Origin of the sequence: Neisseria sp. P0018.S001 (assembly GCF_051957355.1) — a bacterium.
Lineage (GTDB): Bacteria > Pseudomonadota > Gammaproteobacteria > Burkholderiales > Neisseriaceae > Neisseria > Neisseria subflava_A.
The window spans coordinates 115,343-170,838 of sequence record NZ_JBQCWN010000005.1 but is presented as its reverse complement, the minus strand read 5'-3'; the positions used below and the strand labels follow the sequence as shown (position 1 = coordinate 170,838).

Sequence of the window (55,496 nt, the reverse complement as noted above, 5' to 3'; positions counted from 1 at the left end):
AACATACCGGATACGCCCAAGCCGATTTTGGCCGGCGTATTGGGCATGATGCGCACGATACGGCGTGTACCGCCCAGATAATGGCTGAGGGTATCGATGGACAAACCAGCTGCTACGGACAACACCAGCGCACCATTCAAACGGATGTTTTGACAGGCTGCCTGCATGTCTTGCGGTTTGACGGCGAGGATGAGGACGTCGTCCGCACTCAATTCGGGCAGGTTTTCAGAAGTGGCTACGCCCAATTCTTGCACCAGTTGCTCCCGTCTTTCGGCGCCGCGTTCGACAATGTGGACACGATAGCCGTCTTGTTTGACCAAACCGCCTGCAATGGCAGTCGCCATATTGCCGCCGCCTAAAAAGTAGATGTTCATAAATTTCCTTAATTTTTTAAATCAGATACATTTGCTGAGGTCGTCTGAAATACCGTTTCCATCATACCGACAAAATTTCAGACGACCTTTTTACCAACGGACGCTTTCAGGCAGTGATGTTCGGTATAAACCCTGTTTTTCCAAACAATCCAATCCTTCTTTTTTAAAAGTTTCCGCTAAAGGGCGTTTATCGCGGGTTTGCCAAGCTAGCCCGCAAGCTTCAAACTTTTTGATTTTCCTACTGAAATAATCATTAGCTGCGGTACGATAAGCATTATCGTCAATAGAATAATTCCCGTCCGCCAAACGCTTCCCGCGGAAACCCTCGATAGAAGGCGGCGGTTCGCCTTTAATTTCCCAAAAATCTATTGCTGCCGGCTTTTTGGGTTTGCACCAGCCCGATAAGGACTCACATTGATACCAGCCCATCAACCGACAACCCGTTAAGGTCAAACCAAGCAAAACGACCGAGATAATCTGTTTCATTGGCTGCCTTCTCCTTTTTGTTTTTGTTCCCGTCTGCCGAAAATCGCGCTGCCGATGCGGACATGGGTTGCGCCGCATTCTACCGCGATTGGCATATCTCCGGACATACCCATAGACAAAACATCTGCTTCGACGCCTGCCGCGTTCAGCTCAGCCAACAGCCGTTGCATGGTATGAAACTGGCTGCGTAACTCATCGTCGCTGCTGTCGGCCTTGGCCACACACATCAATCCGCGCACTTTAATATTCGGCAACTTGGCCACTTCAAGAGCCAACTCGACCGCTTCATCGGGCGCTACGCCGTGTTTCGCCTCTTCCGTGGCAATGTTCACTTCAATACACACCTGCAACGGCGGCATTTCAGACGGCCTTTGTTCACTCAACCGCCGCGCCGTTTTCAGACGGCCTATCGTATGCACCCAATGTGCGCGTTCGGCCACAAATTTGGTTTTATTAGACTGCACATCGCCGATAACGTGCCAAACAATATCCGGCAGATCGGCCAACGTTTCCGTTTTTTCAAACCATTCCTGAATATAGTTCTCGCCGAAATCGCGCTGACCGGCCGCATACACTTCACGGATATCGTCTGCCGGAAAGGTCTTGCTGACCGCTACCAGCTTTACCGCATCCGCAGGCCGTCCGGCAGCCTCAGCCGCCTGTTCAACCGCCCGGCATACGTCCTGATAGTTTTGTTGCAATACCGACATGGTTTTCTCCTTTAACCCGTTCATCACTCGGCATTTTGAAAATTTTACTTGGTCGAACGGATTTATCTATTTAAAATAAAGCGATTTTATTATTCTAAACCAAAACAAGGCCACATTATGCAGATTACCGACTTACTCGCGTTCGGCGTGAAAAACAAAGCCTCCGACCTCCATTTGAGTTCGGGCATTTCCCCTATGATACGCGTACACGGCGACATCCGTCGCATCAACCTGCCCGAGATGAGTTCGGAAGAAGTCGGTACCATGATTACCTCGGTCATGAACGACCACCAGCGCAAGCTCTATCAACAGGATTTTGAAGTCGATTTCTCATTTGAGCTGCCTAATGTTGCCCGTTTCCGCGTCAACGCCTTTATGACCGAACGCGGCCCGGCCGCCGTATTCCGTACCATTCCGAGCACCGTTCTGACGCTGGAAGAATTGCGTGCACCGCGCATTTTCCAAAAAATTGCCGAAAATCCGCGCGGTTTGGTCTTGGTAACCGGCCCGACCGGTTCGGGTAAATCCACCACGCTGGCGGCGATGGTCAACTACATCAACGAAACCCAACCGGCCCACATTCTGACCATCGAAGACCCGATTGAGTTCGTCCATCAAAGCAAAAAAGCGCTCATCAACCAACGCGAGCTGCATCAGCATACCCACAGCTTCACCAACGCCCTGCGTTCCGCCCTGCGCGAAGACCCCGACGTGATTCTGATCGGCGAGATGCGCGACCCTGAAACCATCTCCCTCGCCCTGACCGCCGCCGAAACCGGTCACTTGGTTTTCGGCACGCTGCACACGACCGGCGCCGCCAAAACCATCGACCGTATTGTCGACGTATTCCCTGCCGGCGAAAAAGAAATCGTACGCTCCATGTTGTCCGAATCCTTGCGCGCCATCATTTCCCAAACCCTGCTGAAAACCCGCGACGGCAACGGCCGCGTCGCCGCACACGAAATCCTGATTTCCACACCGGCCGTGCGCAACCTCATCCGCGAAAACAAAATCGCCCAAATCAACGCCGCCCTCCAAACCGGTCAGGCCCACGGTATGCAAACCCTCGATCAAGCCCTGCAAACCCTTGTCCGCCAAGGCACCATCAGCCCCGAGATGGCACGCAGCAAAGCGCAAAACATCGAAAACCTCTCTATTTTCTAAACTATACTCAGGCCGTCTGAACCCCATCATCCCGTTTTCAGACGGCCTTTGAGCCTGACCGAATACCCGTTTTAAAGAGAATCATCATGAGCGATCTCGCCCCTCTGCACGACCTGTTAAGCGAAATGGTGCAAGCCTACTCACAAAAAAACCAAGCACCGCACATCCCCACCCCGGCCGAAATCGGCACGCATCTTCACCCCCTGCTCGACCGTATGTGTGAAGAGGCCGAAAAACGCAACGCATCCGACATCTTCATCAGCGCAGGCTTTCCCCCAGCCATCAAAGTCGGCGGCACCCTCACGCCCATGCCCCACAAAGCGCTGACCGGCGCGGACACCGCCGCCATCGCCGAATCCACCATGAACCCCGACCAGCTCGAAGCCTTCAACCGCGACTGGGAAATCAACTATTCCGTCCAATCGCGCAGCAACACGCGCTACCGCGTCAACGCCTACCACGAGCAAGGCCGCGTCGGCATGGTATTGCGCCGCGTCAGCCAAGACATTCCCGAAATGAAGACCCTCGGCTTACCCGAAAAGCTCCAAGAGCTTGCACTCGCACCACGCGGCCTGCTAATCCTCGCCGGCCCGACCGGTTCGGGTAAATCCACCACCATGGCCTCCATGCTCAACTACCGCAACCAAAAGCTGCCCGGCCATATCGTTACCATCGAAGACCCCATCGAGTTTATCTACAAACCTTGCCGCAGCATCTTCACCCAGCGCGAAATCGGCATCGATACCGACAACTGGAAAATCGCCGTTCAAAGCGCCATGCGTCAAGCGCCCGATGTCGTCTGTATCGGCGAAGTCCGCAGCGAAGAAAGCATGGAATACGCCCTCCAACTGGCTCAAACCGGCCATCTGTGCGTTTTCACCATCCATGCCAGCACGGCCTCCCAAACCATCGAGCGCATCATCAACTTCTATCCGGAAGACCGCCGCCAACAAGTTTTGATGGATTTGGCGTTAAACCTCGTCGGCATCATCGGCCAACGCCTCACCGTCAAGAAAAACCGCCAACGCACGGCCGTTACCGACCTCCTGCTCAACACGCCGGCCATGCAGGACTTGATTTTCAAAGGCGAATTGCTGGAAATCCGCGACCTGATGGCACGCTCCGGCAGCAACGGCATGCAGACGTTCGACCAAAACCTCTTCAACCTCTACGCACAGGGCCAAATCGAACTCAGCGAAGCCCTGCGCCAAGCGGTATCCGCCAACGATTTGCGCCTGCGCATTCAAATGCACGACGAGGGCAACAATACCGAACGCCTCTACGACCGCATCAGCGACCTCAACCTGATGACCTGATGACGCAGGCCAAACAAGGCCGTCTGAACAGATGTGGAAACGAAATCAAGTATTTTCCCGTATCCGTTCAGACGGCCTTATCCTATCTCAAGCATTCTGAAACCGACTGAAAATCCTGTTAAAATCCAATCATTCATCTCATAACAAATAAAACAACCCAATCATGAAAACTCCGCCGCTCAAACCTCTGATCATTGCCTCCCTACCCGTCTTCGCCAGCGTGTTCATCGCCGCCACCCTCGTTTGGCACTTCGACACGCCCAAGCTCGTCATGCCCTTCGTACTCGGCATTATTGCCGGCGGTTTAGTCGATTTGGACAACCGCCTCACAGGCCGTCTGAAAAACATCGTCATCACCGTTGCCCTGTTCACCCTCTCCTCGCTGCTTGCCCAAAGCACCATCGGCACAGGCGTTCCCTTCATCTTGGCCATGACCCTGATGACTTTCGGCTTCACCATCCTCGGCACCGTCGGCCTCAAATACCGCACCTTCGCTTTCGGTGCGCTCGCCGTCGCCACTTACACCACGCTGACCTACACACCCGAGACCTACTGGCTGACCAACCCCGTCATGATTCTGTTGGGCACTGTCCTATACAGCGTCAACACCCTGATCTTCCAAATTATCCTGCCCCACCGCCCCGTCCAAGAAACCGTCGCCAACGCCTACGACGCACTCAGCAACTACTTCGATGCCAAAGCCGACTTTTTCGATCCCGACGAAGCCGCATGGTTGGGCAACCGCCAAATCGACTTGGCCATGAGCAACACCGGCGTGATTACTGCCTTCAACCAATGCCGCGGCGCACTTTTCTACCGATTGCGCGGCCAACACCGCCATCCGCGTACCGCCAAAATGCTGCGCTACTACCTCTGCGCGCAAGACATGCACGAACGAATCAGCTCCGCCCACGTCGATTACAGCGAAATGGCCGAGCAGCTCAAAAATACCGACCTCATCTTCCGCATCCGCCGCCTGCTCGAAATGCAAGGCCAGGCGTGCCGCAACGTTGCCGCCTCCCTGCGCAACAACAAACCCTACGCATACAGCAAACGCCTCGGCCGCGCCATGGAAGGCTGCCGCCAGTCCCTCAGCCATTTTGCCGAGACCCATGCCGACAATGCCAACCTCCACAATATCCGCCGCCTGCTCGACAATCTCAGCAGCGTCGATTACCAACTGCGGCAACTGCAAAACGATGCGTCCCTTGCCGAAAACGACAACGCCGACACTCGCATCGCCGCCCTTGAAAACACCAAGTTCCGCAATATCGGTGAAACCGTCATCAGCCAACTCAATTTCGACTCCGGCGTCTTCCGCCATGCCACCCGCCTCTCCATCGTCGTGGCCGCAGCCTGCATCATTGTCGAAATCCTTCATCTCAATCTCGGCTACTGGATTCTGCTGACCGCCCTTTTCGTCTGCCAACCCAACTACACCGCCACCAAAAGCCGCGTGTACCAACGCATTGCCGGTACGATTCTCGGCGTGATTGTCGGTTCTCTCGTCCCCTACTTCACCCCGTCCGTTGAAACCAAGCTCTGGATTGTCATTGCCAGCACCACCCTGTTCTTCATGACCCGAAGCTACAAATACAGCTTCTCCACCTTCTTCATCACCATCCAAGCCCTGACCAGCCTCTCGCTTGCCGGTTTGGACGTGTACCACGCCATGCCCATCCGCATCATCGACACCATCGTCGGTTCCGTTATCGCATGGGCTGCCGCCACCTACCTCTGGCCCGATTGGCGTTACCTCACTCTCAGCCACACCGCCGCCCAAACCATCACTGCCAACGGCCGTTATCTCGACGCCATCCTCGACCAGCTGCAAAACGGCAGCCGCGACGATTTCGACTACCGCCTTACCCGCCGCCAAGCCCATGAAAGCACCGCCGCCCTCAGCAGCACCCTGTCTGACATGAGCAGCAACCCGAAAAAATACCAAGACCGCCTGCAAGACGGTTTTACCCTGCTCAAAACCAGCTATGCGCTGACCGGCCACATTTCCGCGCTCGGCGCATACCGCGACCAAGTCCGAATCGACGGCAACGACGGCTTTGCGCCCTATGCCAAGCTAACCCACCACATCGCCGAGTTGCTGACCCAAATGCCCCAAACCGACCCCGAGGCTTTTGAAACGGCCATGACCCAAATCCGTCAGGAATTTGCCGAGCTTGAACAAAACACACAAGCGCAGCAAGACCACATCCTCAAACACCAGCTCGACCTGATCATCCGCCAGCTTACCCCGTGCTATCAGGCATTGCACCGACAAGCCGACGTAGAGGCCGTCTGAAAAGAGCCGGACGCTTTCCAGCCTGTTTAGCAACAAGTCTGCCAATCATCAGCGTTGAATCCAGCTGAACCCTTTCTCCAATAAACACCTAAAAACAAAAGGCCGTCTGAAACCTGATTTCCAGATTTCAGACGGCCTTTATTTTTAACAATCGATATTAAAACCGATTACGCGCTGCGTTTTTCCAAGGCAGCAACGGCAGGCAACTCTTTGCCTTCCAAGAACTCAAGGAACGCGCCGCCGCCGGTAGAAATGTAGCTGATTTGATCGGTTACGCCGAATTTGGCAATCGCCGCCAAAGTGTCGCCGCCGCCGGCAATCGAGAACGCATCGCTTTGGGCAATCGCTTCGGCCAATACTTTGGTACCGCCGGCAAATTGGTCAAACTCAAACACGCCGACCGGGCCGTTCCATACGACCGTACCGGCAGCTTTGAGTAAATCGGCCAAAGCAGCGGCAGATTTAGGGCCGATGTCCAAAATCATGTCGTCTTCGGCAACGTCGGCAATGTCTTTCACCACAGCTTCCGCATCGGCGGCAAAGGCTTTAGCGACAACCACATCGGTCGGCAGCGGTACGGAGCCACCTTTGGCCGCCATTTTCGCCATGATTTTTTTGGATTCTTCCACCAAATCGTGTTCGGCCAAAGATTTGCCGATGGCTTTGCCTTCTGCCAACAGGAAAGTATTGGCAATGCCGCCACCGACGATGAGTTGGTCGACTTTATCGGCCAAAGATTCGAGGATGGTCAGTTTGGTAGACACTTTGCTGCCGGCAACGATGGCAACCATCGGATGAGCAGGTTGTTTCAGGGCTTTGCCCAAAGCATCGAGTTCGCCCGCCATCAACACGCCGGCGCAGGCAACCGGTGCGGCTTGGGCAACGGCTTCAGTCGAAGCTTGGGCACGGTGGGCGGTACCGAATGCGTCGTTGACGAACACGTCGCACAAAGAAGCGTAGGCTTTGCCCAGCTCCAAGTCGTTTTTCTTCTCGCCTTTGTTGATGCGCACGTTTTGCAACATCACAACATCACCGGCGTTCAAAGTCGGTTTGTTTTCACGCCAGTCGTTCAATACTTTCACGTCTTTACCCAACAGTTTGCCCAAATGCGCAGCAACAGGCGCTACATCGTCTTCAGGATGGAATTCGCCTTCGGTCGGACGGCCGAGGTGGGTCATCACGATCACAGACGCGCCGTTGTCCAAGCAGTATTTAATGGATGCGAGCGAAGCGCGGATACGGATGTCGTCGCTGATGTTGCCGTCTTTGAACGGTACGTTCATATCGGCGCGGATCAGAACGGTTTTACCTTGAACATTTTGTTCGTTCAGTTTCAAAAATGCCATGATGATTCCTTTGTGATGGTTGGAAACGGGAATGTTTGGGATTATCCGCGAATGAGGCGCGACGGTAAAGATTGGCAACGGCCGCGCTTGATGTGAATCAGCAGATAAAGTCTCAGGCCGTCTGAAACATTCGGCCAATCTTTCAGATTTTCCGCTATACTTTGGCGATTGATTTTCATTTTACGGATTGAACCATGTTACGCCGAATTGCTTTAATGCTTGCCTTCGCGCTGCCTGCCGCCTCATGGGCGCAGACGCTTTCTGAAACCCTGCCCAACGGTCTGAAAATCATCGTCAAAGAAGACCACCGCGCGCCTGTGGCCGTTTCGCAGATTTGGTACAAAATCGGCAGCGTGGATGAAAAACCGGGCAAAAGCGGCCTGAGCCACGCTTTGGAACACATGATGTTTAAAGGCACGAAAGACGTTCCCTCCGGCGAATTCAACCGCCGCGTATCCGAGCTGGGCGGACAAAACAATGCCTACACCAACCGAAATGAAACGGTGTATTACGAAAACGTCGCCGCCGCCAACCTGCCCGAGATTCTGAAGCTCGAAGCCGACCGCATGCACAACCTCAACTTCAGCGACAAAGAATTCCTCAACGAGATGAACGTCATCCGTGAAGAACGCCGCCAGCGCACGGAAGACACGGCCGACGGCAAAATGTGGGAACAAGCCTATCTTGCCGCCTTTACCCAACCGTCGATGCGCGCCTCCGTCATCGGCTACATGAAAGATTTGCACACCCTAAAAGCCGACGACCTGCGCGCGTGGTACAAACAATATTACGCGCCCAACAATGCCGTATTGGTCATTGTCGGCGATGTCGATGCCAAACAAACGCTTCAGACGGCCGCCAAACTCTTTGGCGATATTCCGGCCAAAGCCCAGCCGCCGCGCAACAAACTCCATACCGAACCCTATTTGCGCAAGCCTGTTACGGTCAAAGCCACTTCTCCGGTTACACACCAGCCGCTGATTGCCATCAACTTCCGTGTACCGAAACTCCAAAAACTCGATGACACGATGCCTTTCGCCCTCGACATCCTCTCCGATATTTTGGCAGGCAACGCATCCAGCCGTTTTGATAAAAACCTCGTGCGCGGCAAGCAAACCGCATTGAACGCAGGAACGCATTACGACATCATCAGCCGTGAAATGCCGCTGTTCAGCGTAATGGCCATGCCTGCCGAAGGCGTGAAAACCGATACTTTGATTGCCCAGCTGCGCCAAGAAATCAAAGACATTGCCGACCACGGCGTTTCCGAAGAAGAATTGCAGCGCGTCAAAACCCAGGCAGCAGTCAACGAAATCTACGCCAAAGACTCCATGTCTTCCCAAGCCTCCATGATGGGCCGCCTCGAAGCGCGCGGTTTCCAATATACCGACGAACAAGAAATCCACCGCCGCTTACAGGCAGTCAGCGCACAAGAAGTACAGGCTGCCGCCCGGATGTTGACCGACGAGCGCATGAGTACCGTCATCATCGAGCCGCAAAAAGCTGCCGCCGCGCCAAGCAAAAAAGCTGCCAAACGCCGATAAACATCAGGCCGTCTGAAAGCCCATACCCTTTCAGACGGCCTTAACAGAAAGCCACAACATGAAACCCACCCTGCTCGCCCTTGCCCTACTCCTGCCCTTAAGCGTCCAAGCCGCCACCGACATCCAACGCTGGCGCAACCGCGACGGCACCCAAATCCTCCTTGTCGAACGCCACGAAAACCCCATCATCGACCTTGAAGTCAGCTTCAAGGGCGCAGGCAGCGTCGCCAATCCGGACGGCAAAAGCCAAGTTGCCGAATTTACCGCCGCCCTCCTGACCGACGGCACCCAAGAGCTGGACGAAGAAGCCTTCAATGCCGAAGCCGACAACATCGGCGCACAAATCAGCAGCGACAGCAATGCCGAAAGCGCATCCGCAGGCTTCCGCAGCCTCAGCAAAGCCGACATCCGCGACAAAGCCGCCAACTTGCTCAACCACTCGCTGACCCGTCCGCGCTTTGACGAAACCGTTTTCCGCCGCCGTCAAATCCAATCCATTACCGGCTTGCAACAACAAGAAACCACCCCCGACTACACCGCCACGCGCGAACTGACCAAGCTCATCTACCCGAACCACCCCTACGGCAGCGGCGCAAACATAACCGTCGACAGCCTCAAACAAGTTAGTCTGGACGACATCCGCACCTTCCACCGCACCCACTATGGCAAAGACAACGCCATCGTCGCCATCGTCGGCGACCTCAACCGCAAACAGGCAGAGCAACTGGTCGAACGCGTCCTCAAAGACCTGCCGGCCAAAGCCACCGCAACCCACGCCATCCCGCCCGTTCCCAAACAAACCGCCCAACGCCGCGACATCCCCTTTGCCGGCACACAGGCACAAGTCCTGCTCGGCACCTCCCTCATCAAACGCCACGACCCCGACTACTACGCCCTCGTTGCCGGCAACTACATCCTCGGCGGCGGCGGTTTCGACAGCCGCCTCATGAAAGTTTTGCGCGACCAACACGGCTACACCTACGGCGTATACAGCAGCCTCGCCCCGGCGACAGAAGAAGGCACGTTTGCCGTTTCCTACTCCACCCAAAAGAAAAACACCAAAGCCTCACTGGCCGACACCCAAGCCGTCATTGAGCAGTTTATCGCCGAAGGCCCGACCGAAGCCGAGCTGAAACAGGCCAAAGCCAACATCGTCGGCGGCTTTCCCCTGCGCTACGACTCCAACGACAAGCTGCTCAACTACCTGAGCCTGATCGGCCTCTACGACCTGCCCAACGACTACTTGGAAGCCTACCCCAAAGCCATCAACAGCCTGACCGTCGAACAAGTCCGCGACGCATGGCAACGCCGCGTCAAATTCAAAGACCTCAACACCGTCGTTGTCGGCGCAGAATAAAACGCTTTAAAACAACAGGCCGTCTGAAAGATTTTTCAGACGGCCTGTTTTCATTCTGTCGGTTTGCTTACTTGTCATCAGAGGCCACTCTAATCAATAAAATATCGGTCACAATCAGCTGTTGTTGTACATTTATAATGAAAGCAAAGACATCATAAATAGCATTTCTATTACTGAAACCAACAAATAAAAAAGGCCGTCTGAAACCTTGAAACAGGTTTCAGACGGCCTTTTTTTAACCGGTTTATTGCTTACTCAACCGTTACCGATTTAGCCAAGTTGCGCGGTTTGTCCACGTCTGTACCGCGTGCGAGGGCGGCGTGGTAAGACAGGAGTTGCACGGGGATGGTGTGCACAATCGGCGAGAGTACGCCGACATGGCGTGGGGCGCGGATAACGTGCACGCCTTCGGTGGCGTTGAAGTTGCTGTCGAGGTCGGCGAAGACAAAGAGTTCGCCGCCGCGTGCGCCGACTTCCTGCATATTGGCTTTTACTTTGTCCAACAGGCTGTCGTTCGGGGCAATCACGACAACAGGCATGTTCTCGTCCACCAAAGCCAACGGACCGTGTTTCAACTCACCTGCAGGATACGCTTCGGCGTGGATATAGGTAATCTCTTTCAGCTTCAATGCGCCTTCAAGGGCGATTGGGAAGTGGATACCGCGACCCAAGAATAGTGCGCTGGTTTTCTTGGCAAATTTTTGCGCCCAAGCGGCGATTTGCGGCTCAAGATTGAGAACGTGCTGAATGCTGCCGGGCAGTTGGCGCAATTCTTCAACGTATGCAGCTGCTTGCTCATCGGAAACCAGACCGCGTTGTTTGCCCAAGGTAACGGCCAAGCCGAACAAGACAACCAGTTGGGTCGTGAACGCTTTGGTAGAGGCAACGCCGATTTCTGCACCGGCGCGTGTATACAGCACCAACTCGCTTTCACGCGGCAGTGCGGATTCCATCACGTTACAAATAGACAGGCTGTGTTTGTGTCCCAAGGATTGCGCGTATTTCAGGGCTTCCATGGTGTCCAAAGTTTCGCCGGATTGGGAAATGGTGATGACCAATTGTTTCGGATCGGCAATCACGTCGCGGTAGCGGTATTCGCTGGCGATTTCCACATCGGTCGGCACTTTGGCGATGGATTCGAGCCAGTATTTGGCGGTCAGCGCGGCATAGTAGGACGTACCGCAGGCAAGGATTTTGATGCTGTGGATGTCGTCGAATACTTCGCGTGCATTCGCGCCGAAGTTTTCAGGCTCAAAACCGCCGTCCAAGAAGACTTCGGCAGTATCGGCGATGGCGCGGGGCTGTTCGTGGATTTCTTTTTGCATGAAGTGGCTGTATGGGCCCAACTCCAAAGAAGCCAAAGACAATTCGGACACTTTAATCGCGCGTTCGGTTTGCGCACCGGTTTTGTCGAGCAGTTTTTCGATACCGTTTGCGTTCAGCAGGGCGATGTCGCCGTCTTCCAAGTAAGCGATGCGGCGGGTAAAGGCGATCACGGCGGATACGTCGGAAGCGATGAAGGTTTCTTGGTCGCCCAAGGCCACCAACAGCGGGCAGCCCATGCGCGCAACAACCATTTGTTCGGGGTTGTCTTGTGCGATAACGGCAATGGCGTATGCGCCGTGGAAACGGGCAGTCGCAGCTTGGACGGCTTCAAACAGTTTGCCGCCGTTTTGTGTGTATTCGTGGTTGACGCTGTGGGCGATGACTTCGGTATCGGTTTGCGATTCGAAGGTGTAACCCAACGCTTGCAGGCGTTCGCGTTCGGCTTCAAAGTTTTCGATGATGCCGTTGTGGACAACCGCGATCATGCCGCCGGAAATATGGGGGTGGGCGTTAGGCTCGGTTACACCGCCGTGGGTTGCCCAACGGGTATGGCCGATGCCGATATGGCCGAACACGCCTTTTTCGCGCGCGGCGTCCTCCATCAGCTGCACACGGCCGACGCGGCGGACGCGTTTGATTTTGCCGTCCATGTTGACGGCGATACCCGACGAATCGTAGCCTCGGTATTCAAGGCGTTTGAGACCGTCGGTCAGAAAATCGACTACATTGTGATTGGCGCGAATAGCACCTACGATACCGCACATATAAGTTCCTTAGTATCAAAAGTTTGAGAAAATGACTGCTGCTCCGGCTCCCGAAAGCGGCAGTCGGAAAACGCCGTTTTATATTCATTGAAACGGCAAATCTGGGTTTCAGACGGCCTGTTGTTTCTCAAGGCCGTCTGAAAACAAATAAAAGACCGGCCTTACTTCTTATCGCCTTTTTCCGGACGCACCCAGCCTTCGATGACGGTTTGGCGAGAACGGGCGAGAACAAGTTTGCCGTCTTCGCAATTGCGGGTAATCGCGCTGCCCGCGCCTGTCGTCACTTTGTTGCCGAGGGTAACGGGGGCAACCAGTACGCAGTTTGAACCGATGCGCACTTCGTCGCCGATGACGGTTTTGTGTTTGTTCACGCCGTCGTAGTTGGCAATAATCGTGCCGGCGCCGAAGTTGGTTTTGCTGCCGATCTCGGCATCACCGATGTAGGTGAGGTGGTTGGCTTTGGTGCCGTTGCCGATGGTGGCGTTTTTGACTTCGACGAAGTTGCCGATGTGTACGTCGTCGGCCAGTTTGGCTTGCGGACGCAGGCGGGCGTATGGGCCGATTTGGTTGTTTTCACCGACTTCGCAACCTTCAAAATGGGAGAATGGGGCGATTTTGGTGTTGGCACCGATTTTGGCGTTCTTGATCACGCAGTTGGCACCGATTTCGACGTTGTCGCCGAGTTCGACTTCGCCTTCGATGACGACGTTGACGTCAATCACGACATCTTGTCCGTGTTTCAGACGGCCTCGTAAATCGAAACGTGCCGGATCGCGCAGGGTTACGCCTGCTTTGAGCAATTCTTGCGCCTGTTCGGTTTGGAAAATACGCTCGAGTTCGGCCAGTTGGAGTTTGTTGTTCACGCCGGCGGCCAGATGGGAGGCGCGGACTTGGACGGGATGAACTTTGATGCCGTCGGCAACGGCTTTGGCGATGAGGTCGGTCAGATAGTATTCGCCTTGGGCATTGTTGCTGGAAAGGCTGTTCAACCAAGCTTCGAGTTTGGCGTTGGGCAGAACCAAAATGCCGGTATTGATTTCTTTCACGGCCTTTTGGACGGCATCGGCGTCTTTTTCTTCGACAATGGCGGTTACGCTGCCGTTGCTGTCGCGGATGATGCGGCCCAAACCTGTCGGGTCGTTAGGCACGTCGGTCAACAAGCCGACTTCGTCGCCTGCGGCTTCGAGCAGGGTTTCGAGGGTGGCTGCGTCAATCAGGGGGACGTCGCCGTACAACACCAGCGTGCGGCCTTCGGCAGACAGGTGCGGCAGGGCGGTTTTGACGGCGTGGCCGGTACCGAGCTGTTCGGTTTGTTCAACCCAAACGACATCGCGTTTGACGGTGTCCAAGACTTGCTCTTTGCCGTGGCCGATGACGACGCAGATGTTTTGGGGATTCAGGGAGGCGGCGGTGTCGATAACGCGCTCAACCATGGGAAGGCCGCCGATGCGGTGCAGCACTTTGGGCATTTTGGAGTACATGCGCGTGCCTTTGCCGGCGGCGAGGATAACGATATTTAAAGCTGTCTGAGCCATGATACGGTTTCCGTTGTGGTTGTTTGAGGCCGTCTGAAAAGTGTGGCAACAAGTGTTGGTTGTTTTTCACTCCGTTTCAGACGGCCTTGGGGATATTGTTATTCGGTTGCTGGCTGTTGGTTGGCAAATTGCGGTTTTTGCCAGTGCTGGCCGGGTTCGCCGTGTTCAGCATGATCCGCTTGATTGGATTGGACGGCGCGGCGCTCAGGGCGGAACTGGTTGTAATTCATGTTTTTAGAATAAGTACCGTCCTGATAAACGATAGGTGTGCCGGTAGCATATTTTTGTCGTACGGCGGTACGGCCGGATTCGTTGGTGTAGGTTTCCCAAGAGCAACCGGCCAAAACGGCAGCGGCGGTCAGAATTAAAGCGAGTTTACGCATGATGTTGTCCTTGTTTTAAGTGTTGGAAATACTGTGTATTGTACTGGTTTTTTAAAAATTTCATGGCAGGTTTTGTGCAAAATCAAGCAAGCCCTGCATATCTTTTGCTATGCCGTCGGCAAATGGCAACGGATGGGCTTTTTCGCCGTACCAAACGGTCTTCATGCCCAAGGCTTTGGCTTGGTGCAGATTGTCGGCGCTGTCGTCCACCATGATGCACTGTTCGGGTTTGACGCCCAACAGGCGGCAGACGTTGAGATAGGCTTGCGGATTGGGTTTGTAGAACAGGCCGAAGTCGTCCGTGCCGAACAAGCCGTCAAAATGCGCTTCCAAGCCCAACGCTTCAACCAATGCGCGGACATAAAACGAAGGCCCGTTGGAAAATACGGCTTTTCGCCCTTTCAGACGGCCTAAAACGTCATCAGTTCCATCCATACCCTCCACCTTTGCCAAAATTTGCTTAAGTGGATGACTTTCACGCAAAAATTCATCGATATCGACTTCGGGGTGATGGATTTGCAAACCGGCAAGCGTCGCGCCGTATCGGTGCCAATAATCTTGGCGCAGGTGGGAGGCAGCTTCTTCGGAAAGTTTCAGACGGCCTGCCATGTATTCGGTCATGGCGCGGTTGATGATGTAGAAAATGCCGGCTTCGGCATTGTGCAAAGTATTGTCGAGGTCAAACAGCCAAACGGGGGAATGATTCATATCGTGCCTTGATATGCAGATTTTGTTATGATATTTCGTATTTTACCCGTACAAAGGAAAGAGAATGAAACTGAAATTGTCCACCCTCGCCCTGTTGCTGGCTTCGGCAAATCTGTACGCCCAAACCGAAGTGCGTCTGGCCGTGCACAAATCCTTCAGCCTGCCCCAATCCGTCATCGCGCAATTTGAAAAAGCCAACGATGCCAAAGTGTCCGTCATCAAGGCAGGCAGCGGCAACGAAATGCTCAACAAGCTGATTTTGAGCAAAGCCAACCCGATTGCCGATGCGGTTTACGGTTTGGATAACGCCAACATCGGCAAAGCCAAAGCCGCCGGCATCCTCGCCGCCAACCAACCCAAATCCGCACCCGTAACCGCCTCCCTGCCCGATGCGCTGGCTGTCGATTACGCCTATGTCGCCATCAACTACGACAAAAAATGGTTTGAACAGAAAAAACTGCCCCTGCCACAAACCCTGCAAGACCTGACCAAACCGGAATATAAAAACCTTCTGGTAACCCCGTCTCCCGCCACATCCTCGCCCGGCCTCTCCTTCCTCTTGGCCAACATCGGCGGCATGGGTGAAGAAGGCGCGTTCAAATGGTGGGCGCAAATGCGCCAAAACGGCGTGAAAGTCGCCAAAGGTTGGAGCGAAGCCTACTACACCGACTTCACCCAAAACGGCGGCGCCTATCCCCTCGTGGTCAGCTATGCCACCAGCCCGGCGGCCGAAGTCCACTACTCCAAAGGCAAATACAGCACCCCGCCCACCGGCAACCTCTTCCTCAAAGGCGGCACATTCCGCCAAGTTGAAGGCGCGGCCGTTTTGAAAGGTGCAAAACAACCCGAACTGGCGGCCAAACTGGTGAGCTGGCTGCAAAGCGGCGAAGTGCAAAAAGCCCTGCCTGCCGAAATGTGGGTCTATCCGGCAGTCAAAAACACGCCGCTGCCCAAAGTATTCGAGTTTGCCCAAACTCCGCAACACAGCGATTCCCCCAATCGCGCCGACATCAACACCAAGCAAAAACAATGGGTGAGCCGTTGGAGCAAAACCGTTTTACGTTAAACCGAAAAACTTAAAAACACATCAAGGCCGTCTGAAAAACCAAATCCATTAGTTTTTCAGACGGCCTTGTTTTACAATGACCTTTTAAACAACTTCACACGCACACACAATTATGAATTTCGATCTTCAAGTCCTCTCCTCCTTCTCCGGTTGGGAACAACTCGCCCAAACCGGCATGTCTTTCGGCATGAACCTGCTGGCCGCCTTGGCCATCTTCTTTATCGGCCGCTGGATCGCCACGCGCTTAGTAACACTGATGAAAGCCGCGCTGACGCGCGCCAAAGTCGATAAAACGCTGGTCAGCTTCCTCGGCAACGTCGCCAACATCGGCCTGCTGATCCTAGTCATCATCGCCGCACTGGGCAAACTCGGCATTCCGACCACTTCCGTGACCGCCCTGATCGGTGGCGCAGGTTTGGCGGTTGCCTTATCTTTAAAAGACCAACTGTCCAACTTCGCCGCCGGTGCGCTGATTATCCTGTTCCGCCCGTTTAAAGTCGGCGACTTTATCCGCGTCAACGGCTTTGAAGGCATCGTCCGCGAAATTAAAATGGTGCAGACCTCTTTGAGCACGCCGGACAACGAAGAAGTCGTCCTGCCCAACAGCGTGGTCATGACCAACAGCATCACCAACCGCTCTTCCCTGCCCCTGTGCCGCGCCCAAGTCGTTGTCGGCGTCGACTACGCCTGCGACTTGAAAGCCGCCAAAGCCGCCGTATTGAGAGCGGCAACCGAGCATCCATTATGTGTTCAAACCGAAGAACGACCTGCCGTCGTATACATTACCAACCTTGGCGACAGCGCCATCGAAATTACCCTTTGGGCGTGGACGCAAGAAGAAAATCTCGGCCCGTTCCGATTCGCCCTGAACGAGCAAGTGGTTGAAAACCTGCGTGCCGCCAACATCAACATCCCATTCCCACAATGTGATGTCCACCTCATTCAGCCGAAAGCCTGATTTCAGCTTTCAGGCCGTCTGAAACCCGGCGGGTCAAACGCCCGCCCCATTTCACCCTTTTCCATAAGGAGCCGCCATGTCCCATCTGCAAACCATCGCCGAACACCTGACCAGCCGCCGTCAAACCGTTACCTGCGCCGAGTCCTGCACCGGCGGCCTGCTTGCAGGTGCGCTGACTTCCCTCTCCGGCAGCTCGCAATGGTTTCACCAAAGCTTCGTCACATACAGCAACCAAGCCAAACAAGACCGCCTCGGCGTCATGCCCGATACTTTGCTGAAACACGGCGCGGTCAGCCGCGAGACCGTCTATGAAATGGCACGCGGCGCAAAAGCCGTCGCGCAAGCGGATTACGCCTTGAGTATTTCCGGCATCGCCGGCCCTGGCGGCGGTAGCGCAGCCAAACCGGTCGGCACAGTCTGGTTCGGCCTGGCCACGCCCGAAGGATCGTTTGAGCAAACCGCGCTTTTCACAGGCGACCGCGAAGCAGTAAGGGCGCAAGCCGTCGAATACGCATTGGCTTTCTTGGCGGAACATTTGGTTTGATAGAAAAAACTCAGGCCGTCTGAAATCTGGAAATCAGGTTTCAGACGGCCTTTTTATCTATTCAAACCATCGGCAGATTTATACGCCCAAAAGCTCTTTGCCGAGGAAGCTGCCTTTTTCGACACCCGGCAGGACGAAGAAATAGCCGCCGCCAAACGGGCTGATGTATTCCTCCAGCGGCTCGCCGTTGAGCAGGTTTTGCACGAAGATGAAGCCGTCGGCAAGGTTGGCCTGATAGCAGATGAACACCAAGCCGACATCGAGCTGGCCGTTGGCAGCGAGGCCGCGCGAGTAGTTGAAGGCACGGCGGTAGAGCAGGTGTTTTTTCATGAACTCCGGATCGCGCGGATTGGCAAGGCGCATATGGCTGTCTTTGGGCGTGATTTTGCCGTCGGGGTCTTTGGCGAAATCGGCGGTGTCGCCCTCTTTTTTACCGTCCATGGGCGCGCCACTGTATTTGCGCCGGCCGAAAATATCGGTTTGTTCCTGCATCGGGGTGCGGTCCCAAAACTCGACAAAGTGACGGATGAGGCGGACGGCCTGATAGCTGCCGTTTTTCGCCCATGCCGGTTCGTCCAAGCTGTTGGCGGCAACGCCCGTCCACAGGACTTGATCGGCGACTTTGGGGTCTTCGACTTTGGGATTGCCGGAGCCGTCGCGGAAACCTAAAAGATTGCGCGCGGCAATGGCGCCGGGTTCGGCTTTAGGGAGCCAACCGTCTATGCTCCAACGGATCACGGCAAACTGGGCGGTATTTTTAATGATGTCGCGCAGGGCGGCTTGGCAGGTTTCGGGGGAGAATGCGCAAATTTGCAGGCTGAGGTCGCCGTCGCACCAAGATTTTTGGAGTTTGTCGTTGGGGAAGTCGCGCATTTCTTGCAAGTGTTTCGGCTTTTTGTCTTTGAGGCCGAAGCGGTCGTCAAAGAGGCTGCTGCCGACGCCGACGGTAACCGTCAGCCCGTCGGGGCGGAATTGTTTGCCGAGGATGCCGCTGCCTGCAGGCGGGAGTTTGTCGTCGCCGTCTTGGTATTCGCCGCCTTGGGTGAGGAATTCGATGCGGGCGGTCAGGGCGCGGAACAGGTTTTCAAGTTGTTTGGCGTCTTTGGCGGTAACATCAAAGGCACACATGATGCCGAAGAGCTGGTGTGGCGTAACGATGCCTGCCTGATGCTCGCCATAACACGGATAGGCCAGCTCGGAATGTTGGTTGTTTTGGGTTTCGGCGGCGGCTTCGCCTTGTTTTTTACCGGCAAAATAACCGGCAACGCCGATGGCGCCGGCGGCAAGGGCAGTTTTGAAAAGGGTTCGTTTTTCGGGTTGTGCCGGTTGTTTGTTTTGGCTCATGGTCTGCTCCTTGGCAGGGAACGGAAAGATTGCAATCGTATGAAGTAAGGTTGGTTTTCAAGCATATTTTGTGTGGACGACAATAAGATTCAGACGACCTTTCAATATCCAAAGGCCGTCTGAAAACGCGTTATCTTATTTCAAACCCAAAATGCCGCGCAGTTTGGCCAAGTCTTCTGCCAAGGCATTAATCGGCGCCTGCAGGGCTTTGCGGTCTTCTTCGCTCAATTTGTCGTACAGCTCGAAACCGTTCGGGGTTTTGTATTTCGCCAAAATGTCTTCAACCTGTTTGAAGTTGGCATCGGTTTTTTCCAACAACGCTTTGTCTTTGGCTTCGATCAGTGGACGGAACAAATCAACGATTTTTTTGGAGCCTTCCACATTGGCTTGGAAGTCGCTCAAGTCGGTATGGCTGTAACGGTCTTCTTCGCCGCTGATTTTGCTGCCGGCCACTTCTTCAATCAGTTCGGACGCGCCGCCGACCACCTTACCCGGAGGAAACGCCAATGCGTCGATTTCTTTTTGCAGTGCTTCGACATCGGTCATCAGTTTGGCTGCAATTTCCTTCACGCCGGATACGTCTTTTTCTACCCAAAGGGCGTGTTCGATACGGTGGAAGCCGGTAAATCCGGCATCTTTCGCACCGTCTTTGAAGTCGTCTTCACGCGCATCGATGACGGGGTCGAGTTCGCTGAAAAGCTCGGCAATCGGTTCGATACGTTCGTAATGGACGCGGGTGGCGGCAAACAGGGATTTGGCCTTTTCAATGTCGCCGGCTTTAACGGCTTCGGTAAAGGTTTTGGTTTTCGCCACCAGCTCTTTAACCTCGCCTTGAACGTAAGCTTTATAGTCGGCGAGCGGTTGGGACAGTTTTTCCAAATCCGCTTCGTTGGCAGTGTCTTTGAAGCCGCTGTCGGTAACAATCAGCTTACCGCGCGGATTTGTCAACAGGCCGCAAGTCATTTCGTATTCGCCCGGCAGTAGGGTAACGGTCATTTTGTCGGATAAACCCGGGGCGATGTTTTCACGCTCGTCCACCACCATCACGCCTTTCAGGATTTCCCATTCCAGCTTGCGGCCGCTGTCGTTTTTAATGTTGAACACGACTTGGCCGCTGGGGACGGTCAATTCCATCGGTTCGCAGGCAGTATCGTTCACACCGATATTGACCGAACCGTCGGCATTGGCGGCAGCGGATGCGCCTGAAGCGGCAGGCGCGGCTTTTTCGGCTTCAGGCGGCTGACACGCGGTCAAACCCAGAGCCAGCATTACAGACAAAGCAGTCAGATTGAATTTTTTCATTTTACTTCCTTCTTATTTAGTTAACGTTTTTGCTGGCGCACTGCCGCGCAAAAACCAAATCATGACGGGAACCAGATACAGCAGCCAAATCAGGACTTCGCCTTCGGTCGGGTGGTCGGTATAGCCGAAGAAACCGCCGAGCAGCACGCCTAAAGGGCTGTCTTCATGCAAATATTTCGATGTGTCGAAAGCAATATCCTGCATCACATTCCATACGCCGGCCTCATGCAGCGCGCGAAATGAACCGGCCAACAGACCGGCCGCTACCACAATCAAAAACGCGCCCGTCCAACGGAAAAACTTCGCCAAGTTCAGGCGCATACCGCCCTGATAAATCAGCGTACCGATGACAACCGCCACCAACAGACCCAACACCGCGCCTATCGGCATAGACCACGTCGGGCTTTGCTGGAACACGGCCAGCAGGAAAAACACACTCTCCAAACCTTCGCGCGCCACAGCCAAAAACGCCATGCCGACCAAGGCCCAACCCTGGCCGCTGCCGCGGTTTAAGGCCGACTGAACAGAATCCTGAAGATGCTGTTTCATCGAACGCGCGGCCTTCTTCATCCACAAAATCATGTACGTCAGCATCGCCACAGCCACCAGGCCGATGGCGCCGACCACCAATTCCTGTTCTTTTTGCGGAATCTCGCCGGTAGCGGAATGAATGCCGTAACCAATACCCAAACACATGACCGAAGCCAAAAACACGCCCAGCCAAACCTTCGGCATCAGCTCGCTGTGTCCCGACTGTTTCAAAAAACTGGCAACAATGCCGACGATCAGGGCGGCTTCGATGCCCTCGCGCAGCATAATCAATAAAGCAATCAGCATAAAAAACTCTAAAGTGAAATGTTCATTTGTTAACGCATTTATAACGCTTTATGCTTAATAACGCAAATTATTTTTATTTTTTAATAACCCCATATTTATTAAGATTTTTTAAAATAAAATAACGGACGTAATCAATAAAAACTAAAAGGCCGTCTGAATAAGGCCGTCTGAATTTTATTTTTTCAGACGGCCTTAATTTATCTAAGCAATTGTAAATAAATAATAAAAAAGTTCCATAGTATAAATTTCCCTATCAGTGATATTTTCAGAATTTATCAAATTTAAAAGGTTGATTTACAACAAAAATTAAAACCGCCTTATCTTTTATAGTTGGCATATTGCTGGTGCAATCAGCAATCCATGACATAACAAACGCATAACAAAGGAACCCTCCTATGCCACGTTTAAAACTCCACCAAATCGCTTTGGCTTTGGCCGTTTCTGCCACGCTGACCGCCTGCGGCGAGAAAACGGCTCAAACAACCGAAACCCCTCAAGCGGCTTCTGCCGCGAGCGCTGCCGATGCTGCCGCAAGCACCGCCGCCGTTTCGGCCCCTCAAAATTCCGCCGATGTTTCTGCCGAAGACAAAGCCCTGTTGGAACGCGCACAAGCCGTGTTCAAACCTTTGCCTGATGCGGCCGAAATGCAAAAAATCCGTCCGTTTACCGAAGAGCAGGTCAAACTCGGCCAACAACTTTGGTACGAAACCCGCCTGTCCAAAGGCAATACCGTCAGCTGTAACTCCTGCCACAACTTGGCAACGGCCGGCGTGGACAACATGCCGACCAGCGCGGGCCACAAAAGCCAATTCGGCGCCCGTAACCCCCCGACTGCCCTGAATGCCGCCTTGTTGGGCAGCCAATTCTGGGACGGCCGTGCCGCCGATGTGGAAGAACAAGCCGGCGGCCCATTGCTCAACCCGGTTGAAATGGCCAACGCGACCGAAGCCGATGCCGCCGCCAAAATCGCCGGCATTCCCGAATACCAAGAGAAATTCAAAGCCGCATTCCCTGAAGACGGCGCCGTTTCCTTCAAAAACATCACCACCGCATTGGGCGCGTTTGAACGTACCCTGTTGACCCCGACCCGTTGGGACGACTACCTGAAAGGCAACGTATCTGCCCTGAGCGAACAAGAACGCAAAGGCGTACGCGCATTTATGGACAACGGCTGTATCGCTTGTCACAGCGGCGTCAACTTGGGCGGTACCATGTTCCAAAAATTCGGTTTGGTGGATGGTCCTTACTGGAAACACATTGACGATCCTAAACACGACAAAGGCCGTGCGGACGTAACCAAAAAAGCCGAAGACGAATTCTTCTTCCGTGTTCCCGGCTTGAGAAACGTTGAACGCACCTATCCATACTTCCACAACGGCAGCGTTTGGGAATTGGATAAAGCCGTCAACATCATGGCAAAAGCCCAATTGGGTAAAACTCTGGCTCCGGAAGAAACTGAAAACATCGTTGCCTTCTTGAAAGCCCTCTCCGGTAATGTTCCTGAATCTGCCCGAACCATGCCTGAGCTGCCTGTATCCACCGATGTCAAATCCCAACCTGACAACAAATAAGGTTTAGCACAAAACAAAGGCCATATAGGCGGCTTTGTTTCACGATTCCACACAATATGGTAATCTTGAGCCGATTTTCACCATACATCCGAAAGGAACATCATGAGCCTGATTATTGAAGACTTGCAAGAAGGCCACGGCAAAGAAGCCGTCAAAGGCAAAGAAATCACCGTACATTACACCGGTTGGTTGGAAGACGGTACCAAATTCGACTCCAGCCTCGACCGCCGTCAACCGCTGACCATCACTCTGGGCGTCGGCCAAGTAATTAAAGGTTGGGACGAAGGCTTCGGCGGCATGAAAGAAGGCGGCAAACGCAAGCTGACCATTCCTTCCGAAATGGGCTATGGCGCACACGGTGCCGGCGGCGTGATTCCTCCGCACGCGACTTTGATTTTTGAAGTCGAGCTGCTGAAAGTGTACGAATAAGCATTTGACGCTTCAAAAGACCGAGGCCGTCTGAAACCCGAAGTTTGGTTTTTCAGACGGCCTGTTTTTATCAAGATTCGGTATAATGCCTGTTTTACAAACAAACCATTTCCCAAGGAACCCTCATGCTTTTACCCGAACAAGTCAAAACCCTGATTGAAGGCGTTACCCCTTGCGAACACGTCGAAGTCGAAGGCGACGGCCATCACTTCTTCGCCGTAATCGTTTCCTCCTCATTTGAAGGCAAAGCCCGCCTCGCCCGCCACCGCCTGATTAAAGACGGTCTCAAGCCGCAACTCGAAAGCAACGAATTGCACGCGCTGTCGATTTCCGTTGCCGCCACTCCGGCCGAATGGGCTGCCAAACAGGCTTAATTTGGAATCAAACAAAAGGCCGTCTGAAAAGTTTTCAGACGGCCTTTTTCATACATATTAAACAGCGCTAGCAATCGATACAAACGCCAAACCGCATTCCTCAACACACAATCGCGGCGTAAACCCTACCGGCACAACCGCCAAACTAGCCCTGCCGTTTCGGGAAAAACTGCACCACGTTCTCCCCTTGCGGCAACATCAATTTCTTCACGGCATGGCCGTACACGGTTTCAAGCGTGATGTTCAGACGGCCTTCGTTGGCAAAAATCTGATCCACACATTCCTTGGCCGCTTGCGGATTGCTGAACTTCAATGCGTTCCACAATCCCAAGGTTTCCATGTCCTGCCAAAACGTCCCGGCTTTTTTATAGCTCAACTCAAGCTTGGCCGTGTCGGTTACCGGATCGTAAAAGCCGTTGTCGGCGAGCATATCGCCCAAATCGTGCATATCAATCAGCGTGGGCGCTTCGCATTCGATGCCTTCATGGTTCAGACGGCCTGTCAGCTCGATCAGGCTATCGCGGCCAAAGTGCGTGAAAAACAATAATCCGTCGGTTTTCAAAGCAGTGGCCCAGTTTTTCAATACCGGCAAAATATCGTCGGCGCGGCTGAGGCTGAGGTTGGCCCACAACATATCGGCAGATGCTTCAGGCAACGGCGCGGTCAGGGCTTGGCAATGCTGCGGAATGGTTTTGCCGGTCAGCTTCTGCCAGAAACCGCCTTTGCGCGCGGCGGCGGCGGTTTTCAAAAATTCGGCATTCGGATCGTATTCTTCAAACACGGCGTCGGGATAACGCGCGGCCAGCAGGCTGCGGCTGATGTCGGCATCGGCACCAATCAGCATGATGCGTTTGGGTGCATTGCGGACCAGCTGCAGGCGCTCGTCGGTGTCTTGGGCGAGATGGCGGTGAATCTGCCAGCGTTTGTCTTGTTCGGTCATGGTGGGTCGTGTCAGCGGGCTTTGCCCGACAATATTCTGTTTTTATGGTTGAAGGCTGTTTCAGACGGCCTTTTCGACAAAGTTTCGGTAAATTTCGGCAAACTCGTCGGCATGGCTTAAAAAGGGCGCGTGGGCGGCTTTGTCGATAAGGACCAGCTCGCTGTTGCTCAAATGGCGGTGTAAATATTCGCCCATGCGCGGCGGCGTAATGGCGTCTTTCTGTCCAAACACCAGCAATGACGGCGTTTGAATCAGCGGCAACAGCGGACGCGCATCGGCATGGTTGACCACTTCAAGCGCGGCCTGTAAGGCGGAAGGCGTGCCGCAGCGCGCCAAATCGGGCAGCACCCGGTTTAAGATTTCGCCGGAATGCGGCGTGTGCAGGAGTTGCAGTTGTAGAAACTGTTTAATATGTTTGGCATAATCCTGCTGAAATGCGCCGACCATCTTGCCCAAGGCAGGTTGCGCCAAGCCTTCGGGATAATCCGTGTCGGCAGTCAATCGGGCAAAACTTGCCGTCAGGCAGAGCGATTGGATTTTGTTGGGATAAAGCGCGGTCAGATACAGGGCAACCAGTCCGCCCAGCGACCAGCCGAGAATGTGTGCCGGTGTGTCGATTTGTCCGGCGAAGGCTTCGGCAACGGCGGCAATATCAAACGGTTCGGCAAAAGGCGCATCGCCGTGTCCGGGCAAATCAAGCGCGCGGACGTCCCAATCGGCAGGCAGGCGCGGTATCAAATCGTCGAATACATGGCGGTTCGCCGCCCAACCGTGTATCAGATAAACTTTTTTGGCGGAGTGTGGCATGAATGTTCTTTCTTGGTGGCGCAGTTTGAAACAGCTCAATGCGCGACGTTGCGTATTATGCCACGATTCCGTTTCAGACGGCCTTTGCCGAGGCTGCGCAAACGATTTGACGGAATATTTTATCGACGCGGCACAAAGCTGCCCTTTGTGTTTCCGCCATGTCGCGGGCGGGGCAGTGTGCGGCAGTTGTCAGAAAAAGCCGCCCGCATTTGATAGAATGTGGGCCTCGCTGTATTACGAACCACCCGTCAGCAGCATGATACGCGAGCTGAAACACTTGGCCGATTTGGGCATGAGCCGTCCGTTGGCGGATTTAATGTGCCAAAACGCACCGGACTGGCTGGCGACGGAACACTTTGATTTTGTCCTGCCCATGCCTTTGAGCAAAGAGCGGCGGCTCAAGCGCGGATTCAACCAAAGCGAGGCGTTGACGGATATTTTGGCAAAACGCTACGGCTGGACGCTGCTGCCGCGCCACGCGGTTTTCAGACGGCATGGCGAGCCGCAAAGTACGCTGAAAAGCAACGAACGTCTGCGAAATATCAAGAATGCATTTAAAATCAAAACAGAATTATCAACAGCATGTAATATTCTGTTAATTGATGATGTCTTCACCACCGGCTCGACTTTAAACGAATTGGCGAAAACGCTGAAAAAATCAGGCGCAGGTAAGATTTTTTGCTGGAGCTTGGCGCGGCCGCCAATGAAAAAATAGCTAAAATTTTTGACACCCATGGAACATTTCGGCATTATGCCACTCTATAAGTGATTGATTTATATGTTTACCATAGTTTTGTACCAACCCGAAATCCCGCCCAATACGGGCAATATCATCCGCCTGTGCGCCAATACCGGTGCCGATTTGCACTTGGTCAAGCCGCTTGGGTTTCCGCTGGATTCGTCCAAAATGAAACGCGCGGGTTTGGATTATCACGAGTTTGCCAAACTGACGGTACATGAGAATTTCGATGATTGCCTCAAGGCTCTTGAAGGCCGCCGTATTTTCGCGCTGACCACCAAAGGCTCTACCCGCCCCGACGAAGTTTCCTTCCGCGAAGGCGACGTGTTGCTGTTTGGTCCCGAAACGCGCGGCCTTCCTGCCGAAGTTCTCGACAGCCTGCCAGCCGGACAAAAAATCCGCCTGCCGATGATGCCCGGCAGCAGGAGCATGAATCTTTCCAATACCGTCGCCGTTATTCTGTTTGAAGCATGGCGACAAAACGGTTTCGCAGGCGGCGTATAACAGGCCGTCTGAAACCGCTGCGTTATCAACTCAAGAACGGAACCCGTTTTGACTTTTACCAAAAAAACCCTCCTTTCCTTAGCCGCCGCCACCATCGGCGTCCTTTCCATCAATGCCGCCGTCGCCGACAGCGTGGTCCGAGTCGAAAAACTGCATCCTTCTGCCAACCGCAGTTACAAAGTTGCCGGCAAACGCTACACGCCGCTGACCAAAGTTTCCTCTTTCAGCCAAACCGGCAAAGCCTCATGGTACGGCAACCAGTTCCACGGCCGTAAAACTTCCAGCGGCGAGCGTTACAATATGAACGCCCTCTCCGCCGCCCACAAAACCCTCCCTATTCCCAGCTACGCACGCGTGACCAATATGCAAAACGGCAAAAGCGTCATCGTCCGTGTCAACGACCGCGGCCCTTTCCACGGCAACCGCGTCATCGATGTTTCCAAAGCTGCCGCCCAACAATTGGGTTTCATCAACCAAGGCACGGCCAATGTCAAAGTTGAGCAAATCATCCCCGGCCAAACCGCCGCTCAAACCATTATTTCCCCAAACAACAAAGAATTTTTTGTTGATTTGAAATCCTTCGGTACCCAACGCGAAGCACAGGCTTATTTGAACCAAGCCGCACAAAGCCTGCCGTCAGACAGCAAAATCATGCTTGAAAAACGCAACTACGAATACGTTGTCAAAATGGGTCCGTTCAGCAGCCAAGAACGTGCCGCCGAAGCAGGCGAACGCGCCCGTCATCTGAATCTGGCATCCGCCATCTGATTTCGTCCGCGTTACCGCTGAAGTTTGATACAATACAAGGCCGTCTGAAACCCGATTGCAAGGTTTCAGACGGCCTTTTTTAATCACAGGGGAACACCATGATCAGCAGGCTCACAGGTAAATTGATTGAGAAAAATCCGCCGCAGGTCGTTATCGACGTCAACGGTGTCGGTTATGAAGCCGACGTTTCCATGCAGACTTTCTACAACCTACCCCCCGTTGGCGAAACCGTCCAACTCTACACCCAGCTTGTCGTCCGCGAAGACGCGCATTTACTGTTTGGTTTCGCCTCAGCCGAGGAACGTGCCACCTTCCGCCAACTGGTCAAAGTCAGCGGCATCGGTGCCAAAACCGCATTGGGCATTTTGTCTGCCATGAATGCCGACGAGCTGGCGCAAGCCATCGCCGAAGAAGACGTCAAACGCCTCTCCTCCGCCCCCGGCATCGGCAAGAAAACCGCCGAACGCATGGTGTTGGAACTGCGCGGCAAACTCGTGTCCCATACCGTTTCAGACGGCCTGTTTGCCCCTGATGCCGTTGCCGACGAAAGCCAAGACATCATCAACACCCTGCTTGCCCTCGGCTACAACGAACGCGAAGCCAAAGCCGCCACCAAAAGCATTCCCAAAGGTACGGAAGTCGGCGAAGGCGTACGCCTGGCCTTGAAAAACCTGCTCAAATAAGGCCGTCTGAAACATGAAGGCATTGGTCCTGAGCATCACCCTCTTTCTAAGCGCGTGCGTCTATACCGAGACTCCGTATGGGCGCACCGCCGTCTTGGACCTGCCCGTCCACTCGCAAACCACCGTCAACAAAACCGTGACCATCAACGCCCCGCCGGGAACGACCGTCATTTACCAAGACAGCCAACCCGTTCACAACAATCCGGCTTATCCCGTCTATCCCCGCCGGGTTTATCGTTATCGATAAACAACGCTGACCGTTTGAAACCATATATTCAGACGGCCTGTTGAGAGACCAACCATGAAATATATCCTTCCCCTGCTTTTACTCCTGAGCGCCTGCACACCGGACACCAAGACCACGGATGCCGCATCCGCCCCCAAAACACACGGCTTCGCACACCGCCTGACCGAAGGCGAAAAACTGCTGACCCAAGCCCTCATCAAACAAGACCTCGCCGCCTACTTCAAACACGAAACCGGCGGCGCATTTGCCGAACAAGCCCCCTTATTCTCGGCCCAACAACTTGCCGAACAGAAAAACATCCCCCAAAACGATGCCATCGGCGTTTATGGCAAAATCATCAAAACTCAAGGCCGCACCGCCTGGCTGCAAACCGACAAGCAAACCCTCAAACTCGATTTGGCCGAACCGTTGCAAGAAGCGCAAGGCGAAGTTACCCTTGTCTGCCAACACGAAAACACCGCATTCCAAGACTGCCAAACAGAAGAAAACTTCGCCCGACGCTTTACCGAACAAATTTTCTCAGCGGTCGAGTCCGGACGCGTATCCGCCCAAACAGACGCACCGGCCGAAGAAATCATGGCCGGCCGCCTCATCCCGTTTTTAAGTGCCGCCAGCGACTTTACCGGCAACTTCAAAGCCTGCGCCACCACCATGACCGAATACTGCACCAGCCGCCTGGCACGCGAAATGCCCGAATCCGCAGTCCGCAAAAAAGCACAGGAATTGGGTTTGACCGAAATAGCATTTAAAAAGAAAAAATAAATATTTAGGCCGTCTGAACCCTATGGCGGCTGTGTTATAATCCGCACCTCATACAGGTCGGACAGACAGTCGCCGCGTATCGCGTAAGGCATACGGGGAGGAAAGTCCGGGCTCCATAGAGCAGAATGCCGGCTAACGGCCGGGCGCGGCAACGCGACGGAAAGTGGAACAGAAAGCAATACCGCCGATGATTGCCTTCGGGCAAAACAGGTAAGGGTGAAAAGGTGCGGTAAGAGCGCACCGTGCATTTGGTAACAAAGCGCAGCAGGCTAAACCCCATTCGGAGCAAGACCAAACAGAACGCGATGACGCTGCTCGCCGAGCGTTCGGGTAGGTTGCTTGAGCACACCAGCAATGATGTGCCTAGAGGAATGACTGTCCGCGACAGAACCCGGCTTACCGTCCGAGCTGTATGTCCCCATACCGCAGCAGGTTTTTAAAACCTGCCGCATTTTTATGAAATAAAAAGGCCGTCTGAAACCTGAATCTTGGTTTCAGACGGCCTTTTTTAAAACCGCTGTTTATGGACGGTATTCCGGTTTCATGCCGTTGGGTAGGAGCTGCCATACATAGCCTGTGGTTTTCATTTTGCCGGCCACTTCGCCTGCTTCGTCACCATAGCCCCAGAAATAATCCACACGGACCGCGCCTTTGATCGCGCTGCCGGTGTCTTGCGCCATAATCAGGCGGTTGAGGGCTTTTTTGGTGATCGGGTGGGCAGTGGCGACAAACAGTGGTGCGCCAAGCGTGATGTAGTGACGGTCGATGGCACCAGCGTATTCGCCCATCAACGGCGTACCCAATGCGCCCACCGGGCCAGAATCACTGCTGCCAGTCAGCTCGCGGAAGAAGACGTAGCTTGGGTTTTGTCCCAAAACTTCGGCAAGGCGACCGGGATTTTGCTTCATATAGGCCTTGATGCCCTGCATGCTGGTCTGACCCAGCGGCAGATAGCTTTTATCCGCCATATAGCGGCCGATGGAAACATACGGATGCTCGTTTTTATCGGCAAATCCAACGCGGATGTATTTGCCGGACGGTGTTTTCAGACGGCCTGAACCTTGAATGTGCATAAAGAAAAGTTCTACCGGATCATCTGCATAACCCAAAATCGGCGCTTTGCCGTTAAGCGCGCCGCCGTTGATTTGGCTGCGGGTGTAGTAAGGAACGAAACGGCTGCCTTCAAAACGGCCTTTCAGCGCAGTGCTGCGTGCTGTAATCGGGAATTTGGACAAGTCGGCCGTGTATGTGCCGCTGTTGTCGATGACGCCGCTGTTTTGGCCGGTTTGACGGATGCGGACGGTGGCTTTGCTGCCCCTCAAGTTTGCAGCCAGCGGAACGGAAACAAAATCGTTCGGAATGCCGTAAATAGGGAAACGGGATTGGCTCGTGGATTTGTCGTCGCCGTGCAGGACCGGTTCGTAATAGCCGGTAATGGTGCCGGCAGGATTGCCGCCGTTATCGACGCGCCATGCGGCGAAATAGCGCTCGAAAAAGTGCTTGGCTTGGAAATGGTGCACCGGTGTTTGCATGGCTTGGATACAAACGTCCTGCCAGCCTTGGCGGTTTTTAAGTTTTTCACAGCCTAAACGGAAAGACTGCAGGCTTTTGGTAAAGTGTTGGAGGTCCCAGTGCGGCAATTCGTTGTAGGAAACTACGGTGTAGTTTGCTCCTCCCCCGCTCACTGTCGTACCGACGGGATCGGGCGTACCAGTGGGGCGGTCGGGACCTTTGATAACGCTGGTGTCGGTTTCAGGAAGATTTTTAATGCTTTTGCTCGGACAGGCGGCAAGAATGGCCGCGGCAATGCTGACGAGCGTGATGCGGTACAAATGTTTTTTCATGGAATCAATAACGTGTCGATAGGCCGTCTGAAAGCGATTTTTCAGACGGCCTATGTTGGAAAGTGCTGATTTTAACACAAAAAAGCCATTTATCGGCGCGGCGGCAATTTGACGACAACCGTATCGGCCAGCATATCGTAGAGCGTGCGACGGTTGCGTTTGACGGAGAAGAGCATGATGAAGTTGATGAAAGTCATAAGCAGAGAAACCAAATCTCCACCTGTTTCATTTACTGCCAACATTACCGCAATGACTATAATACCGACAATGAATGACCAAGCCACTTCGCGTATCAAAACCGTACCACCAAAACCCGGATTGCTCCCGTCACTTTTTAACACCCGGATGCCCATAATTTTTTTACCTAAAGACTGACCGTCTCGGCTCATGTAATACAGTTGGAAGATACCAAAAACCAAATAGACAGCCAAAGAAATAAAAAATGTTATGACTGCATAGTCAGGAGTATTAGAAAGAGAAGACTCCGAAACTAATTCTTTGCTTTCATCAAAAGTGAAAACTACCATCACAATGAATGGTACCCATATCAAAAAAGTAAACAGATTATTCAACAAATATGCCGCAACCCTCGCCCCCGGCGAAGCAATATGGACATCTACTATTTCTGTTTTAGGCAAATCCGACAAATTGATTTCGCTCATTTAATCTTCCTCTGTGCAATTAATGAAATGTAGTTTCATTGTTATCTTAACCTATTTTCCCATCATTCTAAAAATTTTTGATAAAAACCTTTACATTTTCCGCAGACGGCGTTAAAACACTCGTTTTCCCCTTTTTTATAGTGGGTTAACAAAAGTCTGAACAAAGCGGCAGGCGATGCCGTTCCGATTTTTGTTAATGCACTATAAACTTATCCGGATTTTCTTTGTAAGGAGTAACACATGAAAGTAGGTTTCGTCGGCTGGCGCGGTATGGTCGGCTCTGTTTTGATGCAGCGTATGAAAGAAGAAAACGACTTCGCCCACATTCCCGAAGCGTTTTTCTTTACCACTTCCAACGTCGGCGGCGCTGCCCCTGATTTCGGTCAGGCAGCCAAAACATTGTTGGATGCCAACGATGTTGCCGAATTGGCAAAAATGGACATCATCGTTACTTGTCAGGGTGGCGATTACACCAAATCCGTCTTCCAACCCCTGCGCGACAGCGGCTGGAACGGCTACTGGGTTGACGCGGCTTCTTCCCTGCGCATGAAAGACGACGCGATTATCGTCCTCGACCCTGTCAACCGCAACGTCATCGACAACGGCCTCAAAAACGGCGTGAAAAACTACATCGGCGGCAACTGTACCGTTTCCCTGATGTTGATGGCTTTGGGCGGTTTGTTCCAAAACGATTTGGTCGAATGGGCAACCAGCATGACCTATCAAGCCGCTTCCGGCGCGGGTGCGAAAAACATGCGCGAACTCATCAACGGCATGGGCGCGATTCACGCCAAAGTGGCAGACGAGCTTGCCGATCCTTCCAGCGCGATTCTCGACATCGACCGCAAAGTGTCCGATTTCCTGCGCAGCGAAGACTATCCGAAAGCCAACTTCGGCGTACCGCTCGCCGGCAGCCTGATTCCGTGGATTGACGTGGACTTGGGCAACGGCCAGTCCAAAGAAGAATGGAAGGGCGGCGTAGAAACCAACAAAATCCTCGGCCGCAGCGACAATCCGACCGTAATCGACGGCTTGTGCGTACGCATCGGCTCTATGCGCTGCCACAGCCAAGCCCTCACCCTGAAGCTGAAAAAAGACCTGCCTGTTTCTGAAATCGAAGCCATTTTGGCAGGCGCAAACGACTGGGTGAAAGTTATCCCCAACGAAAAAGAAGCCAGCATTCACGAGCTGACTCCTGCCAAAGTTACCGGCACGCTGTCTGTTCCTGTCGGCCGTATCCGCAAACTGGAGATGGGCGGCGAATACATCAGCGCGTTCACTGTCGGCGACCAACTCTTGTGGGGCGCTGCCGAACCGTTGCGCCGCGTATTGCGCATTATCTTGGGCAGCCTGTAATTTAGGTTGGCATGAAAAAAGCAACGGTTTGAGCCGTTGCTTTTTTTGTCACAATAAGGCCGTCTGAAATGTTCAGACGGCCTTATTTCCTATTCTTTCTTACCGGCCAAACCGATTTCTTTGGTAGAGTCGCCAACTTTGATTTGCGCCTTACCGGCAATTTCTTCAGCCTGCGGGCCGAAGAGTTTCAAATCATAACGGCCGTTTTCGACACCACTCAAACTGGTTTTACCGCTGATGGCGGCTTTGCCATTGTTATTGGCAATACCTGCGGCAAGCAGATCGACATTATTGTGGGAAGCCATGCTGCTGATTTTGCCGTAACCTTGTTTTTTATCGAAATCAACGGTGTATTTCAGACGGCCGCTGCGGTCATCGCCGTTAAACGCAATGCCCGAATACTGATAGCTGCCTTGTTTGGGCAAATTGCGGTAAGCGGTTTCATCGCCTTGGACTTCGCCGACGGTGAATGTGTATATATCGAGGTTTTGCAGCTTGCCTGCGTCATCGGCTTTTTGTTTGGCGTAACGCGCGGCAACAGTGGAATAATTTTGTTTATACACTTGAAAATCGCCCGTTTCCAAAGTGATGACTTTGCCGTTTACCTTGATTTTTTGGGCGTAGTCGTAAGAAGATACTTTATCGGTTTTCAAAAAGCCGGTATCGAGTTTGTCGCCTTTTTTCAGAGTTTGCTTTTTACCGTTGGCCGTCAGCTCCAACGTACCGTTTTCAGGGACGGATTCGTTCAATTCAACGGACAACACGCCTTTCGGATGCGGATTGAGCGGCTCGGTCACGGCATTCGACAAGCCGCTTGTTGCGCCGCCGCAGGCAGCCAGCATCAAAGACAGGGAAGCAGTCAAAGCAGAAATACGGAGGGTTCGCATCATTTTTTCCTTTCCTTTTTATTTGGTATGATATTCATCATATACCTAAAAAAATGAACAATAAATGATTTTTGTCAAAATTAATATTTTGAATATTAATTTTATAAATATTGAAACATTTTTAAAACAACGGATATTCCGTTAATCTAGTATCCCTTCCTCTATAATCATTTTATTTTGCAAACGGATTTCATTATGCCGAAAATCACCCTTATCGCCGCCTACGCCGCCCGCCGCTGTATCGGCATCAACAACACCATGCCTTGGCATTTGCCCGAGGATTTTGCCTTCTTCAAATCCTACACCACCGGCAAACCCGTCATTATGGGCCGCAAAACATGGGAATCTCTGCCGCGCAAGCCACTGCCCAACCGTCAAAATATCGTCATCACCCGCCAAGATTATCAGGTCGAAGGCGCGCAAACGGCAGCTTCTTTGCAAGATGCGCTGGCTTTGTGTCAGGGGGTTGAAGAAGTCATCATCATGGGCGGCGCACAAATTTATGCACAAGCCCTGCCGATTGCCACCGATTTACGTTTGACCGAAGTCGGTTTGGATGTGGACGGCGATGCGTTTTTTCCTGAGTTTTCCACAGAAACATGGCAAGAAGCCTCTCGGGAAAACCATGTTTCCGCCAAAGGCATCGAATACGCATTTGTGCATTATGTGAAGGCATAATCCGACAACGAAAAGGCCGTCTGAAACCCTGTTTTTCAGGTTTCAGACGGCCTTTTTATTTCGTTTGTTTACGGCATATCGTTTAAGCCGTTTTGTTTTTCAAAGGCAGCTTGATATGCGGTTTGGCCGGCTTGGGCGCTTCTTTCAGTCCAAGTTCGATTTGCTGCTCTTTGCTCAACAAATTGCTCCAGTCGCCTTTTTTATACCAGTCGCGGCCGTCCAACTCGATGGGGTGCTGAATGCGCTCGCAACCGTTGCCGCATTGCAAATCGTCTTCTTTGCAGTATTTGTCGCAACCCCAGCAGATACGCTCGGGATTTTTCGGGAAAATGGGAAATTTCTTGGCCATGATGTTCTTCTTTTGTTTGTGTGCGGTATGGGCAGAATTATAAGTGATTTGAATGGGGCTGGCGGCGAGTTTATCGTGTTTTACGCTGATTTTTTAAGATGTGTTAACCTTTCAGACGGCCTATACTGTAAAAATAATCCCTATGCGGTACAACAAAAGGACCCGATATGAACATATGCCGTCTGAAGCCTGAATTTGTCGAGCCTTTAGCCCTCGCGCTGTTTGAGGAATGGCACGATTTTGCGCCGTGGTCGTCTCTGGACAAAATCCGTGCGTATTACGCGCAGTGCATCAATGGGGATAACTTGCCGCTGGCGTTTGCGGCTGTGGATAATGAAGGGCGGCTGATGGGTTCGGCAGCATTAAAGCGGTTTGATATGGCGTGTTTTCCCGAACACGAATATTGGCTGGGCGATGTGTTCGTTTTGCCGCAATTTCGCGGCTTGGGCGTGGGCAGGCAGCTGGTTTCGTTTTGTCTGGATAAAGCACGCGAACTGGGTTTGCTGCATCTGTTTCTCTATACGCCGGATGTGCAAGCCGTGTATGAAAAGTTCGGCTGGAAAGAAATCACGCAGACTTGGCACAACGGGGAAACCGTATCCGTCATGAAATTAGATTTATAGCTTGAAAAGAATAAAAGGCCGTCTGAACATTTGGTTTCAGACGGCCTTTACCTTTTGAACAATCCAAAACTACCCTATCCGTTTAAACGGCGGCAGACAGGCCAATAATTGTTGGCCGTAACGTTGCGTTTTGACGCGGTTGTCGAGGATGGTCACGCGGCCGTAATCCTGTTCGGTACGGATAAGGCGGCCGACGGCTTGGATCAGTTTGATGCTGGCTTCGGGCACCGTAATTTCGATAAAAGGATTGCCGCCGCGTTGTTCAATCCAACGGTTTTGGGTTTTCTCGATGGGATTATCTGGCATCGCAAACGGCAGCTTGGCAATAATAACTTGCACGCAGGCTGTACCGGGCAGGTCGAGGCCTTCGGCAAAACTGTCGAGGCCGAAAATAATGCTGGCTTTGCCTTCGGCAATGGCTTGATGGTGCCTTTGTAACAGGACGGCCTTGGGCAACTCGCCCTGCACAAGCAGAAGCGGCAAGTATTCGTCAGGCAGTCGTAAGGCGACATCCTGCATTTGCTTGCGCGAGGAAAACAACACCAGCGTACCGATGGCTTCAACCGGCGAAACCAGCTTCGGCAACCATTCGACAATAGCGGCCGTGTGCGCATCAGGGTCTTTGGGGCTGGCTTGAACCGGCGGAATATACAGCTCGCCTTGCGTATCGAAATTAAACGGGCTTTCCAATGCAAGCGTGGTGGTTTCAGGCAGCCACAGCAGGCCGGTTTGGCGCAAAATCAGGTTGAAGCTGCCGAGCGATTGCAGGGTGGCCGAAGTCAACACCGCACCTGCTGCGCGCCGCCACAGGCTGTTGGCAAGGTGGGATGCGCTGCTGATGGGGCTGGCATTGAAAATGTAGTCGTTTTTGTCGTCGGCACGGCGGGTTATCCATTTCGCCAACGGCTCTTCGCCCTCAATGGGAACGGTGGAGAGCAAATCCCAAACCGCGTTGATTTGTTCGATACGGGCGATAAAAAGGCCGAACTCGCTGGTCAGGCGGTCGATGAGCGCGCCGTCCTGCTCTTTGTCGCGGCGCGCAGCAGAAAGCGCATCGTTCAAGCCGACAACATGTTTGAGCAGGCTGCGCGCAGCAATGGCCGTATTGGAAACTGTGGTTTCCAGGCCTTCGGGGATTTTGCCGTCTTCCCACAGCCAAGTCGGTTCGTTGTGTTTCCGCCTGTCGTTTTCAGACGACCCCAGACTTAAAGACGGCTCTTCCGCTAAGTGAAACTGCCATTCATGCAGGCTGTCGAGCAAGGATGTGGCAGCTTCGTCGGCGAGGTTGGCAAGTTCGGCTTTATCGGTAAGCGCGGCAATTTTGCCGGTCAGCTGCGGCAGTTTTTCCAGCGTCCAAACGGCAATATTCCATGAATGTTCGGCGGCAAAACGGCTGAGGGCTTTTTTGGGCAGGTGGTGCGCTTCGTCTATGCAATAGAAACTGTTTTCGGGTGCAGGCAGAATCACGCCGCCGCTCATGCTGATGTCAGCAAGCAGAAGGTCATGGTTGGCAACGACGACATCGACGGTTTCCAAAACATCGCGCGCCAGATAAAACGGGCATTCCGGACGATTAGGACAGGCGGATTTCAGGCAGCCGTGGCGGTCGTTGGTGACTTTGAGCCAAATCGCGTCATCGATTTTTTCCGGCCAAGTGTCGCGGTCGCCATTAAAGCGGCGGGCGGAAAATTCATCGGCAATATCACGCAGCAGATTTAATTCTTCCGGCTTGGGTTTACTGTCCCACAACACTTCCGGTGCTTCAAAACCAAGCAGGTTTTGCTGAGCGTTGTTTTGCGTCAGTTGATAGAGTTTGTAGGGGCAAAGATAACGGCCGCGTCCTTTGGCAAGCGCAAAGGTCAGCTCCAAACCGCTTTTTTCGACCAGAAACGGCAAATCTCGGTCAACCAACTGCTCCTGCAAGGCCACCGTCGCACTGCTGACAATCAGCCGTTTGCCGCGCGTTTGCGCCATGATGCCGCCGGCCAAAAGGTAGGCCAACGATTTACCCACACCGGTCGGCCCTTCGATCACGGCAATACTCTCGCCCTCGCGTTTGGGCGCTTCTTCGCCTTCTTCACGCGTCAACGTCCGCGAAAAAGCGTTGGCAATTGCCGCAATCATTTCCCGCTGCGAAGCGCGCGGACGGAAACCGGGCAGGTTTTTGCCGATGTTTTGGTAATGGTCGCGGATGGCGTTTTTTTCTAAATCGGTGAGCATTGAGGCCGTCTGAATGGGTTTGCAAGAATAGCGTATTTTAGCATTTTTACCTTCATGAAGCCTTCGTAAAGTCTTACTCTATTTTAGGGTTTGGCATTTTGATGGCGATGGACGAACCGCAAAGGCATAATCAGTTTTAATCAAGCAAAAGGCCGTCTGAAACTTTAGCCGCACTGATGCAGAGGCACCCACAATTTTTGCTTGTCGGATTTGTTTTTCTCGTAGCGGTTCCACGCTTTTTCGTGAAAATAAAAGACGACGGTATTAACGATGGGTTCGACCAAAGCCACCGCGCTGGAAACGCCGATACTGCCGGTCAAAATATAGGCGACACTAAATGCGACGCTGAAATGCAAAATAGCAAATGTAATGGTTTTAATCATGCTGTTTTCCTGATACATTGATGTTTTAATCACTACATAATAATTATTATCAACTAACGCGTATATTTTAAATCCCTTATCCTGATTTAGATTTTATAAATCGATATTTTATTTTTGATAGGAATTTTATGAACCCGCTCCATATTGTCTTCCTCGACCGTGATACCCTCGTCAACCGCCCGTTTGATTTTGATTTTCCACATACATTGAGCAGCTACGGCACAACCGAAGCGCACGAAACGCTGGAGCGCATCCGTGGTGCGGACATTGTGATTACCAACAAAGTCGTGATTTCCGCTCAAGCATTTGCCGAAAATCCACAACTCAAGCTGGTTGCCGTTACCGCAACAGGTGTCAATAATGTGGACGTTGAGGCTGCCAAACAAAACGGCACGGCAGTGTGCAATATCCGCGCTTACGGCAATGAATCCGTGGCGGAACACGCGTTTATGATGATGATTACCCTGATGCGCAACCTGCCTGCCTACCAGCGCGACGTTGCGGCAGGCTTGTGGGAAAACTCGCCGTTTTTCTGTCACCTCGGCGCACCGATGCGCGATTTAAACGGCAAAACGCTGGCGATTTTCGGTCGCGGCAATATCGGTAAAACGCTGGCAACTTATGCTCAGGCTTTCAAAATGAATGTCGTGTTCGCCGAACATAAAAATGCCCAAAGCGTCCGCGACGGCTATGTTTCCTTTGACGAAGCCATCCGCTCCGCCGATGTAGTGTCGCTTAATTGCCCGCTTACGCCGCAAACGGCCAACATGATAGGCGAAGCCGAATTGCAGCAAATGAAACCCGGCGCCATCCTCATCAACTGTGGGCGCGGCGGCTTGGTTGATGAAGCCGCTTTGGTTGCGGCGTTGAAATACGGCCAAATCGGCGGTGCTGGTTTTGACGTGTTGACACAAGAGCCGCCACGCAACGGCAACCCTCTGTTGAAAGCCCGACTACCCAACCTCATCGTCACGCCACACATTGCATGGGCAAGCCAAGAGGCCGCCAACCGTCTGTTTGACATCCTTTTGGACAACATCAACCGCTTCGTAGCCGGCAATCCGCAAAATCTGGTTTAATCTATGGAAAACCTGTTGATAAGGTTGTGAACAATTTTAAAGGCCGTCTGAAATATTCAGACGGCCTTTATTAATCTTTATTTATTTCATAAAGTTATCTATTAAATAGGTTAAATCGTTTCATTCTTCATTGTGGATAACCCTATAAAAAGGCCGTCTGAAATACTCAGACGGCCTTTTGTTTGCTCAGGCAAATTAAATATCGTATGTGGTTGAAGCGGTATCGCCGCCCTTGCCTGTCCAGTTGGTATGGAAGAACTCGCCGCGCGGTTTGTCGGTACGCTCGTAAGTGTGCGCGCCGAAGTAGTCGCGTTGGGCTTGCAGCAGGTTGGCGGGCAGGCGTTCGGTGGTGTAGCCGTCAAGGAAGGTAATGGCAGAAGCCATGCAAGGCATCGGAATACCGCACTCGATCGCTTTGGCCACCACTTTACGCCATGCAGGCAGACAGGTTTCCAATACGCCTTTGAAATAAGGATCGGAACCCAAGAAGACCAAATCAGGATTGGCTTCGTATGCGTCGCGGATGTTGCCCAAGAACGCGCTGCGGATGATGCAGCCTTCACGCCACAAGAGGGCAGTGTTGCCGTAATTCAATGCCCAATCGTTGTTTTCGCTGGCTTCACGGATCAGCATAAAGCCTTGTGCATAAGAAATGATTTTGGATGCCAACAGGGCTTGGCGCAAAGCATCTACCCATGCGGCTTTATCGCCTTCAATCGGGGTAATGGTTTTGCCAAACAGGCTGTTTACTTGGATGCGTTGGTCTTTAAACGCGGACACGCAACGTGCAAACACGGCTTCGGAAATCAGGGTCAACGGGATACCCAAATCGAGGGCATTGATGCCGGTCCATTTGCCTGTACCTTTTTGACCTGCGGTATCAAGGATTTTTTCAACCAAAGGTTCGCCGTTTTCATCTCGGTAACCCAAAATCGCGGCGGTAATTTCGACCAGATAAGAATCCAGTTCGGTTTTGTTCCACTCGTTGAAGATTTGGTGCATTTCGTCATAAGACAGACCCAAACCGTCTTTCATGAATTGGTACGCTTCGCAAATCAACTGCATATCGCCGTATTCGATGCCGTTGTGCACCATTTTGACGAAGTGGCCCGCACCATCGCGGCCGACCCAGTCGCAGCAAGGCTCGCCTTGAGGCGTTTTGGCGGAGATGGCTTGGAAAATCGGCTTAACGGCAGGCCATGCGGCTTCGTTGCCGCCGGGCATGATAGAAGGGCCGTGACGTGCGCCTTCTTCGCCGCCGGATACGCCGGCACCGATAAAGCGGATGCCTTTTGCGGCCAGCTCGTGTGTACGGCGGGTGGAATCAGGATAGTTGGCATTGCCGCCGTCAATAATGATGTCACCTTCGTCCAAAAGCGGAACGAGTTGCTCGATAAAATCGTCAACAACAGAACCAGCGCGCACCATCATCATGATTTTGCGTGGTTTTTCTAATTTATCAACCAGATCTTGCAGTGAATATGCGCCGATAATATTGGTATTTTTGGCTGCGCCGTTTAAAAAATCATCTACTTTGCTGGTCGTACGGTTGAATGCGACAACTTTAAAACCATTGTCGTTCATGTTGAGAATCAGGTTTTGCCCCATCACGGCAAGGCCGATAACGCCAATGTCGCCTTTCATTTGGTGAAACTCCATTATTGATTAAATTTATCAAGCGTAACTCTAGCTGATTTACAACTTTTTAACAATCCTTAACTTTTTAATTTTTTGAAAAGATGCCTTTACGTTTCAGACGGCCTTTGCCTTTGGGAAAACAAACTATAAATTAGATTTTAAATAATAAATAGAAGATGATATTGAGTGCTGCCTCAGCTTGTTGATAACTTTAATTACAAAAATTTTTCAAATACTTAGCTGATCTTTTTTGATGAGGATAAAGTATGGTCGACCTTGTTTGCAGATGTGGATAAAAATTTCCTGCTGCTTCATTCTGTGGGTAACTTTTTGCCTGTGCACAATCTTATCTTGTTTTATACTTCTCCAATCGGAACTGATTGACTAGAGAAATAGTCAAATGGTTTTTTATTTCAAGCTATTTTCATATTTCCTTTTATTTAAGCTGGGAAAAGGCCGTCTGAAAATATTTCAATAAGGTGTGCATATGAAGTTTTCCTTTAGTATTAACCTGTTATCCGTTTTGATTTTGGCCGCTTGTGCGCAACAGCCAGTTCAAAAGCCTCAAGTTTCCCTGCCCTCTGTATCTGTGGATAACCATGCGCCGGAGCAAGGAACAGGGCTGACGGAGCAGAAATTAATCCGCGCCAAACATTATATGGCGGCGTCTGCCAATCCGCTGGCAACTGAAGCTGGTTATGAAATTTTGAAGCGCGGCGGCAGTGCGATAGATGCGATGATTGCCATGCAGACAACTTTGGGACTGGTTGAGCCGCAGTCTTCTGGATTGGGTGGCGGTGCGTTTTTGGTGTATTGGGACAATAAGGCGAAAAAGCTGACGACGTTTGATGCCCGTGAAACAGCGCCAAAAGCGGCAACACCGGAACTTTTCTTGGACGAAAACGGTAAACCGATGGGCTTTATGAAAGCGGTGGTCGGCGGCCGTTCGGTCGGTGTGCCGGGGATTCCGAAGCTGCTGGAAGATGTCCACAAGCGTTATGGCAAATTGCCGTGGGCAAGTTTGTTTGAGAAACCGATTACTTTGGCGGAACAAGGTTTTGCTGTTTCTCCGCGTATGGCGAAATCCATCGAGCAAAATTTGGAACCCTTGCAACGTTATCCGCAAACCGCCGCGTATTTCCTGCCTGACGGCAAGCCTTTGGCTTCGGGAACGGTATTGAAAAATCCTGAATTTGCGCGTTCTGTGCGCCTGTTGGCGGAAAAAGGCAGTGCGCCGTTTTATCAGGGAATGCAGGCACAGAATATTGTCCGTGCCGTTACCGGCGCTGTGGATAACCCCGGCAAAATCAGCATGGCGGATTTGAAAAACTATCAAGTTATCGAGCGTCAACCGGTTTGCGCGCCGTATCGTGAATATGAAGTTTGCGGCATGGGCGCGCCAAGTTCGGGCGCGATTGCTTTGGGTGAGATTTTGGGCGTCTTACAAAATCAGGATATGAGGGCGTTGGGATCGGAAAATATTCACAGTTGGCGCTGGATAGGCGATGCGTCGCGGATTGCTTTTGCCGACCGTGATTATTATGTCGGCGATCCCAAGTTTGTGAACGTTCCGACTCGCGCCATGATTTCTCAGGCTTATTTGAAACCGCGTGCTGAAGAAATCCACAAGGCTGACAAGGCGTTGGAAACTATTCAGGCAGGTCAGTTCGGCAAGGAATACGCACAGGGCATGTCGGTCGAGCTGCCGTCCACCAGTCATTTGGTGGTTGTGGATAAAGACGGCAACGTCGTGTCGATGACGACTTCGATTGAAAACGCATTTGGTTCGGGGTTGATGACAAACGGTTATCTGCTTAACAACGAATTAACCGATTTTGCCTTCAATCCTGTCGGAGAGGACGGTAAAACGGTGGCAAACAGCGTTGCCGGTGGAAAACGTCCGCGTTCTTCGATGGCGCCGACCATTGTGATGAAAGACGGAAAACCTTATATGGCGGTCGGTTCGCCGGGCGGCAGCCGCATTATCGGTTTTGTTGCTAAAACGTTGGTGGCGCATATCGACTGGGGCATGGACATTCAGACGGCAATTTCACTGCCGAATATGCTCAATCGCGGCAGCCAGTATGAAATCGAGGATAAAACAGCGGCTGCGGATAAAGCGGCTGCATTGGAAAAATTAGGCTACAAAGTCCAAATCCGCGATTTGAATTCCGGCGTACAAGGCATTGTGATCGGCAAAGACGGTTTGCTCGGCGGCGCTGACCCGCGTCGTGAAGGCAAGGTCATGGGCGATTGATATTGTCGGTTTGACATGAAAAAGGCCGTCTGAAACCTAGTTGTTCAGACGGCCTTTTAATTTGGGAAAATATATGGATAAGATGTGTATAAGAATAACGTTAAATTTTAATATTTTTATTTTTCAATAGGATAGAAGGGATGGATATGTGGATAATTACTTGTGGAAAATGACATGATTTAGGCCGTCTGAAAGGTTCAGACGGCCTTTGCATTGAACTGCGTTATCTATTTTCTATCAGGCTGCCGGTAGCTCGTGAAAAGCAGTGGGCAAGTCTTCGTCATCGGCAAACTCAACCCATTCGTAAGCGGTTTCATCTGCCAAAACGGCACGCAACAGCGCATTATTGATGGCATGGCCTGATTTGTAACCTTCAAATGCGCCGATAATCGGATGGCCGACAATGTATAAATCGCCAATTGCATCCAGGATTTTGTGGCGGACAAATTCATCGGGATAGCGCAAACCTTCCGGATTTAAAACATCCATGTCGTCAATTACGATGGCATTGTTCAAATTGCCGCCCAGTCCGAGATTGTGGGCGCGCATCATTTCCACTTCGTGCATAAAGCCAAAGGTACGGGCGCGGGCAATCTCATCGATATAGGATTTTCCTGCAAAATCAATTTCGAAAGTAGGTGTGCTGCGGTTGAATACGGGATGGTCAAATTCGATGGTTAAAGTCACTTTAAAGCCGTCATAAGGCGTAAAGCGCACCCATTTTCCGGTTTCTTTGATTTCAACGGGTTTGAGGATTCTCAAAAAACGTTTTTGGGCTTTTTGATCCACCACGCCTGCATCTTGCAAAAGATAAATAAATGGTAGGCTGGAGCCGTCCATAATCGGAATTTCAGGCGCGTTCAATTCAATCAAAGCATTGTCGATGCCGTAGGCAGACAGAGCCGACATAATATGTTCAATCGTACCGATGCGCACGCCTTTATCGGTAACGATGGTTGAAGAGAGGCGGGTATCGTTAATCAAATAAGGATTCAATTTGATTACTTCGCCCATTTCCCCACTTAAATCAGTACGGCGGAACGAAATACCGCTGTTTTCTTCGGCAGGATGCAAAGTCAGAGCGACCCTTTCGCCCGAATGCAGGCCAACGCCGGTAACGCTTACTGATTTGGCTAAAGTTCGTTGCAGCATAATTGCTTCCTTTAAAAAAGTCTGATGGGCAAATGATACGTTAAAAAGGAAAAAACAAGCCATCATTTTTAATAGTATTTGCCAATATGGATGTTTTGCGAGAGAAACTTCTAGATTTAAATTATCCACAATAGTATGTGAAATTGAAGTGGGTAATTTGGGTTTTATCCACAGAAAAATAGAAGAACTAAGATTCTATCCTTTTTTATTCCGGTATTCAGTTGGGGTTTGCCTCAAAGATAAAAAGTAACTATCAAATTGGTTTTAAAGAAATTTATTCCGTTATCCACAGATAGTTTGGTTCTTCATCAAAATCATCATTTTAAGAATTAAAATACTATGACTTGAAGAAAACACTGAATGATCAACACAAAAATGGCAAAATATGGAGAAATAGAACTAAGTTTATGATTTTCATAAACTTATGAAACTTTTAAGATTGGAAAATGGTTTTTATGAAATAAAATATCAAAAGCTAAGTCTGATTCGATTTTCCTGATATTTTCCTACAAACAAGAATTTCATGTTTTCTTTATTTAAATCAAACAACTTAAAAGTAATCATCTGAAATCCTAGAAAGTAATTTTATTTCAGGATACAATGGCCTCACTGAGAAATTTTTCCCATTCCATCTAATTAGGAGTAGCAAAATGAGTATTAAAGTAGCGATTAATGGTTTTGGCCGTATCGGTCGTCTGGCATTGCGTCAAATTGAAAAAGCCCAAGGTATCGAAGTCGTTGCTGTTAACGACTTGACTCCTGCAGACATGCTGTTGCACCTCTTCAAATACGACAGTACTCAAGGCCGCTTTGAAGGCTCTGCCAAATTGAAAGACGACGCTATTGTTGTTAACGGCAAAGAAATCAAAGTATTTGCCAATCCTAATCCTGAAGAATTGCCTTGGGGCGAGCTGGGTGTGGACGTCGTCCTCGAATGTACCGGTTTCTTTACCAATAAAACCAAAGCGGAAGCCCATATCCGTGCCGGTGCGCGCAAAGTTGTGATTTCGGCTCCTGGCGGCAATGATGTGAAAACCGTTGTATACGGCGTAAACCAAGATATTTTGGATGGTAGCGAAACTGTTATCTCCGCCGCTTCTTGTACGACTAACTGCCTGGCTCCTATGGCTGCGGTATTGCAAAAAGAATTCGGTATCGTCGAAGGCTTGATGACTACCATCCATGCTTATACCGGCGACCAAAACACCCTTGACGCGCCACACCGCAAAGGCGACTTCCGCCGCGCCCGTGCTGCTGCCTTGAATATCGTACCGAACAGCACCGGTGCCGCGAAAGCCATCGGCTTGGTTATCCCTGAATTGAATGGCAAACTTGATGGTTCTGCCCAACGTGTTCCTGTTGCTACCGGCTCTTTGACCGAACTGGTTTCTATTCTCGAACGCCCTGTTACCAAAGAAGAAATCAATGCAGCCATGAAAGCTGCTGCCAACGATGCTTTAGGCTACACTGAAGATCAAATCGTTTCTTCCGACGTTATCGGTATTGAATACGGCTCACTTTTCGATGCGACTCAAACCCGCGTGATGACAGTTGGCGACAAACAATTGGTGAAAACCGTTGCTTGGTACGACAATGAAATGTCTTATACTTGCCAATTGGTTCGTACCTTGGAATTTTTTGCCAGCAAAATCTAAAAAATAACGGGCTGAATCAATCAGTCTGTGGATAATTAAAAGGCCGTCTGAACATTTCAGACGGCCTTTTGTTTGTAGATAGATTCAATTTGCAATCAGATTGTGGATAGTTTAATCACTGTGGCACATTTGTTTTCTATCCTAAATTGCACTTCATAATCCGCAATATTCATTATATAAATCCGTTCGGGAATATCTTGATAGGCAGGGCGAGGATCTTGGGCGATGCTTTGCTCAATGAGATGTTTTTCTTCTGTGGATAAATGTTCCGTAAGTGTACTTTCTGCCCAGACTACGTTCAATTCTTCAGGTTTGCCGCTGACAAAGCCTGATGATGCGTCAGGTTTGGATTCGACAAAGGGGATGTAGGGTTTGATATCCACTACCGGAGTACCGTCCAACAGGTCTGCTCCGCTGCAATAGATGCGGACAGGTTTGCCTGTTTCGATGCGTTCGAGTTTCAGCAGGGATAAACCGAGATGATTGGGGCGGTGCGGGCTGCGCGTGGCAAATACGCCCATTTTTTGTTTGCCTCCGAGCCGTGGCGGACGCACCATTTGCGCCCAACCTTCATTTAATACACCGTGGAAAATAAAACTTATCCACACATAGTCGAAATCTTCCAAACCCCGAACGCTGTCTGCGGTAAATTCAGGAGTGAGTTCAATGCAAATTTCTGCTGCAGGAACCAAACCGGGTTGGCGGGCAATGCCGAATTTTTGTTTGTAGGGGGAATGAACGGTTGCAATAGGCGTAATCGAATAGGACATAATTTGTGGATAAATATTCTGTGCAAACTGTCATCATATCATAGATGTTTTCCCACATTTTACGGTAGTAATTTGTTATAATACAAAGCATTTATTCCAAATGTCCGTACATGGGCAATAAATGCTCAATTTGAATAATATAAAATAAAATCAATAGGTTACATTAATCCATGATTGTTTCTATCGATGTAGATGCACAAAAAACGTTTACGCCTTTGTGCCCGAAAGAATTACCTGTTGCTGAAGGTCATCTGATTGCGGATGAACTCAATGCCCAAGCTGCATTGGCAGATTTACGCGTGATGACGAAAGATGCGCATCATGCCGCGGCAAAATGGCTTGTGGATAATCCTGTTGATATGTTGAAGCCGACGGGTTTACCCGATGCGGATTTGACTTGGGTGTCGCATGCGATGGTTGGAACATATGGCTATGAGTTGTTGGATGGCCTGCCTTCAGCCAAAGAATACGATTATTGCGTTTGGAAAGGCGTTGATCCTGAGTTACATCCTTACGGCGCATGTTTTCACGATATTGAAGAAAAGCTCAGTACAGGTTTGATCGAATGGTTGCGCTGTCAAAATGCAGATATGGTCATTGTTGGCGGTTTGGCAACGGATTATTGTGTGAAGACAACGGTTTTACAGTTGCTTAAAGGCGGGGCTTGGAAAGTCATCGTCAATCAGGCTGCTTGCCGCGGCATTGCTCCTGAAACGGTTGAATCAGCATGGCAGGAAATGCATTCTGCCGGGGCTATTATTTTAGAAAACGCCGAAGAAATAAAAAAATACATTAATAATCAGTAAATTATATTTTAAATTCTGTTGTTTCACGTGAAACATTTTACAAAATATGAAGATTTTACTTGTCCGCTTGTCCAGTATGGGCGATTTAATTCATACGTTGCCCGCAGTTGAAGATTTGGCGCGACAATGTCCTGAGGTAGAGCTCCATTGGCTGTGTGAGGCAGGGTTTGCAGATATTGCCCGCTTGCATCCTTTTGTCAAAAAAGTTCATGTAATGAAATGGCGGCAATGGCGCAAACACCTTTTTCAGGCTGAAACGTGGCGTGAAATAGGCCGTCTGAAAACGGATTTACAGGCTGAATCTTTTGATTTTGTTTTAGATAGCCAAGGACTGATTAAAAGCGCATGCTTTGCCAAAATGGTGAAATCCCCTATTTACGGTTTGGATAAACACAGCGCGCGTGAAAGTTTGGCTGCCCTTGCATACAGTAAAGCGTTTGCCGTACCGAAAGGTAAAAATGCGGTCTGGCGAAACCGTGAATTATTCGCCCAAGTATTTGGTTATACAATGCCTGAGACGCAGGTATTTGGTTTGTCGGTTCCTGAATCAGGCCGTCTGAAAAATGTGCAATCCCCTTATTATGTTGCTTTGCATGCAACCAGTCGCGACAGTAAATTATGGCCGGTAGAAAACTGGCGTGCATTATTGAAAAAGTTGAATGAAGAGCAACAATGCAATGTATATCTGCCGTGGGGAAATAAAACCGAAAAAATGCGAGCCGAACAGATTGCAAGCGGTTTACCGTTTGCTTTCGTCTGCGACAAGATGAATTTATTACAGGCCGCATTTTTATTAAAAAACGCAGAGGGTATTGTTGGCGTAGATACCGGGTTGCTGCATCTTGCCAATGCGTTGGAAAAGCCTGTTATAGGAATTTATACAGATACAGATCCGGCCAAGACCGGCGTTCAAGTTTCGGCTTATGCAAAGAATTTAGGCGGTATTGCTCAAATTCCCAATGTTGACGAGGTTTACCAAACCTTAATGGATTGTGTTGCAGCATACGGTAAATAATTGCTGGAGAGTTAGATTTATTTTCTGAGTAAATGCTTTAGAAATGATATAATTCCGCTCTATTTGCCAAGATTTATACAAATTTGGTTTTGTCATGTTGGTGAAAACCGAATTGGATTTTATATAAAGAATGTATCAAAATCAGCATGTTTGATTTGATGGACATTCTTTTTAGGAGAATTGAATGAAAGCACTGGTCGCAGTAAAGCGCGTAGTGGACTACAACGTCAAAGTTCGTGTGAAAGCCGATGGTTCCGATGTGGATATCGGTAATGTCAAAATGTCGATGAACCCGTTTGATGAAATCGCGGTAGAAGAAGCTGTCCGTTTGAAAGAAGCCGGAAAAGTAAGCGAGATTGTTGCTGTTTCTCTTGGCGAGAAAAAATGTGAAGAGACGTTGCGTACTGCTTTGGCGATGGGTGCCGACCGTGCGGTTCATGTTGAGACTGATGCGAAGTTGGAGCCTTTGATCGTTGCAAAATTACTGAAAGCTGTTGCGGATAAAGAAAATCCGCAAATTTTACTGCTGGGCAAACAGGCAATTGACGATGACGCCAACCAAGTTGCTCAAATGCTGGCTGCGTTGTTGAACGCTGCTCAAGGTACTTTTGCATCAAAAGTGCAAATTGAAGGCGAAGAGGTATTGGTAACTCGTGAAATTGACGGCGGTGAGGAGACTGTTGCGTTGAAGCTGCCTGCGGTCATCAGTGCAGATTTGCGTTTGAACGAACCACGCTTTGTCAAACTTCCTAATATCATGGCGGCAAAGAAAAAGCCTTTGGAAAAATTAAGTCCTGCCGATTTGGCTGTGGATATTTCTCCGCGTTTGAATACCGTGAAATTTGCCGAGCCTAAAGCACGTCAAGCCGGTGTGAAAGTGGCTGATGTTGCCGAGTTGGTTGAAAAGCTGAAAAACGAAGCCAAAGTGATCTAAGGAGTATGAAATGAGCGTATTGATTATTGCGGAACATAATAACCAACATTTGAATCCTGCCACTTTGCATGCGGTAACGGCTGCCGCCAAATTGGGTAATGTAGATTTATTGGTTGCCGGCAGCAATGCTGCTGCGGTGGTTGAAGAGGCAAAACAGGTTGCAGGCGTAGCGAAAGTTTTGGTAGCTGATGCGCCCTATTATGCTGAAGGTTTGGCAGAAGAATTAGCGCCTTTGGTTGTTAAACTGGCTGCGGATTACCGCTATGTGGCTGCGACTGCAACTGCATTTGGTAAAAATCTTCTGCCCCGAGTAGCAGCCCTGTTGGATGTGCCACAAGTTTCGGATTTAACCGAAGTTGTGGATAACTTGACATTTGTCCGTCCGATTTATGCTGGTAATGCATTTGAAACCATTCAATCCAATTCTGAAAAACTGGTACTGACTTTCCGTGCGACAGCATTTGATGTTGCCGGACAAGGCGGTAATGCAGAAGTGGTCAATGTTGAGGCAACGCCTGCTCAAAACCTGAGCCGTTTCGTAAACCGTCAACTTTCCCAATCTGACCGTCCTGAATTGACTCAGGCAAAAGTGATTGTTTCCGGTGGCCGTGCATTGGGCAGTGCTGAAAAATTCAATGAAGTGTTGACTCCATTGGCGGATGTTTTGGGTGCGGCGATTGGTGCTTCCCGTGCGGCAGTGGATGCCGAGTATGCGCCAAACGATGCCCAAGTCGGACAAACCGGTAAAGTAGTTGCGCCGCAACTGTACTTCGCTATCGGTATTTCCGGTGCTATCCAACACGTTGCCGGTATGCAGGACAGTAGAGTGATTGTTGCCATCAACAAAGATGCTGACGCTCCGATTTTCAATGTGGCAGATTACGGCTTGGTTGGTGATTTGTTTGAAGTTGTGCCTCAACTGACTGAAGTACTGAAAAACTGATGTTTCACGTGAAACGTTCAGACGGCCTTTTACAACAAAGGCCGTCTGAAAATATTTTGGCATGATTACGACCTATAAAACCATTACCACACTGACACAGGCTGAATTTAAAGATAAAGGCAGCCGCTTCATCGCATACGCCTATCCGATCCGCACTTTGGCCGATGTGAAGAAGTATCTCGACCCATTAAAGGAAGAGCATCACAAGGCGCGACATTGGTGCTACGCCTATCGATTGGGTGTGGATGGAATGCAGTTTCGTGCAAACGATGATGGAGAACCGTCTGGAAGCGCAGGCCGCCCTATTCTGGGACAGATTGATTCTGTCGGCGTAACTGATGTGTTGGTTGTGGTTGTACGTTATTTTGGCGGTACGCTATTAGGTGTTCCCGGTCTGATTCATGCTTATAAGGAATCGACAGCTCAGGCATTGGCGATAGCTGAAGTTGTTGAAAAGAATGTCGAAAAGACAGTTTGGTTGAAGTGTGAATATCCTGTTTTGAATGAGGCTATACGGATTGCCAAACAATATCAGGCCGATATTGTGGAACAGGATTTGCAGCTGGATTGTAAGTTAACAGTGAAAATAGCGTTGACCGATTATGAAACCTGTATTGCTGCTTGGAAAAATACGCGCCAAATTGAAATAGATACTGAAAAGCCGTTTGAATAAAAGGTCGTCTGAACATATTTGAGAAATCAAAAGTTTCAGACGGCCTTTGAAGTTTTAGCCTTGGTATCTGTCTAAAGCATTTACACTTGAGCGCAGGTGTTCCCAAGCCAGTTGATGAAATTCCCCTAGTGCGTTCCATAGGGCATCTTCGCTCATAATGCTGTATTCGCCCTGTGTTCGCAAATCAACATCTGCCCCTTCTTCAATGGCTTGATGGCATGCTTGGTATTCGTTGGTATAGAAGTCATCCATGTCTTGCATGAGGCTTGCAGCATGTTTCCAACGGGCGATATCTGCTTCCAGTTGCGGCAGTAATTCGCACCATTCGCGGTATTTGCTTTGAATTTCGTCAATACGTTTTTGCATGATTTTCCTTTCGTTGTTTGAAATTAGAGTATGGTTGTCTTGGTGCGATATTATTCTTAATTTGAAACAGCTATGCAAGATGGAACAATATTCCATCGATTGAATTTTATTTACAACATCTATTCTTCAAGGAGATGGTATGAAATTGCTCGTTATTGGTAATGGTGGACGTGAACACGCACTGGCTTGGAAATTGGCGCAGTCGGCTAAAGTAGAAATTGTCTTTGTTGCACCTGGTAATGCCGGAACGGCAATTGAGCCTAAACTGCAGAATGTGGCGTTGACGGCACATCAAGATTTGATTGATTTTTGCCGTAATGAAAATATTGCCTTTACCGTAGTCGGCCCTGAAGCGCCTTTGGCTGCGGGTGTGGTGAATGACTTCCGTGCTGCCGGATTGAAGATTTTTGGCCCGACTCAATACGCGGCCCAGCTGGAGAGCTCAAAGGATTTTGCTAAAGCGTTTATGGCAAAATATAACATTCCAACCGCGCAATACCAAACCTTTGAAAATGCCGATGCGGCACATGATTACGTCAATCAAAAAGGTGCGCCAATTGTTATTAAGGCGGATGGTTTGGCTGCCGGTAAAGGCGTGATTGTCGCCATGACTTTGGATGAAGCCCATGCCGCTATTGACGATATGTTGTTGGGCAACAAAATGGGCAATGCAGGCGCGCGTGTCGTGATTGAAGATTTCCTGCAAGGCGAGGAAGCAAGCTTTATCGTTATGGTGGACGGCAATCATGTTTTGCCGATGGCAACCAGTCAAGACCATAAACGCCTGTTGGATGACGACAAAGGCCCTAATACCGGCGGTATGGGCGCATACAGCCCTGCTCCGGTGGTAACGCCTGATGTGTACGAGCGCGCGATGAATGAAATTATTTTGCCGACCGTGGCAGGTATGAAAGCAGAAGGTCATGAGTTTACCGGCTTTTTATACGCGGGCTTGATGATTGATAAAACCGGTGCGCCTTATACCATCGAATTCAACTGCCGTTTCGGCGACCCTGAAACCCAGCCGATTATGAGCCGTTTGGATAGCAATTTGGTGGATTTGGTTGAAGCAGCAATCGATGGCAAACTGGATAGTGTTACCGCCGAATGGAATCCGCAGACTGCGGTAGGCGTAGTGTTGGCCGCACAAAACTATCCTGATTCTCCGAAAAAAGGCGATGTGATCTTTGGCTTGGATAAGGCCAATCAAATTGGTAAAGTTTTCCATGCCGGTACTGCAACGAATGAAAAAGGCGAAGTTGTAACCAACGGCGGCCGTGTATTGTGTGTCGTCGGTTTGGGCGATGATGTTGCACAAGCTAAAAGCAAGGCTTATGAGGCATTGGAAACAATCCGTTTTGACGGTATGCAATACCGTAAAGACATTGCCGATAAAGCCATCAACCGTTAATAATGAATAGAAATAGGCCGTCTGAACACAGATTGTCCGACAATCTCAGTTTCAGACGGCCTTGGTATGATGATGATGTTTCCCAGAATTTTATCGGCTGCAGCCCAACGCAGGCTGCAGGCGCATCTTAAAAAAGGCGGTTTGGTCGCCTATCCTACCGAGTCTTGCTATGGCTTGGGCTGTGTCCCTACTTTGCCTAAAGCACTCAATCAACTGATTCATCTGAAAAAACGACCGCAACACAAAGGCATGATTGTCATTGGCCATAGCTTGGAACAGTTGCAACCTTTGCTGCAAAGGCCGTCTGAAAATATCCAAACTATGCTGCATGAAGCATGGCCTGCTCCGAAAACTTTTTTATTGCCGGTCGGCAAAAAAGTATTGCCCTCATTGCGTGGAAAAGGACGCAGTAAATTGGCTGTCAGAGTTCCTGCGCATGTAGGTGCAAGGCGTTTGTGTCAGGTTTTGGAAATGCCTTTAGTCTCTACTTCATGCAATCGTGCAGGAAAACGGGCATGCAAAACGGAAAGGGAAGTCAGAAGACAGTTTGGTAGGAAAGTCTGGGTTGTAGGCGGATTGATAGGTAAGCAGAAAACGCCTAGCCAGATTATTGACGGAGAAACAGGGGCAAGGCTACGTTAAAGAAGGGTTGTATCATCAAAGGAAAGGTATTTATTTGAAGAAGCAAATTTTTTCCAAAAGATTGGAATACCTTTTTGAAAAGTATTGAGTGCAGAGCCAGTTTAATGTATAGAAGTCTGTAAATACAGATCGATTAAGCAGATAGTAAGTCAGTAAATAGAGTATAAAGCAGTATTTTGTGAAATGTTCTGGCAAAGAATGAAGCAAATTTTGAGCGTAAATGAATCGCTGTAATAAATTATTTTTGAATAAATAAAATTTGTGGATAAATTTGAAGATAAATTTCCATAAAAACATAAAAAGGCCGTCTGAAACTTGATATTCAAAGCATTCAGACGGCCTTTTAAATATTTAAACTGTGGATAACTTTGTGAATAAGTGTGGATTAAAGCTTATGTCCGCACACAGTTTCGTATTGTTTTTCAGTAATCGTACCGCTCATGACGCTCATTGGGCGGATGCTGGTCGGCGTATAGCTTTGGTTGGAAATCACCCGGCCGTGTTCGTCCATCAGTTGCAGCGCTGCCAAACGATAGGTTTTGTTTGAGCAATGAATTTCCCAGCTGCCGATGGCTGTTTTATAGGCCGGCGTATTGACGAAACGTTCCTCTTTCAGTTTGGAAACGGTTTTTTTATCGCGGAAAGTAACCAGTGCGCCATTTCTTTTAATGCTGCTTCTATCAATGGCCACTTTGATATTGCCTTCAGAGATGGTGCCGATATTGGTCCAGCTGCCATCGCCGCTCGACGTGGTGGTTGTTTCACAGGCACTCAACACCAAAGCCGCAAATACGGTTGCAGCTAGGGAAAAACGTTTGATATTCATAAAACCTCATTATTTACAAAAAGTCAGCCGATATTATCCGTGAAGATGGCATATATCGTAAATCGATTTTGCAAAGTTGAACCTCTGAAAAGAATTTTATGAAAAATACGCTGAAAAGGCCGTCTGAAACCTGCTTTTCAGACGGCCTTGAAGTGTAAAATCATGTATAATTGCAAACAATTTGGTTTTCATCCCATAGGAAGATCCGACATGATTAACCCTATCGCTGCACTTTCCCCATTAGATGGCCGCTACGCCAAATCCGTTGAAGCATTGCGTCCAATTTTCTCTGAATACGGCCTGATGCGTGCGCGTGTCAAAGTTGAATTAAACTGGCTCAAAGCCCTTGCCGCCGAGCCTAAGATTGTAGAAGTTCCTGCTTTCAGCGATTTTACGCTTGCCGAAATCGACAAAGTGATCGAAACCTTCTCGCTTGAAGATGCCGCCGCCGTCAAAGCCATTGAGGCGACCACCAATCACGACGTCAAAGCCATCGAGTATTGGCTTAAAGAACGCTTCTCCGGCGTGCCTGAAGTGGCTGCTGCCAGCGAGTTCATCCACTTTGCCTGCACCAGCGAAGACATCAACAACCTGTCCCACGCTTTAATGCTGCAAGAAGCGCGTGAGACTGTTTTGCTGCCGAAACTAGCCGAAATCATCGAAAAACTGACCGGCATGGCGCATGAGTTGGCTGCCGTCCCTATGATGAGCCGCACGCATGGCCAGCCTGCTACACCAAGCACACTGGGTAAAGAAATCGCCAATGTTGTGTACCGCCTGCAACGTCAGTTTAAAAACCTGCAAGCGCAAGAGTTCCTCGGCAAAATCAATGGCGCAGTCGGCAACTACAATGCCCATATGGTCGCTTATCCCGATGTAGATTGGGAAACCCATTGCCGCAACTTCGTTGAAATCAGCCTCGGCCTGACCTTCAACCCCTACACCATTCAAATCGAGCCGCACGACTATATGGCGGAATTCTTCCAAGCCATCAGCCGTGTCAATACGATTCTGGTCGACTTCAACCGCGATGTTTGGGGCTACATTTCTTTGGGTTACTTCAAACAAAAAGTCAAAGCAGGCGAAGTCGGTTCTTCCACCATGCCGCACAAAGTCAATCCGATCGACTTTGAAAACTCC

The 55,496-nt window shown here is 50.8% G+C and carries 55 protein-coding genes and 1 other RNA gene (2 of these 56 running past the window's edge); 32 read left to right on the top strand and 24 right to left on the bottom strand.

The window, feature by feature from the left end; translation table 11 throughout:
- The 3 genes from proC to ACTHTJ_RS05335 all read right to left on the bottom strand — a co-directional run.
- Positions 1-374, bottom strand: partial view of a pyrroline-5-carboxylate reductase gene (gene proC, locus ACTHTJ_RS05345; protein WP_070584542.1) — the 5' end (the start) only. The gene continues 424 nt to the left of window position 1, outside the view; only the first 374 of its 798 coding nucleotides appear in the window; the start codon lies at positions 372-374; its stop codon lies beyond the left edge, outside the window.
- A gap of 90 nt (positions 375-464) precedes the next feature.
- A complete protein-coding gene (locus ACTHTJ_RS05340; RefSeq protein WP_070584541.1) occupies positions 465-860 on the bottom strand; it encodes an RNA-binding protein in 396 nt (131 codons plus the stop codon).
- Positions 857-1,570 carry a YggS family pyridoxal phosphate-dependent enzyme gene (locus ACTHTJ_RS05335; protein WP_070584539.1) on the bottom strand — a complete coding sequence of 238 codons (714 nt, stop codon included), beginning with the start codon at positions 1,568-1,570 and terminating at the stop codon, positions 857-859. The genes ACTHTJ_RS05340 and ACTHTJ_RS05335 overlap by 4 nt, the downstream gene beginning before the upstream one ends.
- A 117-nt stretch (positions 1,571-1,687) precedes the next feature.
- Here ACTHTJ_RS05335 and ACTHTJ_RS05330 point away from each other — a divergent pair, with 117 nt between their 5' ends.
- The 3 genes from ACTHTJ_RS05330 (at position 1,688) to yccS (ending at position 6,349) form a co-directional block, all read left to right on the top strand.
- A complete protein-coding gene (locus ACTHTJ_RS05330) occupies positions 1,688-2,734 on the top strand; it encodes a type IV pilus twitching motility protein PilT (RefSeq protein ID WP_070822537.1) in 1,047 nt (348 codons plus the stop codon).
- 86 nt (positions 2,735-2,820) lie between these two features.
- The gene (locus ACTHTJ_RS05325) at positions 2,821-4,050 is read left to right on the top strand and encodes a PilT/PilU family type 4a pilus ATPase (RefSeq protein ID WP_049322964.1); all 1,230 of its coding nucleotides are present in this window, start codon (positions 2,821-2,823) and stop codon (positions 4,048-4,050) included.
- Positions 4,051-4,213: 163 nt separating this feature from the next.
- Positions 4,214-6,349 (top strand): YccS family putative transporter, encoded by a 2,136-nt coding sequence (gene yccS, locus ACTHTJ_RS05320; protein WP_070584535.1) that lies wholly within the window; start codon positions 4,214-4,216, stop codon positions 6,347-6,349.
- 167 nt (positions 6,350-6,516) lie between these two features.
- Here the strand turns inward: yccS and ACTHTJ_RS05315 are convergent, their stop codons facing one another.
- Complete coding sequence (locus ACTHTJ_RS05315) at positions 6,517-7,695, bottom strand: phosphoglycerate kinase (RefSeq protein WP_070584533.1); 1,179 nt, start codon at positions 7,693-7,695, stop codon at positions 6,517-6,519.
- A 194-nt stretch (positions 7,696-7,889) separates the two neighbouring features.
- On the opposite strand from ACTHTJ_RS05315, the gene ACTHTJ_RS05310 reads away from it, so the two are divergent.
- Positions 7,890-9,239 (top strand): M16 family metallopeptidase, encoded by a 1,350-nt coding sequence (locus ACTHTJ_RS05310; RefSeq protein ID WP_049344911.1) that lies wholly within the window; start codon positions 7,890-7,892, stop codon positions 9,237-9,239.
- Between the two features lie 58 nt (positions 9,240-9,297).
- A complete protein-coding gene (locus ACTHTJ_RS05305; protein ID WP_070584531.1) occupies positions 9,298-10,596 on the top strand; it encodes a M16 family metallopeptidase in 1,299 nt (432 codons plus the stop codon).
- A 251-nt stretch (positions 10,597-10,847) separates the two neighbouring features.
- Here ACTHTJ_RS05305 and glmS read toward each other — a convergent pair whose 3' ends face one another.
- The 4 genes from glmS to ACTHTJ_RS05285 all read right to left on the bottom strand — a co-directional run bounded on the left by glmS (position 10,848) and on the right by ACTHTJ_RS05285 (position 15,312).
- The gene (glmS, locus tag ACTHTJ_RS05300; RefSeq protein ID WP_070584530.1) at positions 10,848-12,686 is read right to left on the bottom strand and encodes a glutamine--fructose-6-phosphate transaminase (isomerizing); all 1,839 of its coding nucleotides are present in this window, start codon (positions 12,684-12,686) and stop codon (positions 10,848-10,850) included.
- Between the two features lie 161 nt (positions 12,687-12,847).
- Positions 12,848-14,221: a bifunctional UDP-N-acetylglucosamine diphosphorylase/glucosamine-1-phosphate N-acetyltransferase GlmU gene (gene glmU / locus ACTHTJ_RS05295; RefSeq protein WP_049344914.1), complete on the bottom strand. Its 1,374-nt coding sequence runs from the start codon at positions 14,219-14,221 to the stop codon at positions 12,848-12,850.
- A 98-nt stretch (positions 14,222-14,319) separates the two neighbouring features.
- Entirely contained in the window at positions 14,320-14,604 is a 285-nt protein-coding gene (locus ACTHTJ_RS05290) for a membrane lipoprotein lipid attachment site-containing protein (protein ID WP_070584528.1), read from the bottom strand.
- 60 nt (positions 14,605-14,664) lie between these two features.
- Positions 14,665-15,312, bottom strand: coding sequence for a pyrimidine 5'-nucleotidase (locus ACTHTJ_RS05285; protein WP_070712485.1), 648 nt, complete (start codon positions 15,310-15,312; stop codon positions 14,665-14,667).
- A gap of 64 nt (positions 15,313-15,376) precedes the next feature.
- On the opposite strand from ACTHTJ_RS05285, the gene ACTHTJ_RS05280 reads away from it, so the two are divergent.
- The 3 genes from ACTHTJ_RS05280 to ACTHTJ_RS05270 all read left to right on the top strand — a co-directional run bounded on the left by ACTHTJ_RS05280 (position 15,377) and on the right by ACTHTJ_RS05270 (position 17,880).
- Positions 15,377-16,378, top strand: a complete 1,002-nt coding sequence (locus tag ACTHTJ_RS05280; protein ID WP_296183986.1) for a thiamine ABC transporter substrate-binding protein — start codon at positions 15,377-15,379, stop codon at positions 16,376-16,378.
- Positions 16,379-16,490: 112 nt separating this feature from the next.
- Complete coding sequence (locus ACTHTJ_RS05275) at positions 16,491-17,336, top strand: mechanosensitive ion channel family protein (protein ID WP_070624847.1); 846 nt, start codon at positions 16,491-16,493, stop codon at positions 17,334-17,336.
- 76 nt (positions 17,337-17,412) lie between these two features.
- On the top strand, positions 17,413-17,880 hold the full coding sequence (locus ACTHTJ_RS05270; protein ID WP_070826392.1) for a CinA family protein: 468 nt from the start codon (positions 17,413-17,415) through the stop codon (positions 17,878-17,880).
- A 78-nt stretch (positions 17,881-17,958) separates the two neighbouring features.
- On the opposite strand, the gene efeB is transcribed toward ACTHTJ_RS05270, so the two are convergent.
- From efeB to efeU, 3 genes are all read right to left on the bottom strand, one after another.
- On the bottom strand, positions 17,959-19,224 hold the full coding sequence (gene efeB, locus ACTHTJ_RS05265) for an iron uptake transporter deferrochelatase/peroxidase subunit (RefSeq protein ID WP_049344915.1): 1,266 nt from the start codon (positions 19,222-19,224) through the stop codon (positions 17,959-17,961).
- A gap of 135 nt (positions 19,225-19,359) precedes the next feature.
- Positions 19,360-20,526, bottom strand: coding sequence for an iron uptake system protein EfeO (gene efeO / locus ACTHTJ_RS05260; protein WP_049335642.1), 1,167 nt, complete (start codon positions 20,524-20,526; stop codon positions 19,360-19,362).
- A 12-nt stretch (positions 20,527-20,538) separates the two neighbouring features.
- Entirely contained in the window at positions 20,539-21,363 is an 825-nt protein-coding gene (efeU, locus tag ACTHTJ_RS05255; RefSeq protein WP_036492490.1) for an iron uptake transporter permease EfeU, read from the bottom strand.
- Positions 21,364-21,758: 395 nt separating this feature from the next.
- Between efeU and ACTHTJ_RS05250 the strand changes: the two genes are divergently transcribed.
- From ACTHTJ_RS05250 to ACTHTJ_RS05240, 3 genes are all read left to right on the top strand, one after another.
- On the top strand, positions 21,759-22,934 hold the full coding sequence (locus tag ACTHTJ_RS05250; protein WP_440360806.1) for a cytochrome-c peroxidase: 1,176 nt from the start codon (positions 21,759-21,761) through the stop codon (positions 22,932-22,934).
- Between the two features lie 99 nt (positions 22,935-23,033).
- The gene (locus ACTHTJ_RS05245; RefSeq protein WP_094192864.1) at positions 23,034-23,363 is read left to right on the top strand and encodes an FKBP-type peptidyl-prolyl cis-trans isomerase; all 330 of its coding nucleotides are present in this window, start codon (positions 23,034-23,036) and stop codon (positions 23,361-23,363) included.
- A 125-nt stretch (positions 23,364-23,488) separates the two neighbouring features.
- The gene (locus ACTHTJ_RS05240) at positions 23,489-23,737 is read left to right on the top strand and encodes a BolA family protein (protein WP_003686612.1); all 249 of its coding nucleotides are present in this window, start codon (positions 23,489-23,491) and stop codon (positions 23,735-23,737) included.
- Between the two features lie 145 nt (positions 23,738-23,882).
- Here the strand turns inward: ACTHTJ_RS05240 and ACTHTJ_RS05235 are convergent, their stop codons facing one another.
- Complete coding sequence (locus ACTHTJ_RS05235) at positions 23,883-24,677, bottom strand: class I SAM-dependent methyltransferase (protein WP_440360805.1); 795 nt, start codon at positions 24,675-24,677, stop codon at positions 23,883-23,885.
- Between the two features lie 60 nt (positions 24,678-24,737).
- Positions 24,738-25,484, bottom strand: coding sequence for a pimeloyl-ACP methyl ester esterase BioH (gene bioH, locus ACTHTJ_RS05230; protein WP_440360804.1), 747 nt, complete (start codon positions 25,482-25,484; stop codon positions 24,738-24,740).
- Between bioH and ACTHTJ_RS05225 the strand changes: the two genes are divergently transcribed.
- From ACTHTJ_RS05225 to rnpB, 7 genes are all read left to right on the top strand, one after another.
- Positions 25,483-26,199 (top strand): ComF family protein, encoded by a 717-nt coding sequence (locus tag ACTHTJ_RS05225; protein ID WP_440360803.1) that lies wholly within the window; start codon positions 25,483-25,485, stop codon positions 26,197-26,199. The genes bioH and ACTHTJ_RS05225 overlap by 2 nt on opposite strands.
- A 63-nt stretch (positions 26,200-26,262) precedes the next feature.
- Complete coding sequence (gene trmL, locus ACTHTJ_RS05220) at positions 26,263-26,727, top strand: tRNA (uridine(34)/cytosine(34)/5-carboxymethylaminomethyluridine(34)-2'-O)-methyltransferase TrmL (RefSeq protein ID WP_070584515.1); 465 nt, start codon at positions 26,263-26,265, stop codon at positions 26,725-26,727.
- 48 nt (positions 26,728-26,775) lie between these two features.
- Positions 26,776-27,495 carry a septal ring lytic transglycosylase RlpA family protein gene (locus tag ACTHTJ_RS05215; protein ID WP_070584513.1) on the top strand — a complete coding sequence of 240 codons (720 nt, stop codon included), beginning with the start codon at positions 26,776-26,778 and terminating at the stop codon, positions 27,493-27,495.
- Between the two features lie 98 nt (positions 27,496-27,593).
- The gene (ruvA, locus tag ACTHTJ_RS05210; protein ID WP_440360802.1) at positions 27,594-28,178 is read left to right on the top strand and encodes a Holliday junction branch migration protein RuvA; all 585 of its coding nucleotides are present in this window, start codon (positions 27,594-27,596) and stop codon (positions 28,176-28,178) included.
- A 13-nt stretch (positions 28,179-28,191) separates the two neighbouring features.
- On the top strand, positions 28,192-28,425 hold the full coding sequence (locus tag ACTHTJ_RS05205) for a methionine-binding protein (protein ID WP_070584510.1): 234 nt from the start codon (positions 28,192-28,194) through the stop codon (positions 28,423-28,425).
- A 54-nt stretch (positions 28,426-28,479) separates the two neighbouring features.
- Positions 28,480-29,187 (top strand): hypothetical protein, encoded by a 708-nt coding sequence (locus ACTHTJ_RS05200; RefSeq protein WP_070584508.1) that lies wholly within the window; start codon positions 28,480-28,482, stop codon positions 29,185-29,187.
- 53 nt (positions 29,188-29,240) lie between these two features.
- An RNA gene (rnpB, locus tag ACTHTJ_RS05195) (RNase P RNA component class A) lies at positions 29,241-29,602 on the top strand.
- A 106-nt stretch (positions 29,603-29,708) separates the two neighbouring features.
- Here the strand turns inward: rnpB and mltA are convergent.
- Positions 29,709-31,031, bottom strand: a complete 1,323-nt coding sequence (gene mltA / locus ACTHTJ_RS05190; protein WP_070584506.1) for a murein transglycosylase A — start codon at positions 31,029-31,031, stop codon at positions 29,709-29,711.
- An 89-nt stretch (positions 31,032-31,120) separates the two neighbouring features.
- Positions 31,121-31,693, bottom strand: a complete 573-nt coding sequence (locus ACTHTJ_RS05185; RefSeq protein WP_070584504.1) for an RDD family protein — start codon at positions 31,691-31,693, stop codon at positions 31,121-31,123.
- Between the two features lie 240 nt (positions 31,694-31,933).
- Here ACTHTJ_RS05185 and asd point away from each other — a divergent pair, with 240 nt between their 5' ends.
- Positions 31,934-33,049: an aspartate-semialdehyde dehydrogenase gene (asd, locus tag ACTHTJ_RS05180; RefSeq protein WP_070584502.1), complete on the top strand. Its 1,116-nt coding sequence runs from the start codon at positions 31,934-31,936 to the stop codon at positions 33,047-33,049.
- Between the two features lie 89 nt (positions 33,050-33,138).
- Here asd and ACTHTJ_RS05175 read toward each other — a convergent pair whose 3' ends face one another.
- Positions 33,139-33,936: a factor H-binding protein gene (locus ACTHTJ_RS05175; RefSeq protein WP_070584500.1), complete on the bottom strand. Its 798-nt coding sequence runs from the start codon at positions 33,934-33,936 to the stop codon at positions 33,139-33,141.
- 195 nt (positions 33,937-34,131) lie between these two features.
- On the opposite strand from ACTHTJ_RS05175, the gene ACTHTJ_RS05170 reads away from it, so the two are divergent.
- A complete protein-coding gene (locus ACTHTJ_RS05170) occupies positions 34,132-34,614 on the top strand; it encodes a dihydrofolate reductase (protein ID WP_070584499.1) in 483 nt (160 codons plus the stop codon).
- A gap of 82 nt (positions 34,615-34,696) precedes the next feature.
- On the opposite strand, the gene ACTHTJ_RS05165 is transcribed toward ACTHTJ_RS05170, so the two are convergent.
- Entirely contained in the window at positions 34,697-34,963 is a 267-nt protein-coding gene (locus tag ACTHTJ_RS05165) for a DUF3079 domain-containing protein (protein WP_070584497.1), read from the bottom strand.
- A 167-nt stretch (positions 34,964-35,130) separates the two neighbouring features.
- Between ACTHTJ_RS05165 and ACTHTJ_RS05160 the strand changes: the two genes are divergently transcribed.
- Positions 35,131-35,586: a GNAT family N-acetyltransferase gene (locus ACTHTJ_RS05160; RefSeq protein ID WP_070584495.1), complete on the top strand. Its 456-nt coding sequence runs from the start codon at positions 35,131-35,133 to the stop codon at positions 35,584-35,586.
- 69 nt (positions 35,587-35,655) lie between these two features.
- Here the strand turns inward: ACTHTJ_RS05160 and dinG are convergent, their stop codons facing one another.
- Together dinG and ACTHTJ_RS05150 are read right to left on the bottom strand one after the other, a co-directional pair.
- Complete coding sequence (dinG, locus tag ACTHTJ_RS05155; protein ID WP_070584492.1) at positions 35,656-37,806, bottom strand: ATP-dependent DNA helicase DinG; 2,151 nt, start codon at positions 37,804-37,806, stop codon at positions 35,656-35,658.
- Between the two features lie 164 nt (positions 37,807-37,970).
- Entirely contained in the window at positions 37,971-38,189 is a 219-nt protein-coding gene (locus ACTHTJ_RS05150; RefSeq protein WP_003686746.1) for a DUF2061 domain-containing protein, read from the bottom strand.
- A gap of 128 nt (positions 38,190-38,317) precedes the next feature.
- Here ACTHTJ_RS05150 and ACTHTJ_RS05145 point away from each other — a divergent pair, with 128 nt between their 5' ends.
- Complete coding sequence (locus tag ACTHTJ_RS05145; protein WP_070584491.1) at positions 38,318-39,268, top strand: D-2-hydroxyacid dehydrogenase; 951 nt, start codon at positions 38,318-38,320, stop codon at positions 39,266-39,268.
- Positions 39,269-39,463: 195 nt separating this feature from the next.
- Here the strand turns inward: ACTHTJ_RS05145 and gnd are convergent, their stop codons facing one another.
- On the bottom strand, positions 39,464-40,912 hold the full coding sequence (gene gnd / locus ACTHTJ_RS05140) for a decarboxylating NADP(+)-dependent phosphogluconate dehydrogenase (RefSeq protein WP_070584489.1): 1,449 nt from the start codon (positions 40,910-40,912) through the stop codon (positions 39,464-39,466).
- A gap of 481 nt (positions 40,913-41,393) precedes the next feature.
- Here gnd and ggt point away from each other — a divergent pair, with 481 nt between their 5' ends.
- Entirely contained in the window at positions 41,394-43,163 is a 1,770-nt protein-coding gene (gene ggt, locus ACTHTJ_RS05135) for a gamma-glutamyltransferase (protein ID WP_070584487.1), read from the top strand.
- A 237-nt stretch (positions 43,164-43,400) separates the two neighbouring features.
- On the opposite strand, the gene lpxC is transcribed toward ggt, so the two are convergent.
- The gene (gene lpxC / locus ACTHTJ_RS05130; protein WP_070584484.1) at positions 43,401-44,315 is read right to left on the bottom strand and encodes a UDP-3-O-acyl-N-acetylglucosamine deacetylase; all 915 of its coding nucleotides are present in this window, start codon (positions 44,313-44,315) and stop codon (positions 43,401-43,403) included.
- 650 nt (positions 44,316-44,965) lie between these two features.
- On the opposite strand from lpxC, the gene gap reads away from it, so the two are divergent.
- Entirely contained in the window at positions 44,966-45,970 is a 1,005-nt protein-coding gene (gene gap, locus ACTHTJ_RS05125) for a type I glyceraldehyde-3-phosphate dehydrogenase (protein WP_070584483.1), read from the top strand.
- A 95-nt stretch (positions 45,971-46,065) separates the two neighbouring features.
- Here gap and tsaA read toward each other — a convergent pair whose 3' ends face one another.
- Positions 46,066-46,740, bottom strand: coding sequence for a tRNA (N6-threonylcarbamoyladenosine(37)-N6)-methyltransferase TrmO (tsaA, locus tag ACTHTJ_RS05120; protein ID WP_070584481.1), 675 nt, complete (start codon positions 46,738-46,740; stop codon positions 46,066-46,068).
- Positions 46,741-46,910: 170 nt separating this feature from the next.
- On the opposite strand from tsaA, the gene ACTHTJ_RS05115 reads away from it, so the two are divergent.
- From ACTHTJ_RS05115 to ACTHTJ_RS05095, 5 genes are all read left to right on the top strand, one after another.
- Positions 46,911-47,546: a nicotinamidase gene (locus ACTHTJ_RS05115; RefSeq protein ID WP_070584479.1), complete on the top strand. Its 636-nt coding sequence runs from the start codon at positions 46,911-46,913 to the stop codon at positions 47,544-47,546.
- A gap of 46 nt (positions 47,547-47,592) precedes the next feature.
- Complete coding sequence (waaC, locus tag ACTHTJ_RS05110; protein WP_070584477.1) at positions 47,593-48,561, top strand: lipopolysaccharide heptosyltransferase I; 969 nt, start codon at positions 47,593-47,595, stop codon at positions 48,559-48,561.
- Between the two features lie 184 nt (positions 48,562-48,745).
- Positions 48,746-49,495: an electron transfer flavoprotein subunit beta/FixA family protein gene (locus tag ACTHTJ_RS05105; RefSeq protein WP_070584476.1), complete on the top strand. Its 750-nt coding sequence runs from the start codon at positions 48,746-48,748 to the stop codon at positions 49,493-49,495.
- A gap of 10 nt (positions 49,496-49,505) precedes the next feature.
- Positions 49,506-50,438, top strand: coding sequence for an electron transfer flavoprotein subunit alpha/FixB family protein (locus ACTHTJ_RS05100; RefSeq protein ID WP_070584474.1), 933 nt, complete (start codon positions 49,506-49,508; stop codon positions 50,436-50,438).
- A 61-nt stretch (positions 50,439-50,499) separates the two neighbouring features.
- On the top strand, positions 50,500-51,111 hold the full coding sequence (locus ACTHTJ_RS05095; protein WP_070584473.1) for an IMPACT family protein: 612 nt from the start codon (positions 50,500-50,502) through the stop codon (positions 51,109-51,111).
- Positions 51,112-51,165: 54 nt separating this feature from the next.
- On the opposite strand, the gene ACTHTJ_RS05090 is transcribed toward ACTHTJ_RS05095, so the two are convergent.
- Positions 51,166-51,477: a DUF4298 domain-containing protein gene (locus ACTHTJ_RS05090; protein WP_003747758.1), complete on the bottom strand. Its 312-nt coding sequence runs from the start codon at positions 51,475-51,477 to the stop codon at positions 51,166-51,168.
- A 139-nt stretch (positions 51,478-51,616) separates the two neighbouring features.
- Here ACTHTJ_RS05090 and purD point away from each other — a divergent pair, with 139 nt between their 5' ends.
- Positions 51,617-52,888: a phosphoribosylamine--glycine ligase gene (gene purD / locus ACTHTJ_RS05085; RefSeq protein ID WP_070584471.1), complete on the top strand. Its 1,272-nt coding sequence runs from the start codon at positions 51,617-51,619 to the stop codon at positions 52,886-52,888.
- Positions 52,889-52,960: 72 nt separating this feature from the next.
- A complete protein-coding gene (locus tag ACTHTJ_RS05080; RefSeq protein ID WP_070584550.1) occupies positions 52,961-53,530 on the top strand; it encodes an L-threonylcarbamoyladenylate synthase in 570 nt (189 codons plus the stop codon).
- Between the two features lie 385 nt (positions 53,531-53,915).
- Here the strand turns inward: ACTHTJ_RS05080 and ACTHTJ_RS05075 are convergent, their stop codons facing one another.
- Complete coding sequence (locus ACTHTJ_RS05075) at positions 53,916-54,356, bottom strand: surface-adhesin E family protein (RefSeq protein WP_070584470.1); 441 nt, start codon at positions 54,354-54,356, stop codon at positions 53,916-53,918.
- Positions 54,357-54,566: 210 nt separating this feature from the next.
- Here ACTHTJ_RS05075 and purB point away from each other — a divergent pair, with 210 nt between their 5' ends.
- Positions 54,567-55,496, top strand: the 5' portion of a protein-coding gene (gene purB / locus ACTHTJ_RS05070) for an adenylosuccinate lyase (protein WP_070584468.1). Its footprint extends 441 nt past the window's final position; only the first 930 of its 1,371 coding nucleotides appear in the window; its start codon is at positions 54,567-54,569; its stop codon lies off the right edge, out of view.

Excerpts from the sequence above, each read along its gene's own strand:
- ACTHTJ_RS05340 (WP_070584541.1), bottom strand. The coding sequence starts at position 860 with ATGAAACAGATTATCTCGGTCGTTTTGCTTGGTTTGACCTTAACGGGT.
- ACTHTJ_RS05200 (WP_070584508.1), top strand. The coding sequence starts at position 28,480 with ATGAAATATATCCTTCCCCTGCTTTTACTCCTGAGCGCCTGCACACCG.
- mltA (WP_070584506.1), bottom strand. The coding sequence starts at position 31,031 with ATGAAAAAACATTTGTACCGCATCACGCTCGTCAGCATTGCCGCGGCC.
- ACTHTJ_RS05205 (WP_070584510.1), top strand. The coding sequence starts at position 28,192 with ATGAAGGCATTGGTCCTGAGCATCACCCTCTTTCTAAGCGCGTGCGTC.
- ACTHTJ_RS05285 (WP_070712485.1), bottom strand. The coding sequence starts at position 15,312 with ATGAATCATTCCCCCGTTTGGCTGTTTGACCTCGACAATACTTTGCAC.
- tsaA (WP_070584481.1), bottom strand. The coding sequence starts at position 46,740 with ATGTCCTATTCGATTACGCCTATTGCAACCGTTCATTCCCCCTACAAA.
- glmS (WP_070584530.1), bottom strand. The coding sequence starts at position 12,686 with ATGTGCGGTATCGTAGGTGCTATTCGCGCCAATCACAATGTAGTCGAT.
- ACTHTJ_RS05145 (WP_070584491.1), top strand. The coding sequence starts at position 38,318 with ATGAACCCGCTCCATATTGTCTTCCTCGACCGTGATACCCTCGTCAAC.
- ACTHTJ_RS05160 (WP_070584495.1), top strand. The coding sequence starts at position 35,131 with ATGAACATATGCCGTCTGAAGCCTGAATTTGTCGAGCCTTTAGCCCTC.
- ACTHTJ_RS05150 (WP_003686746.1), bottom strand. The coding sequence starts at position 38,189 with ATGATTAAAACCATTACATTTGCTATTTTGCATTTCAGCGTCGCATTT.
- ACTHTJ_RS05335 (WP_070584539.1), bottom strand. The coding sequence starts at position 1,570 with ATGTCGGTATTGCAACAAAACTATCAGGACGTATGCCGGGCGGTTGAA.
- asd (WP_070584502.1), top strand. The coding sequence starts at position 31,934 with ATGAAAGTAGGTTTCGTCGGCTGGCGCGGTATGGTCGGCTCTGTTTTG.
- ACTHTJ_RS05315 (WP_070584533.1), bottom strand. The coding sequence starts at position 7,695 with ATGGCATTTTTGAAACTGAACGAACAAAATGTTCAAGGTAAAACCGTT.
- ACTHTJ_RS05075 (WP_070584470.1), bottom strand. The coding sequence starts at position 54,356 with ATGAATATCAAACGTTTTTCCCTAGCTGCAACCGTATTTGCGGCTTTG.
- ACTHTJ_RS05100 (WP_070584474.1), top strand. The coding sequence starts at position 49,506 with ATGAGCGTATTGATTATTGCGGAACATAATAACCAACATTTGAATCCT.
- ACTHTJ_RS05310 (WP_049344911.1), top strand. The coding sequence starts at position 7,890 with ATGTTACGCCGAATTGCTTTAATGCTTGCCTTCGCGCTGCCTGCCGCC.
- ACTHTJ_RS05095 (WP_070584473.1), top strand. The coding sequence starts at position 50,500 with ATGATTACGACCTATAAAACCATTACCACACTGACACAGGCTGAATTT.
- ACTHTJ_RS05175 (WP_070584500.1), bottom strand. The coding sequence starts at position 33,936 with ATGCGAACCCTCCGTATTTCTGCTTTGACTGCTTCCCTGTCTTTGATG.
- ACTHTJ_RS05225 (WP_440360803.1), top strand. The coding sequence starts at position 25,483 with ATGAATGTTCTTTCTTGGTGGCGCAGTTTGAAACAGCTCAATGCGCGA.
- ACTHTJ_RS05330 (WP_070822537.1), top strand. The coding sequence starts at position 1,688 with ATGCAGATTACCGACTTACTCGCGTTCGGCGTGAAAAACAAAGCCTCC.
- trmL (WP_070584515.1), top strand. The coding sequence starts at position 26,263 with ATGTTTACCATAGTTTTGTACCAACCCGAAATCCCGCCCAATACGGGC.
- yccS (WP_070584535.1), top strand. The coding sequence starts at position 4,214 with ATGAAAACTCCGCCGCTCAAACCTCTGATCATTGCCTCCCTACCCGTC.
- ggt (WP_070584487.1), top strand. The coding sequence starts at position 41,394 with ATGAAGTTTTCCTTTAGTATTAACCTGTTATCCGTTTTGATTTTGGCC.
- ACTHTJ_RS05250 (WP_440360806.1), top strand. The coding sequence starts at position 21,759 with ATGCCACGTTTAAAACTCCACCAAATCGCTTTGGCTTTGGCCGTTTCT.
- ACTHTJ_RS05185 (WP_070584504.1), bottom strand. The coding sequence starts at position 31,693 with ATGAGCGAAATCAATTTGTCGGATTTGCCTAAAACAGAAATAGTAGAT.
- ACTHTJ_RS05290 (WP_070584528.1), bottom strand. The coding sequence starts at position 14,604 with ATGCGTAAACTCGCTTTAATTCTGACCGCCGCTGCCGTTTTGGCCGGT.
- ACTHTJ_RS05275 (WP_070624847.1), top strand. The coding sequence starts at position 16,491 with ATGAATTTCGATCTTCAAGTCCTCTCCTCCTTCTCCGGTTGGGAACAA.
- lpxC (WP_070584484.1), bottom strand. The coding sequence starts at position 44,315 with ATGCTGCAACGAACTTTAGCCAAATCAGTAAGCGTTACCGGCGTTGGC.
- ACTHTJ_RS05325 (WP_049322964.1), top strand. The coding sequence starts at position 2,821 with ATGAGCGATCTCGCCCCTCTGCACGACCTGTTAAGCGAAATGGTGCAA.
- bioH (WP_440360804.1), bottom strand. The coding sequence starts at position 25,484 with ATGCCACACTCCGCCAAAAAAGTTTATCTGATACACGGTTGGGCGGCG.
- efeU (WP_036492490.1), bottom strand. The coding sequence starts at position 21,363 with ATGCTGATTGCTTTATTGATTATGCTGCGCGAGGGCATCGAAGCCGCC.
- efeB (WP_049344915.1), bottom strand. The coding sequence starts at position 19,224 with ATGAGCCAAAACAAACAACCGGCACAACCCGAAAAACGAACCCTTTTC.
- efeO (WP_049335642.1), bottom strand. The coding sequence starts at position 20,526 with ATGAAAAAATTCAATCTGACTGCTTTGTCTGTAATGCTGGCTCTGGGT.
- ACTHTJ_RS05080 (WP_070584550.1), top strand. The coding sequence starts at position 52,961 with ATGATGTTTCCCAGAATTTTATCGGCTGCAGCCCAACGCAGGCTGCAG.
- ACTHTJ_RS05270 (WP_070826392.1), top strand. The coding sequence starts at position 17,413 with ATGTCCCATCTGCAAACCATCGCCGAACACCTGACCAGCCGCCGTCAA.
- ACTHTJ_RS05170 (WP_070584499.1), top strand. The coding sequence starts at position 34,132 with ATGCCGAAAATCACCCTTATCGCCGCCTACGCCGCCCGCCGCTGTATC.
- ACTHTJ_RS05280 (WP_296183986.1), top strand. The coding sequence starts at position 15,377 with ATGAAACTGAAATTGTCCACCCTCGCCCTGTTGCTGGCTTCGGCAAAT.
- ACTHTJ_RS05090 (WP_003747758.1), bottom strand. The coding sequence starts at position 51,477 with ATGCAAAAACGTATTGACGAAATTCAAAGCAAATACCGCGAATGGTGC.
- waaC (WP_070584477.1), top strand. The coding sequence starts at position 47,593 with ATGAAGATTTTACTTGTCCGCTTGTCCAGTATGGGCGATTTAATTCAT.
- ACTHTJ_RS05115 (WP_070584479.1), top strand. The coding sequence starts at position 46,911 with ATGATTGTTTCTATCGATGTAGATGCACAAAAAACGTTTACGCCTTTG.
- ruvA (WP_440360802.1), top strand. The coding sequence starts at position 27,594 with ATGATCAGCAGGCTCACAGGTAAATTGATTGAGAAAAATCCGCCGCAG.
- ACTHTJ_RS05305 (WP_070584531.1), top strand. The coding sequence starts at position 9,298 with ATGAAACCCACCCTGCTCGCCCTTGCCCTACTCCTGCCCTTAAGCGTC.
- ACTHTJ_RS05240 (WP_003686612.1), top strand. The coding sequence starts at position 23,489 with ATGCTTTTACCCGAACAAGTCAAAACCCTGATTGAAGGCGTTACCCCT.
- glmU (WP_049344914.1), bottom strand. The coding sequence starts at position 14,221 with ATGGCTCAGACAGCTTTAAATATCGTTATCCTCGCCGCCGGCAAAGGC.
- ACTHTJ_RS05165 (WP_070584497.1), bottom strand. The coding sequence starts at position 34,963 with ATGGCCAAGAAATTTCCCATTTTCCCGAAAAATCCCGAGCGTATCTGC.
- gnd (WP_070584489.1), bottom strand. The coding sequence starts at position 40,912 with ATGAAAGGCGACATTGGCGTTATCGGCCTTGCCGTGATGGGGCAAAAC.
- ACTHTJ_RS05105 (WP_070584476.1), top strand. The coding sequence starts at position 48,746 with ATGAAAGCACTGGTCGCAGTAAAGCGCGTAGTGGACTACAACGTCAAA.
- ACTHTJ_RS05235 (WP_440360805.1), bottom strand. The coding sequence starts at position 24,677 with ATGACCGAACAAGACAAACGCTGGCAGATTCACCGCCATCTCGCCCAA.
- purD (WP_070584471.1), top strand. The coding sequence starts at position 51,617 with ATGAAATTGCTCGTTATTGGTAATGGTGGACGTGAACACGCACTGGCT.
- gap (WP_070584483.1), top strand. The coding sequence starts at position 44,966 with ATGAGTATTAAAGTAGCGATTAATGGTTTTGGCCGTATCGGTCGTCTG.
- dinG (WP_070584492.1), bottom strand. The coding sequence starts at position 37,806 with ATGCTCACCGATTTAGAAAAAAACGCCATCCGCGACCATTACCAAAAC.